The sequence below is a fragment of the Opitutia bacterium KCR 482 genome (assembly GCA_029269845.2).
Lineage (GTDB): Bacteria > Verrucomicrobiota > Verrucomicrobiia > Opitutales > Intestinicryptomonadaceae > Merdousia.
Window position 1 is genome coordinate 2,226,472 of record CP149973.1, and the last position, 55,500, is coordinate 2,281,971.

Annotated in this window: 56 protein-coding genes (2 of these 56 cut by a window edge); 34 read left to right on the plus strand and 22 right to left on the minus strand. The window is 57.9% G+C overall.

Annotated features, from left to right (window positions below):
• Positions 1-640, plus strand: the 3' portion of a protein-coding gene (locus P3B99_009555) for an aldo/keto reductase (GenBank protein ID WYJ07435.1). The gene continues 212 nt to the left of window position 1, outside the view; only the last 640 of its 852 coding nucleotides appear in the window; its start codon lies off the left edge, out of view; its stop codon occupies positions 638-640.
• 38 nt (positions 641-678) lie between these two features.
• On the opposite strand, the gene P3B99_009560 is transcribed toward P3B99_009555, so the two are convergent.
• Positions 679-1,215 carry a methylated-DNA--[protein]-cysteine S-methyltransferase gene (locus P3B99_009560; GenBank protein ID WYJ07436.1) on the minus strand — a complete coding sequence of 179 codons (537 nt, stop codon included), beginning with the start codon at positions 1,213-1,215 and terminating at the stop codon, positions 679-681.
• Positions 1,216-1,342: 127 nt separating this feature from the next.
• Here P3B99_009560 and P3B99_009565 point away from each other — a divergent pair, with 127 nt between their 5' ends.
• Complete coding sequence (locus P3B99_009565; protein WYJ07437.1) at positions 1,343-1,951, plus strand: DUF4405 domain-containing protein; 609 nt, start codon at positions 1,343-1,345, stop codon at positions 1,949-1,951.
• A gap of 64 nt (positions 1,952-2,015) precedes the next feature.
• Here the strand turns inward: P3B99_009565 and P3B99_009570 are convergent, their stop codons facing one another.
• The gene (locus tag P3B99_009570) at positions 2,016-2,246 is read right to left on the minus strand and encodes a hypothetical protein (GenBank protein WYJ07438.1); all 231 of its coding nucleotides are present in this window, start codon (positions 2,244-2,246) and stop codon (positions 2,016-2,018) included.
• Positions 2,247-2,580: 334 nt separating this feature from the next.
• On the opposite strand from P3B99_009570, the gene efp reads away from it, so the two are divergent.
• Together efp and argA are read left to right on the plus strand one after the other, a co-directional pair.
• Complete coding sequence (efp, locus tag P3B99_009575) at positions 2,581-3,138, plus strand: elongation factor P (protein ID WYJ07439.1); 558 nt, start codon at positions 2,581-2,583, stop codon at positions 3,136-3,138.
• A 4-nt stretch (positions 3,139-3,142) separates the two neighbouring features.
• Positions 3,143-4,462, plus strand: a complete 1,320-nt coding sequence (argA, locus tag P3B99_009580) for an amino-acid N-acetyltransferase (GenBank protein ID WYJ07440.1) — start codon at positions 3,143-3,145, stop codon at positions 4,460-4,462.
• Positions 4,463-4,573: 111 nt separating this feature from the next.
• On the opposite strand, the gene P3B99_009585 is transcribed toward argA, so the two are convergent.
• Positions 4,574-5,677, minus strand: coding sequence for a PilT/PilU family type 4a pilus ATPase (locus tag P3B99_009585; GenBank protein WYJ07441.1), 1,104 nt, complete (start codon positions 5,675-5,677; stop codon positions 4,574-4,576).
• Positions 5,674-6,267 carry an RsmD family RNA methyltransferase gene (locus P3B99_009590; GenBank protein WYJ07442.1) on the minus strand — a complete coding sequence of 198 codons (594 nt, stop codon included), beginning with the start codon at positions 6,265-6,267 and terminating at the stop codon, positions 5,674-5,676. The genes P3B99_009585 and P3B99_009590 overlap by 4 nt, the downstream gene beginning before the upstream one ends.
• A gap of 30 nt (positions 6,268-6,297) precedes the next feature.
• Between P3B99_009590 and P3B99_009595 the strand changes: the two genes are divergently transcribed.
• Positions 6,298-7,293, plus strand: coding sequence for a lipid A deacylase LpxR family protein (locus P3B99_009595; GenBank protein ID WYJ07443.1), 996 nt, complete (start codon positions 6,298-6,300; stop codon positions 7,291-7,293).
• A gap of 6 nt (positions 7,294-7,299) precedes the next feature.
• Here the strand turns inward: P3B99_009595 and P3B99_009600 are convergent, their stop codons facing one another.
• The 5 genes from P3B99_009600 to P3B99_009620 form a co-directional block, all read right to left on the minus strand.
• A complete protein-coding gene (locus P3B99_009600; GenBank protein ID WYJ07444.1) occupies positions 7,300-7,848 on the minus strand; it encodes a YqgE/AlgH family protein in 549 nt (182 codons plus the stop codon).
• Positions 7,845-8,321: a deaminase gene (locus P3B99_009605; protein WYJ07445.1), complete on the minus strand. Its 477-nt coding sequence runs from the start codon at positions 8,319-8,321 to the stop codon at positions 7,845-7,847. The genes P3B99_009600 and P3B99_009605 overlap by 4 nt, the downstream gene beginning before the upstream one ends.
• Positions 8,318-8,980, minus strand: coding sequence for a hemolysin III family protein (locus P3B99_009610; protein WYJ07446.1), 663 nt, complete (start codon positions 8,978-8,980; stop codon positions 8,318-8,320). Before P3B99_009610 ends, P3B99_009605 begins: the two co-directional genes overlap by 4 nt.
• Before the next feature lie 109 nt (positions 8,981-9,089).
• A complete protein-coding gene (locus P3B99_009615; protein ID WYJ07447.1) occupies positions 9,090-9,791 on the minus strand; it encodes a DNA-3-methyladenine glycosylase in 702 nt (233 codons plus the stop codon).
• A 183-nt stretch (positions 9,792-9,974) separates the two neighbouring features.
• A complete protein-coding gene (locus P3B99_009620; protein ID WYJ07448.1) occupies positions 9,975-10,391 on the minus strand; it encodes a helix-turn-helix transcriptional regulator in 417 nt (138 codons plus the stop codon).
• A 164-nt stretch (positions 10,392-10,555) separates the two neighbouring features.
• On the opposite strand from P3B99_009620, the gene P3B99_009625 reads away from it, so the two are divergent.
• From P3B99_009625 to P3B99_009635, 3 genes are all read left to right on the plus strand, one after another.
• Positions 10,556-10,930: a hypothetical protein gene (locus P3B99_009625; protein WYJ07449.1), complete on the plus strand. Its 375-nt coding sequence runs from the start codon at positions 10,556-10,558 to the stop codon at positions 10,928-10,930.
• Positions 10,931-11,113: 183 nt separating this feature from the next.
• Positions 11,114-11,737, plus strand: coding sequence for a riboflavin synthase (locus P3B99_009630; protein WYJ07450.1), 624 nt, complete (start codon positions 11,114-11,116; stop codon positions 11,735-11,737).
• On the plus strand, positions 11,706-12,704 hold the full coding sequence (locus P3B99_009635) for an endonuclease/exonuclease/phosphatase family protein (GenBank protein WYJ07451.1): 999 nt from the start codon (positions 11,706-11,708) through the stop codon (positions 12,702-12,704). The genes P3B99_009630 and P3B99_009635 overlap by 32 nt, the downstream gene beginning before the upstream one ends.
• Here the strand turns inward: P3B99_009635 and P3B99_009640 are convergent.
• The 4 genes from P3B99_009640 to P3B99_009655 all read right to left on the minus strand — a co-directional run bounded on the left by P3B99_009640 (position 12,701) and on the right by P3B99_009655 (position 15,610).
• Positions 12,701-13,423, minus strand: a complete 723-nt coding sequence (locus P3B99_009640; protein ID WYJ07452.1) for a hypothetical protein — start codon at positions 13,421-13,423, stop codon at positions 12,701-12,703. The two genes, P3B99_009635 and P3B99_009640, sit on opposite strands and share 4 nt — an antisense overlap.
• Before the next feature lie 101 nt (positions 13,424-13,524).
• Entirely contained in the window at positions 13,525-14,880 is a 1,356-nt protein-coding gene (gene mnmE, locus P3B99_009645; GenBank protein WYJ07453.1) for a tRNA uridine-5-carboxymethylaminomethyl(34) synthesis GTPase MnmE, read from the minus strand.
• Positions 14,865-15,137 (minus strand): hypothetical protein, encoded by a 273-nt coding sequence (locus tag P3B99_009650; protein ID WYJ07454.1) that lies wholly within the window; start codon positions 15,135-15,137, stop codon positions 14,865-14,867. Before P3B99_009650 ends, mnmE begins: the two co-directional genes overlap by 16 nt.
• A complete protein-coding gene (locus P3B99_009655) occupies positions 15,134-15,610 on the minus strand; it encodes a DUF192 domain-containing protein (protein WYJ07455.1) in 477 nt (158 codons plus the stop codon). Before P3B99_009655 ends, P3B99_009650 begins: the two co-directional genes overlap by 4 nt.
• Before the next feature lie 45 nt (positions 15,611-15,655).
• On the opposite strand from P3B99_009655, the gene P3B99_009660 reads away from it, so the two are divergent.
• The 14 genes from P3B99_009660 (at position 15,656) to P3B99_009725 (ending at position 27,180) form a co-directional block, all read left to right on the plus strand.
• Positions 15,656-16,774: a Xaa-Pro peptidase family protein gene (locus P3B99_009660; protein ID WYJ07456.1), complete on the plus strand. Its 1,119-nt coding sequence runs from the start codon at positions 15,656-15,658 to the stop codon at positions 16,772-16,774.
• Between the two features lie 37 nt (positions 16,775-16,811).
• On the plus strand, positions 16,812-18,197 hold the full coding sequence (locus tag P3B99_009665; protein WYJ07457.1) for a PDZ domain-containing protein: 1,386 nt from the start codon (positions 16,812-16,814) through the stop codon (positions 18,195-18,197).
• Positions 18,197-18,781, plus strand: a complete 585-nt coding sequence (locus tag P3B99_009670) for a hypothetical protein (GenBank protein ID WYJ07458.1) — start codon at positions 18,197-18,199, stop codon at positions 18,779-18,781. The genes P3B99_009665 and P3B99_009670 overlap by 1 nt, the downstream gene beginning before the upstream one ends.
• Entirely contained in the window at positions 18,771-20,015 is a 1,245-nt protein-coding gene (locus P3B99_009675) for a MotA/TolQ/ExbB proton channel family protein (protein WYJ07459.1), read from the plus strand. Before P3B99_009670 ends, P3B99_009675 begins: the two co-directional genes overlap by 11 nt.
• Complete coding sequence (locus P3B99_009680) at positions 20,012-20,545, plus strand: MotA/TolQ/ExbB proton channel family protein (protein WYJ07460.1); 534 nt, start codon at positions 20,012-20,014, stop codon at positions 20,543-20,545. Before P3B99_009675 ends, P3B99_009680 begins: the two co-directional genes overlap by 4 nt.
• Positions 20,542-20,946 (plus strand): biopolymer transporter ExbD, encoded by a 405-nt coding sequence (locus P3B99_009685; protein ID WYJ07461.1) that lies wholly within the window; start codon positions 20,542-20,544, stop codon positions 20,944-20,946. Before P3B99_009680 ends, P3B99_009685 begins: the two co-directional genes overlap by 4 nt.
• Positions 20,943-21,617 carry an energy transducer TonB gene (locus P3B99_009690; GenBank protein WYJ07462.1) on the plus strand — a complete coding sequence of 225 codons (675 nt, stop codon included), beginning with the start codon at positions 20,943-20,945 and terminating at the stop codon, positions 21,615-21,617. The genes P3B99_009685 and P3B99_009690 overlap by 4 nt, the downstream gene beginning before the upstream one ends.
• Positions 21,614-22,843, plus strand: a complete 1,230-nt coding sequence (locus tag P3B99_009695) for a tetratricopeptide repeat protein (GenBank protein WYJ07463.1) — start codon at positions 21,614-21,616, stop codon at positions 22,841-22,843. Before P3B99_009690 ends, P3B99_009695 begins: the two co-directional genes overlap by 4 nt.
• Positions 22,809-23,645 carry a dihydropteroate synthase gene (gene folP / locus P3B99_009700; GenBank protein ID WYJ07464.1) on the plus strand — a complete coding sequence of 279 codons (837 nt, stop codon included), beginning with the start codon at positions 22,809-22,811 and terminating at the stop codon, positions 23,643-23,645. The genes P3B99_009695 and folP overlap by 35 nt, the downstream gene beginning before the upstream one ends.
• The gene (folB, locus tag P3B99_009705; GenBank protein WYJ07465.1) at positions 23,627-24,001 is read left to right on the plus strand and encodes a dihydroneopterin aldolase; all 375 of its coding nucleotides are present in this window, start codon (positions 23,627-23,629) and stop codon (positions 23,999-24,001) included. The genes folP and folB overlap by 19 nt, the downstream gene beginning before the upstream one ends.
• Positions 23,998-24,483 carry a 2-amino-4-hydroxy-6-hydroxymethyldihydropteridine diphosphokinase gene (gene folK, locus P3B99_009710; GenBank protein WYJ07466.1) on the plus strand — a complete coding sequence of 162 codons (486 nt, stop codon included), beginning with the start codon at positions 23,998-24,000 and terminating at the stop codon, positions 24,481-24,483. The genes folB and folK overlap by 4 nt, the downstream gene beginning before the upstream one ends.
• 3 nt (positions 24,484-24,486) lie before the next feature.
• Positions 24,487-25,176, plus strand: a complete 690-nt coding sequence (rsmI, locus tag P3B99_009715) for a 16S rRNA (cytidine(1402)-2'-O)-methyltransferase (protein WYJ07467.1) — start codon at positions 24,487-24,489, stop codon at positions 25,174-25,176.
• Entirely contained in the window at positions 25,173-26,048 is an 876-nt protein-coding gene (locus tag P3B99_009720; GenBank protein ID WYJ07468.1) for a hypothetical protein, read from the plus strand. Before rsmI ends, P3B99_009720 begins: the two co-directional genes overlap by 4 nt.
• A 100-nt stretch (positions 26,049-26,148) precedes the next feature.
• A complete protein-coding gene (locus tag P3B99_009725; protein ID WYJ07469.1) occupies positions 26,149-27,180 on the plus strand; it encodes a nucleoside hydrolase in 1,032 nt (343 codons plus the stop codon).
• 124 nt (positions 27,181-27,304) lie between these two features.
• Here P3B99_009725 and P3B99_009730 read toward each other — a convergent pair whose 3' ends face one another.
• Genes P3B99_009730 through P3B99_009740 form a run of 3 tightly spaced genes read right to left on the minus strand, consistent with a single transcriptional unit; the run spans position 27,305 to position 29,901 of the window.
• Complete coding sequence (locus P3B99_009730; GenBank protein ID WYJ07470.1) at positions 27,305-27,844, minus strand: hypothetical protein; 540 nt, start codon at positions 27,842-27,844, stop codon at positions 27,305-27,307.
• Positions 27,845-27,862: 18 nt separating this feature from the next.
• Entirely contained in the window at positions 27,863-28,942 is a 1,080-nt protein-coding gene (gene queA / locus P3B99_009735; protein ID WYJ07471.1) for a tRNA preQ1(34) S-adenosylmethionine ribosyltransferase-isomerase QueA, read from the minus strand.
• Positions 28,939-29,901 carry a PfkB family carbohydrate kinase gene (locus tag P3B99_009740; protein WYJ07472.1) on the minus strand — a complete coding sequence of 321 codons (963 nt, stop codon included), beginning with the start codon at positions 29,899-29,901 and terminating at the stop codon, positions 28,939-28,941. Before P3B99_009740 ends, queA begins: the two co-directional genes overlap by 4 nt.
• Before the next feature lie 91 nt (positions 29,902-29,992).
• Between P3B99_009740 and glgA the strand changes: the two genes are divergently transcribed.
• From glgA to P3B99_009770, 6 genes are all read left to right on the plus strand, one after another.
• Positions 29,993-31,456 carry a glycogen synthase GlgA gene (glgA, locus tag P3B99_009745; GenBank protein ID WYJ07473.1) on the plus strand — a complete coding sequence of 488 codons (1,464 nt, stop codon included), beginning with the start codon at positions 29,993-29,995 and terminating at the stop codon, positions 31,454-31,456.
• A 4-nt stretch (positions 31,457-31,460) separates the two neighbouring features.
• Positions 31,461-33,977, plus strand: a complete 2,517-nt coding sequence (locus tag P3B99_009750; protein ID WYJ07474.1) for a DEAD/DEAH box helicase — start codon at positions 31,461-31,463, stop codon at positions 33,975-33,977.
• A 15-nt stretch (positions 33,978-33,992) separates the two neighbouring features.
• Positions 33,993-34,736 (plus strand): exodeoxyribonuclease III, encoded by a 744-nt coding sequence (locus P3B99_009755; GenBank protein ID WYJ07475.1) that lies wholly within the window; start codon positions 33,993-33,995, stop codon positions 34,734-34,736.
• A gap of 108 nt (positions 34,737-34,844) precedes the next feature.
• Positions 34,845-38,420, plus strand: a complete 3,576-nt coding sequence (locus tag P3B99_009760) for a glycosyl hydrolase (protein ID WYJ07476.1) — start codon at positions 34,845-34,847, stop codon at positions 38,418-38,420.
• A 104-nt stretch (positions 38,421-38,524) separates the two neighbouring features.
• Complete coding sequence (locus tag P3B99_009765; protein WYJ07477.1) at positions 38,525-40,180, plus strand: putative manganese-dependent inorganic diphosphatase; 1,656 nt, start codon at positions 38,525-38,527, stop codon at positions 40,178-40,180.
• A 26-nt stretch (positions 40,181-40,206) separates the two neighbouring features.
• A complete protein-coding gene (locus P3B99_009770) occupies positions 40,207-40,626 on the plus strand; it encodes an HAD-IA family hydrolase (protein WYJ07478.1) in 420 nt (139 codons plus the stop codon).
• Positions 40,627-40,780: 154 nt separating this feature from the next.
• Here the strand turns inward: P3B99_009770 and P3B99_009775 are convergent, their stop codons facing one another.
• The gene (locus tag P3B99_009775; protein ID WYJ07479.1) at positions 40,781-41,449 is read right to left on the minus strand and encodes a DUF374 domain-containing protein; all 669 of its coding nucleotides are present in this window, start codon (positions 41,447-41,449) and stop codon (positions 40,781-40,783) included.
• Between the two features lie 106 nt (positions 41,450-41,555).
• Between P3B99_009775 and P3B99_009780 the strand changes: the two genes are divergently transcribed.
• The 4 genes from P3B99_009780 to P3B99_009795 all read left to right on the plus strand — a co-directional run bounded on the left by P3B99_009780 (position 41,556) and on the right by P3B99_009795 (position 45,707).
• Positions 41,556-43,328 (plus strand): glycosyltransferase family 39 protein, encoded by a 1,773-nt coding sequence (locus tag P3B99_009780; protein ID WYJ07480.1) that lies wholly within the window; start codon positions 41,556-41,558, stop codon positions 43,326-43,328.
• Entirely contained in the window at positions 43,328-44,047 is a 720-nt protein-coding gene (locus P3B99_009785; GenBank protein ID WYJ07481.1) for a VC0807 family protein, read from the plus strand. Before P3B99_009780 ends, P3B99_009785 begins: the two co-directional genes overlap by 1 nt.
• A gap of 2 nt (positions 44,048-44,049) precedes the next feature.
• Positions 44,050-44,913, plus strand: coding sequence for a helical backbone metal receptor (locus P3B99_009790; protein WYJ07482.1), 864 nt, complete (start codon positions 44,050-44,052; stop codon positions 44,911-44,913).
• Between the two features lie 62 nt (positions 44,914-44,975).
• Positions 44,976-45,707, plus strand: coding sequence for a hypothetical protein (locus tag P3B99_009795; GenBank protein ID WYJ07483.1), 732 nt, complete (start codon positions 44,976-44,978; stop codon positions 45,705-45,707).
• 85 nt (positions 45,708-45,792) lie between these two features.
• On the opposite strand, the gene P3B99_009800 is transcribed toward P3B99_009795, so the two are convergent.
• Positions 45,793-48,609: a hypothetical protein gene (locus tag P3B99_009800; GenBank protein ID WYJ07484.1), complete on the minus strand. Its 2,817-nt coding sequence runs from the start codon at positions 48,607-48,609 to the stop codon at positions 45,793-45,795.
• Between the two features lie 125 nt (positions 48,610-48,734).
• The gene (locus tag P3B99_009805) at positions 48,735-50,882 is read right to left on the minus strand and encodes a hypothetical protein (protein WYJ07485.1); all 2,148 of its coding nucleotides are present in this window, start codon (positions 50,880-50,882) and stop codon (positions 48,735-48,737) included.
• 171 nt (positions 50,883-51,053) lie between these two features.
• Here P3B99_009805 and P3B99_009810 point away from each other — a divergent pair, with 171 nt between their 5' ends.
• Entirely contained in the window at positions 51,054-51,875 is an 822-nt protein-coding gene (locus tag P3B99_009810) for a hypothetical protein (GenBank protein WYJ07486.1), read from the plus strand.
• Positions 51,876-52,072: 197 nt separating this feature from the next.
• On the opposite strand, the gene P3B99_009815 is transcribed toward P3B99_009810, so the two are convergent.
• The 3 genes from P3B99_009815 to P3B99_009825 are packed head-to-tail and all read right to left on the minus strand — an operon-like array spanning position 52,073 to position 54,932.
• The gene (locus P3B99_009815; protein WYJ07487.1) at positions 52,073-52,597 is read right to left on the minus strand and encodes a cob(I)yrinic acid a,c-diamide adenosyltransferase; all 525 of its coding nucleotides are present in this window, start codon (positions 52,595-52,597) and stop codon (positions 52,073-52,075) included.
• Position 52,598: 1 nt separating this feature from the next.
• Positions 52,599-54,362, minus strand: coding sequence for an arginine--tRNA ligase (argS, locus tag P3B99_009820; GenBank protein WYJ07488.1), 1,764 nt, complete (start codon positions 54,360-54,362; stop codon positions 52,599-52,601).
• Positions 54,363-54,410: 48 nt separating this feature from the next.
• Complete coding sequence (locus P3B99_009825; GenBank protein WYJ07489.1) at positions 54,411-54,932, minus strand: hypothetical protein; 522 nt, start codon at positions 54,930-54,932, stop codon at positions 54,411-54,413.
• 61 nt (positions 54,933-54,993) lie between these two features.
• Here P3B99_009825 and P3B99_009830 point away from each other — a divergent pair, with 61 nt between their 5' ends.
• Positions 54,994-55,500 carry the 5' portion of a DUF456 domain-containing protein gene (locus P3B99_009830; protein ID WYJ07490.1) on the plus strand. The gene runs 3 nt beyond the window's last position, so 507 of the gene's 510 nt are visible here — the first part of the coding sequence; its start codon is at positions 54,994-54,996; its stop codon lies off the right edge, out of view.

The window sequence follows — 55,500 nt, forward strand, 5'->3', positions numbered from 1 at the left end:
AACCACGAAACTCTGGATTCAGGACGCGGGCTACGAAAACGCGAAAAAGGCGTTCGAAACCTCCCTGCGCAAGCTCGGCTTGGACTACATCGACCTCTACCTAATCCACCAGCCGTTCGGCGACTACTACGGATCGTGGCGGGCGATGGAGGAGCTTGCCGACGCGGGGAAAATCCGCGCAATAGGCGTCAGCAATTTCTACCCCGACAGGCTCGCCGACCTCTGCGTAAACGCGCGGATAAAACCCGCCGTCAATCAGGTCGAGCTTCATCCGTTTTTCGCGCAGAAATCCGCGCTTGAAAACATGCGCGCGTTCGGCGTTCGCCCCGAAGCTTGGGGGCCGTTGGCGGAGGGCAGGCACGGCATTTTTACGCACCCGCTACTTTCGAAAATCGGGGCGAAATACGGTAAGACGCCCGCGCAGGTCGCGCTTCGCTGGAATGTACAGCGCGGGGTTGTGGTGATTCCGAAATCGACGCGAGCGGAGCGCATGAGGGAAAATTTCGACATCTGGGATTTTGCCCTCGATGCCTCCGACATGTCGGCAATCGACGGTCTCGACTTGGGGCATAGCGAAATCATCGACCACCACACCGCGGAGACCGCACAATGGCTCAACGGGTTCAAAATCCACGACTGATTCCTATTCCGCCCGCATTCGGGCGGCTTGCCGCGCGTCTACGCTTTTGCGGACGCGCTCCCGCGCGGAAGCGCGAGCTTGGAAACGTCGATTCCCTCCAATGCCAGAAGCTTGGTTTTTGCGTCAAGCCCGCCCGCGTAGCCCGTCAGATTTCCGCCGCTTCCGATTACCCTGTGGCAGGGAACTATTATGGAAATTTCGTTGTGCCCGACCGCGCCGCCGACCGCCTGCGCCGACATTTTGCCGCCGCGCCGCGCGGAAATCTTGCGGGCTATTTCTCCGTACGTCGTCGTGCGCCCGTAGGGGATTTCGAGCAAAATTTTCCAGACTTCGAGCCTGAACGCCGATCCGCGCATGTCAAGCTTCGGCATGAAATCGGGCTTGCGCCCTCCGAAGTAGATGTCGAGCCATTTTTTCGTTTCGTCGAGCGTGCGCGTGCGCTTTTCGGCGAAGTCGCCGCCGAGCGTCTTCGCGTAGTATTTTTCGCCGTCGAGCCAAAGCCCGCAGAGACCGCCGCCGTCTTCGGCAATGAGCAGCACGCCTATCGGAGATTGGTAATGGTTGATATATTTCATCTTTTCCCTGCCGATTTTCCGTCCGCATTTTTAGCAGGGGAGGGCGGCGGCGGTCAACGCAATTTAACGCGCAACTTGTTGTTGCATTCCGCCGCCGAAACGGCATTTTTATGCGGAGAAATTAGACGTGAAAAATTCTAACACATTGCGGACGTGGGTTGACGCGTCGATGCTTGCTCTGTTGCCGTCGGCGTTGGCGTTCAGAATCACGGGGGCGGAGCTTCACGAAATTCTGGGACTTGCGGCGGTCGCGGCGTTCGCGCTCCACAACGTCTTGAACCGCGCGTGGTATCCGTCGCTGGGGCGCGGACGCTACAATGCCGACAGGTCGGCGGGGACTGCGGTAGTGGCGGCTATTGCCGCGTGCGCGGCGGTCTGCGCGGTGTCGGGAGTCGCGCTTTCGGGCTTTGTTTTCGGGCTTTCCGACTGCTTCGGCGGGCTTGGAATCCGCGCCGTTCATACAACTTCCGCGTATTGGACTTTTGTTTTGTGCGGCGTCCACGTCGGGCTCCGAGCGGGCTTTCTGCGCTTCCTCCCGAAGATTGCCTCCGCCGCCGTTTTCTGCGCGGGCGCGTATTTTTTCGTCTCGCGCGGAATGCCCGAAAAACTTTTCGCGGGGGCGTCTTTCGATTTTTACGAAATGCCATTTGCCGCCCATTTCTGCCAGACGGCGGCGATTCTTTTCTCCGCGGCGTTCGGCGCGCGCGCCCTGCGGAAACTCTTGCGGCGGAGGTGATTTTCAGGGCGCAAAAAAATGCGGCTTGCAAAGGCAAACCGCATTAGGGTCGGGGATAGCCGCGCTATCTTTCGGGGTTTAAGACAAGAGTAGGCTTGATTTGCAGCCTTACAGATTCGCCGCCTTCGACAAACGCGACAAAGTCGGCAACGTGGGTGGCTTCCTGCGCTTCGGTGAGGCTTTTCCACGCCTCCTTGATTTCCTTGACGGAGTCGTAGGTTCCCATTACGTCCCAATTCGTTTTTTTGTTGGGGGTAGGCGTCAGCAGTTCGAATTTCGTTTTGATTGCGTTCATTGTCTTTCGTTGTTTTCGTTTGTTTTGTCGGCGGGGCGCGTCGAAATCGGATTGTCGGGAAATTCCGAATCAGTACTTTTGCCGCGTACCTCTTCAAAATCGGCATCCAAAAACCAATGCGCCCTTGTTAGTGTTGAGTTTGACGGACGGATTGCGGGATTGCAAGCAATTTCGGACGGAAGCGGGAGATTTTCCCCCGCCGTTTCCGCGCGGACTTGCGGTCGGGGAGATCCGCAAAAAATGTTGACGAGCGGCGCGTTTTTTTTAATAAATGTCGATTCAATTTTTAGGAGGCAAAAGCTCCGCAAATTTCAACAATAAACACTATAAAAATATGGCAAGTCCCACAGACATCAGAAAAGGCAGAGTAATTATGTACAACGGCACTCCGCACGCCGTTATGAGCATGCTTCACCGCACGCAGGGCAGACAGGCGGGCTTTGTGCAGACGGTTCTCCGCAACCTCTCGACGAACGCTTCGACGGCGGTCAAATTCCGCTCGACGGACTCGGTGGAATTCTGCCACACTACCAACAAGCAGCTCGAATTTTCGTACATCGACGGCGACCAATACCACTTCATCGACCCCGAAACTTTCGACGACACCGTCCTCATGGAATCGACAATCGGCGAAGACAAAAAATGGCTCACCGAAGGCTCGCAGTACCTCATTCTCTTTGTTGACGGCGCGCCTGTTTCGCTCGAACTTCCCAACAGCATCGAAATCAAGGTTGCGGAGGCGGCGGAAGGTCTGCGCGGCGACACGTCGTCGGCTCCCACAAAGGCGGTAACGCTCGAAAACGGCGTAACATTGCAGGTCCCGCTCTTCATCAAGCAGGGCGACGTAATCAAAGTCCGCACGGAAGACAATACCTACATCAGCAGGGCATAACGCCATGGAAAATTCCGTCCCGCTAAGCGACAAAGTGACGATTAAAGCCTCCGATTTGCGCGGCATTTTGGAATATGTCCCGCTGTATCGTGGGCAGACCTTTGTCGTTGCGGTTGACGGAAGCGTGATTGCCTGCGACAACTTCGCAAACGTAATTACCGACATCGCCGTTTTGCGCAGCCTCGGCATAAACGTCGTAGTGGTGCACGGAATCGGAAAACAGCTGCGCGACATCGGCGCGGAACGCGGGGTTGCGCTTAGCGACATCTACGGCGAAAACCCCGTGGACGACGCCACGCTGTCGCTCGCCCGCGAGGTTTCCGCAACCGCGCTCCAAACAATAATAGACGCGTTCGCCACAAAAAATATCCGCTGCGTTTCGACAAACGCAGTCCGCGCGACGGAAGTCGGGATAATTTCGGGCGTGGACCACCTCAACGCGGGGCGCATAGAAAAGATAGATTTCAACGCGCTGCAAAGCCTGATTTCGCTGGGCATGATTCCCGTGCTTTCGCCGGTTGCCGTAAACAGGGAGGGCAGAATTTTCAGGATAAATTCCGACCTCCTCGCCGCCGACGTCGCAACGGGGCTGAACGCGACAAAACTCATATTTTTGACGGAGACAAGCGGGCTTAAAATCGGCGCGGAAAAGGCTCTCGCAGTGCCGCTCGCCGATGTTTCCGAACTGCTCGAAGCCCGCAGGGGCATGCTCGACCCGCGCGTGTTCTCCAAAGTCAGCTGTTCGGTCCGCGCGCTCGAATCGGCAAAAACACAGCGCGCGCACATTCTCGACGGCCGCGAATTCGCGTGCCTGCTTACCGAGCTTTTCGAAAAGGTCGGCTGCGGCACGATGATTTACTCCGACGTCTACCAGAAAATCCGCAAGGCGGACCGCGACGACGTTTCGACGATTTTCAACCTCTCGAAAAGCTCGACCCGCCAGCAGAATCTGGTCTACCGTAGCCGCGAGGAGATAGAGTCGAAAATCGACACCTATTTCATCTACGAGATGGACGGAAGCGTAATCGCGTTCGTCAGCCTGCTCGACATTTCCGAGGGCGCGGCGGAGCTTGCAAGCCTGCATGTCCAGCCGTTCTATCAGGGGCACGACGTCGGCACGCACATGGTTGAATTCATCGTGCGCGAGGCAAAAAAGGCGGGCTTCAAAAAGCTTTTCGCGCTCAGCACAAAAAGCGCGCCGTTCTTTTCGGACGTGTGCAAATTTACGGAAGTTCCGCCGACCGCGCTGCCTAAATCGCGACTCGAAAAATACGAGGCGTCGGGGCGTCATTCAAAGGTTTTCGTCAAGGACTTTTCCGAATAAACGGCGGGGCTTGCGGTGCTCCGCGACATCTAAAAACTTGCAATATTGCGCGTCCGGCATTTTTCGGGGGGCGCATTTTTTTTGCGCGGGTTTGCGCAGATTTGCGGGCGTCTATTTCAGCCCGATAAGCTCGTTTTGCGGAATTTTGGGAGAGTCGCGCATGGCTTTCAGAAGCTCCTGCGGGCGGAACGCCTTGTCGAGCGCGTCGGCGGGGGAGACAAGCCCGCGCTCAACCAGATTCAGAAGCGAGTCTTCCATGGTGCACATTCCGCTTTGGCGTCCCGTTTGGAGCACGCTCAGAATTTGCGGCACGTGCTGTTCGCGTATGAGGTTGCGGACTGCGGCGTTTGCGGTGAGCATTTCGAAGGCGGCAATCATGCCGCCGCGCTTCTGCCGCACGAGCGTTTGCGAAAGCACGCCGAGCAGGTTTTCTGAAAGCATCATTCTGATTTGCGGCTGTTCGCCCGCGCCGAATTGCCCGACGAGCCTGTCGATTGTCGAAACGGCCGTGCGCGTGTGCAGGGTTGCGAACACAAGGTGCCCCGTCTCGGCAAGCTCTATTGCCGTCCGCGTAGTTTCGAGGTCGCGCATTTCGCCGAGCACTATGACGTCGGGATTTTCCCTGACCGCCGAGCGCAGCGCCGAGTAGAAGTCGGGCGCGTCCCTGCCGATTTCGCGTTGCGACACCATCGACTTCGCGCTTTTGATGACGTATTCAATCGGGTCTTCGATTGTCAGAATGTGGAGTCCGCGCGATTCGTTTATGATGTCCACAACCGCCGCAAGCGTCGTTGTTTTGCCGGAGCCGTTCGCGCCGGTCGCCACGAACAGCCCGCTGCTGCGCCTGCAAATGTCGGCGACGGGAAAGGGGATTCCGATTTCTGTTGCGGTCAGCCGCCGCGCGGGAATTACGCGCAGGGCGATTTGCATGCCGCTTTCGCACATGTAGATGTTTGCGCGGATTCGCGCGTTCGACGGGCTTGAAAACGCGAGGTCTATGTCCTCGCCGCGTCCGAGCTTTTCGGCGAAAAATTTTGAGCGTTCCCGCGGAAACTTTGCTAGTATTTGTTGCGCCGCGGTCTGCGGGTCGGGCGCGGCGACCCCGACGAGCGGAACGAGCGAGCCGTCCACGCGTATCCGCGCGGTCCTGCCGATGTGAATGTAGGTCGAGCCCTTTTTGATTGCCGATTCTATTGCGATGTCGAGTTCGTTCATTTCTTTGCGAACAAAATTTGCGACGGTTTGCCCCTGGATTTTTTTCCGAGCCTTTTCAAAATTGTAAACGCGCCGTTTTCGCCGAAAGTTTCGGCGGGCGGTTCGAAATCGGCGGGGGCTTCGAGGGCGAAGACGGTTTCGGGCGAGGCTATCTGCGCGAAAGTGTCGAGAATTTGCGGAAGAAGCTTGGGGTCGGAGAGCATTTTGTAGGGAGGGTCGGCGAAAACGAAGTCGAACTTTCTTCCGCCGAGAATTTTTGCGGACTTTGCGCAGTCGGCCGGCAGAACTTCGAAAGAGACGCTTCCGCCGCCGCTTTCGACCGCCTTTTTTATGGCTGCGGCGTTGCGGCGCAGGCAGTCGAGGGCGCGTCTGTCGGTTTCAAGAAACACGACTTTCGCCGCGCCCCTGCTTGCCGCTTCAAGCCCGTACGAGCCCGTGCCCGCGAACATGTCGAGAACCTGCGCCCCGACCACGGCTTCGCCGAGGGACGAAAAAACCGCCTGACGCGCCGCGTCCGTGGCGGGTCTTGTTGTGTCGCCTTTGGGGGCGTCGAGCGAAATTCCTCTTGCAAAGCCTGACGTTATTCTCATATTTCCCGAAGTATGAGACGAAGCCCGATTTTGTCAATTATTCTGCTTTCGACCGCAGCCGCTTTCGCTTCGGACATTCCCGCAGCCGAAACCGCCGCCCCGCAAAACGCGGAGTCGATAGCCTTCCGCGTCGAAAACGACATCTATTTTTCCGACCGCTACTACACGAACGGCTTGAAGCTTTCGTATACGGGCGCGGGGTGCGATTTCCTTTCAAGCCGCCTGCAATTCGCCGCGCTCGACCTCTTTGTCCCCGACGGCAGGCAGGCGTTCCAGACGGTTTCGGTCGGGCAGAAGATGTGCGTGGCAAGCGACATCAACATTCCCAATCCGCCGCCGACCGACCGCCCCTACGCGGGCTGGCTGTACGTCGGCTTCGGGGCGCACGAGGCGTCGGAAAACAGGCTCGATTCACTTACGGTAAACCTCGGCGTCGTGGGGCCGATGTCGCTCGCGGAGGACGCGCAGAAATTCTACCACAGCATAATCGGCGCGGACTGGCCGCGCGGCTGGCACAACCAGATTAAAAACGAACCGGGGATAATCGTCGCCTACGAGCATTCGGAGCGTTTCTTCCGGACGCGGATTTCCGACGAATTTTCAGTCGATTCGGTCGGGTCGCTCGCGCTCGATTTGGGGAACGTCATGACGCAGGCGAGGGCGCGCGCGCTTCTGCGCTTCGGCTTCAACATGCCGTACTCCTTCCTCCCCAACAGAATAGACTCCTCCGACGGCAACGACGTCGAATGGCGTCCCACCGACGCCTCTCCCGACTGGCACTGCTTCATGTACGGCGGAGGCGCGGCGCGTTTCGTGGGCTACGACATCACCCTCGACGGCAACACATACCGCAACAGCGCGGGCGTCGTTCCCAAATGGCTTGTGGGCGAGGCCGTCGCGGGCGTTTCCGCCCGCTACAAATGCTTTCAGGCGGATTTGACTTGGACTCTCCGCTCCGCCGAGTTCAACACCCAGCGTCTGCCCGTCCATATGTTCTGGACGCTCGCCGTCAAGGCGTATTTTTAACGCGCCTCAGTTTTCCGACGGATTGTTCTTCGGCTCTTCCAACGCCCCGAATTCGGGGCGTTCGCGCAGAACGAGCGTCTTCCAGAGGTCTGGGTTGGGCACGTCGAAAATCACGTTGACGTCGGCGTATGAGACAATCCAAGTGCCCTCGGTGATTTCGGCTTTCAGCTGGTTCGGACCCCAGCCCGAATAGCCCGCGAACGCGGCGACTTTCGCGTTGGGGTTTTTCTTTATTATGTCGAGGGCCTTTTCGGGCGGAATGCCGAAAGAGAACGCGCCGTCGTTTTTGCCGTCGTCGTAGCAGACGGCGAGGCTCACGCGCTCCTTTGCGATTGGTCCGCCGTCGAAAACGTCGATTTCGCCAAGCTCGGAGTCGCGGAAGTCGGGGTTAAGCTCGCCGAGCGTCTTGTCGAGCGGCTTGTTCATTATCACGCCGAAAGAGCCGTCTTCGTTGTCCTCCAACAGAAGCACGACGGACTCCTCGAAAAACGCGCCCGCAAACGAGGGCGACGCCGCAAGAAAGCTCCATGAATAGTCGTCGTACGCGCTTTTCATAGCTTGGCGACCGAAATTCCCGACTCCTCGAAAAGCCTGTAAACGATGTCGTCGTTGTGGTAGTCGTGCAGGTATCTGACCGATTTTATTCCCGCGGAAATCAGGATTTTTGCGCAGTTTACGCAGGGGAAGTGCGTGATGTACGCCGTTGCGCCGTTCACGGAAACCCCGCGTCGGGCGGCGTCGGAAATGGCGTTCTGCTCGGCGTGGACGGTCGCGATTTCGTGTCCGTCGCGCACGCACGACGAATGCGGCGCGCCCGCCAAAAAGCCGTTGTAGCCCGCGGCGATAATCCTGTTCGGGTGCTCCCCGCCGCTTACTATCACGCAGCCGACGTTCAGGCGGCTGCACGCCGAGCGCGACGATATGAGTATCGCCGTGCAGATAAAATATTCATCCCACGACGGACGCGTTCCGCCCCACGACTTCACAAGCGTGTCGAGCTGTTCTACAATGTCGTTTCCCGAGTTCATTTTACGAATACGCAGGAAAATAGTACCGAGAAAAAGTGCATGATTGTTCCCAAAAGCACGAAAACGTGCCAAACGGCGTGCATGTATTTGCGGCTTTTGCGCATGTAGAAAAACACGCCGCCCGTGTAGAAAAGCCCGCCGAGACACAGGAACACGACGCCGACTGTCGGCACAATCGTAAACAGCTTGCCCGAAATCAGCACAACAAGCCAGCCCATCAGCAAGTAAAGCCCTATCGACCACCATTTTGTTCCAGAACCCGACGTCGCCAGTTTCAGCACCGTGCCGAGAATCGCGAGCGTCCAGATTATTCCGAAGACAATCCACGCCGTGGCGGGCGAGGGCAGGCGCAGGCTCACAAGCAGAAACGGCGTGTACGTTCCCGCAATCAGGTAGTAAATCGCGATGTGGTCGAACTTTTTGAGAATCCTCTTTGCGCGTTCGAACGGGATTGCGTGGTAGAAAGAGGAGGCTGTGTAGACGCCCGTCATCGACACTCCGAAAATCGCGCAAGAAACTATCGCCCACGAATTTCCGTAGATAGACGCAAGCGTCACCATCACCGCGAGTGCCGCGACGCTGAAAAGTATTCCCACGACGTGTGTTGCCGAATTCCAAATTTCCTCCGTCGCGGAGTATGCCGGTTTGAGCGGTGCCATGGATTTGCATAAAAGGGCAAAGCCCGCATTCGGGCAACCTTTTTTTTTGAATTTTGTTCCCGTCCGCCCGCCGCCGTTCCGAGCCTGCGCGGTTTTGCGGAATCTCCGCCTATTTGCCGGCGGTGTTTTTCTTTGCCGACGGTTTTTTACCGCGCGGCGGTTGGGGCTTCTGCTTTTCGGCGGGGTCTTTCAGTCCGTCGATTGCTCCCGACGCGACCGCCCAAAGGTAGATGCAGGCAACGCTCCCGTAGGGCGAGTATTTTTTGCGGTATTTTTCGAAAAGCCCGCGCGTGATTTTCCCGTGCCCGTAGACCATGCGCAGTCCGCGCTGAATGCCGAAATCTCCGAAGCTCAGCACGTCGGGGCGTCGGAGCGAATGCAGCATGAGCATTTCGGCGGTCCATTTGCCGACCCCTTTGATTTCCGAAAGTTTTTCGCAAACTTCGTCGTCGGTCATTTTGCGTAGGGCGTCGATGTCGAATTCCCCCGATGCTATTTTCTCCGCAGCTCCCCGCATGTATTCTATTTTTCTGAACGAAATTCCGAGCGCGCGCAAATCTTCGGGCTGCGTTGCCAGCACCGACTGCGGCGTGATTTCGCCGAGGGCGTCTGTCATTTTCCGCCAAATGGAGTCGTGCGCTTTTGTGGAAATTTGCTGCCCGATTATGCTGAAAACAAGAGCGCGGAAGAGGTCGGGTTCGACCCGCCGCTTGGGCATGCCGAGCTTTTCGATTGCCGCCGCAAGGCGTTTGTCGCGCCTTTTTAGGTGGGCGATTTCGGTTTCGCCGTATTTAAAGTATTTGCGTTCCATTCGGGGATTTTGATTGTTTGATACGTCCGAGGGGCGGCTGGCGCAAGCTTTTTCGCCGCGTTCCGCGCCCCCCGCGCCGCGGAATTTTACTGGGCTTGACACGGGGCGTATAATGCGTGCGACTTTTGAAGTCGTGCGCGGCGGCGTTCGGCGGATATTCGGCGGGCGCGTTTTCGGGCGCGTCTATTTGCGGTCGGCAAATTCCGTGGCGGCGGCGACGGGAAAGTTCTTTTCAAGTTCGCGTTTGAGTTTTTCGAGCATGGGTTCGTCGGAAAGCCCGATGAGCCTTTCGACATGGCTTCTGATTTCCCCCGCAAGCGGAGATTCCGCGCAGTTCGAGAAAACGGGTTCGCCCATTTCCCCCGAAACATGCGGCGTATTGCCAGAAAGGAATGCGGCGTCCACGGAGAGGAAGTCGGCAATTTTTTTCAGCGTTCCAGTGTTCCTCGGCATTCTGCCCCTGCGCCATGTGCTCGCCGTGCTCACAGCGCAGCCCGCCACTTCCGCAATGTCCTCCAAGCGCACGTTGCGGTTGCTCATGAGCGTTCTGAATCTTTCCGCAAATACGGGATTCCCGTAAATCTTAACTTCTTTTTTCATGCAAAGTAGAATTTTTCTATTTTAGATATTGACATTGTTGAATAATATTTAATAATTATTTTAAATATAAATTTAACTTAAACACCATAAACCTCAACCAAAATAATCGCAAATTACGAAAATGATTACAATTATAAAATCCTACGAAGGGGAGGAAACGACCCGTGAAATGTGAAAAATCCGTAGACCCCACGGGGCACTTTGCCTCGCTCGTGCCCGATGGGCAGGAATGGTTCAGCCCGAAGGAGGCGGGAAGCATTATCGGGCGTTCCGACCAGTTCGTGCGCGACAGTTTCAATACGGGCAAAATCATGGGGCATACCTCCAACGGCATTGCGCCGAAAGGCGAGGAGAAGAAATCCTATCTGCGCGTCCACCGCGACGCAATAATAATGTATCTGCTCGAATCGGCAAACTACACGCCCGAATCGTTCATGGAAAGCTTGGAGTCCATTCTCGAACGCCGTTCCGATTACCAGCTTCTGCGTCTCGAAAAGGTCATTCACGACAGGCTCTATTCCAAAAAACGCCGCTATTGACCGCGCTCCTCCGCCCGCCGCGTCCGACGGCGTCGGGGCGCAAAGCGGGCTTTGCGGCGGAGTTTGCCGAACAATCAACCGCGCCCGCCTACACGGCGGGCTTTTGCGTTCGGGGCAATCGCCTTGACAATCGGGCGGCGTTTCGTAGACTGGGTTCATAATCTTTAACACGAAGGAATTTTTATGTTTACGGGTATTGTCGAGGCCACGGGGAAAGTGGTTTCTTTCGAGGAAAAAAAAGCGGCTTGGCTCTTGAAGCTTGAAGTTCCCGACATTATCGCCGACTCGCTCGCCGAGGGCGACTCCCTTGCGTGCAACGGCTGCTGCCTGACGCTTGTCGGGCGCGAGGGCAACACGGTGTCGTTCGAGCTTCTCGAAGAGACTATCCGCCTGACGAGCTTCGAGGGGCTGTCGCGCGGTGCTCTCGTGAATTTGGAGCGTCCGCTCGCCGCCGACGCGCGTCTGGGCGGGCACTTCGTAAGCGGGCATGTGGACGTCCGCAGTACCGTGCTCGACTTCGAACAGCGCGGCAAAAACTATTATCTGCGCGTCGCCGTTCCCGCGGAATTTTCAAAGTACGTCGTGTACAAGGGAAGCATCGCAATAGACGGCATTTCTCTCACGATTGCCGAGGCGCATGCCGACTCGCTCGCGGTGTGGCTCATTCCGCACACGCTCGAAGTGACGAACCTCGCCGACTGCAAGGCGGGGAAATTCGTCAATCTCGAATTCGACATACTCGCAAAATACGTCGAGAAAATAGCCGCGGGCAGCCGTGAAAATTCCCCGTACCAGCCGCAGGCGTAGCTTCCGCAAACCGTCGCCGAAACGCGCCGCTCAGTTTGCGGCGGTCGTTTTGCTGTGGGTGCTGTGGTCGCTGTTTTCGCCCGACTTCGACGGCGGACAGCCCGCCGACCAGCCCGCGCCGATTCCCCCGTCGGAAGTTCCCGTGCGGACTTCGTCGGTTGCGGAGGGCAGGGTGCGCGTGTGCACTTGGAATGTCCGCAACTATTCTGTGGCGGGGCGGAAAATCGGCGGGAAGTACGTGCAGTCGCCCAAGCCGGAAGCGGAGAAGACGGCGTTGCGCAAGTCGCTTGCGGCGATAAACGCCGACGTTCTGCTGATAGACGAAATGGGCGACGCAGCCTTTCTGCGCGAACTGCGCGACGACCTCGCGAAATTCGAGGGGCTTGTCTACGAATACACCGCCACAACCCGCTACGACTCGCCGTCGCGCGTGGCGATAATGTCGCGCATAAAGCCCGAAAAATTCGTGGACTGCTGCGACATCAAATTCGAGTTCAAGGGCGACAACCGCTTTTCGCCGCGCGGCACGCTCGGCGCGTGCTTCGATGTCCGCGGCGTAAAATGGTACGCGTTCGCCGTCCACCTGAAAAGTCCGCTCGGGGCGAGGAAGTCGGACGAAAAATTCACGCCGTTCCGCTTTGCGGAGCTTAGGGCGATTTCCGCGAGAATCAAAAGCGAAACGGGCGGCTGCAAAAACGTAATCGTTGCGGGAGACTTCAATCAGGAGCCGAGCGACGCGCTTTTGCGGAACATTCGCGGCATGGTTCTCGTTCCGCAGTCGGACGAAGACGGGCGCGAGTACACTTATTTTTGGTCGAAGAAAAACATATTTTACAGGTACGATTTCTTCCTGTTTTCGAAGCCCATGCTCCCGTTCCTTTCGGGCGCCGCCGCCGTTTGGAAGCGCGGCGGAGACGCAAGCGACCACCGCCCCGTGTACGTCGATTTGGACTTCTCCAAAAACTAACGCATGCGTCTTTTGAAGTACGCCAGTTGAAGCCTGAAAACCGTCGATACCACGCCGAGCGTAAGAAGTATCGTCGAGATATAGACCGCCTGCACGAGGATTTGCGCGTAGATGTACGGCTCTATTTCGAACGGCGCGCATCTCGACGGAATCAGGTAGTTTGCGGCGGCGACAAGCACTATCGCCGCGGGCCAGAAGAACTTCCAGAGGGTAAGCACGCAGAAGTCCCAAACGCCCGTGTGCCGTTTGTCCTGCGACGCATTCACGAGAGATGCCGCAATTTTCTGGGGCGCAAGCAGGTTTGCGAGCGGAATGAAAAACAGCCAGTTCGCCGATTCGGAAAATTCGTACGACGGCGACATTCTCCGCGCGTATTTCGAGACGAAGCCGAGCCACTTGAAGCCCGCGAATGCCGCCGCGCAAAGAAGCGCGAAAATCGCCAGAGCCGAGAGCGATTCAAGCTTTCCGATTTCCGAGGATTGTATTGTGGTTTCGAGCCTTTCGGCGGGGGTTTTCGCCGCGACGTACACTTTGTGCATTCCGAGCGTTTGGCACAGAAAAAACGTTTTCAGCCCGACGCAGACCGCAAGGGAGGCGAGCAAAGCCCTGAGGGGGTAGGTATATTTTTTCAGCTCGAAAATGCGGTCCCTGTTTTCCGAGCTTTGCGACAGCGACGAGTCGGCGTAGCGCAGCCAGATTTTCTGTTCGGGCGACCACACTTTCGTGTTTGCGTCTATTGCGCGTTCGGCGAAAAGCCTGCGAACCGCGCCGCCCGAAACGGGGCCGCATTTCGTTCCGTCTTTTTTCGTAGTACCACATGTTATTTACCTATGCAAAATTTTGAAAATATCCTGTCGAGAATCTGCTCGTTGTCTGTCTTCCCGACGATTTCGCCGAGGGCGTCGAGCGACTCGCGCAGGTCGGACGCCACAAGCTCCGACGGCTCGTTGTTTTCGATTTTCGCGCGCGCCGATTTTATGGAGTCGAGCGTTCTTTCGAGAGCCGCCGCGTGCCGCGCCCCCACGAGGACGTCGTCCGCCGACGCCGTTATGCAGTGCTCTTCAATCAGCCCAACCACCGCGTTGCGCAGGCTTTCAAGACCCTCGTTTTGTCGGCAGGAAATCCGAACGGTTTTGAAGCCCGCAAAGCTTTTTTCGAAAAGTTCGGGCTTCGATTCGGGGAGGTCGCACTTGTTTATCACAACGACCGTGTTTTGGGGCGCGAAAACCGACTCCGTTCCGTGCGGAAGCTCCGGGATTCCCGCGGCGGCGTCGAGCACAAGCAGCCCGATGTCGCAGCGTTTGAGCCTGTCCACCGCCATCGCCACGCCTTTCGCCTCTATTTCGCAGTCCGTCTCGCGCAGTCCCGCGGTGTCGACGAGGTTTACGGCGTATCTGCCGACGATGAGCTTTTCGGAAATGAAGTCGCGCGTGGTGCCCGCCGTGGCGCTTACGATTGCGCGTTCGTCGCCCACGAGCGCGTTTAGCAGCGACGACTTCCCCGCGTTCGGCGCGCCCGCAATCACGGCGTTTATGCCGTCGTGCACAAGCGGCGCGTACTTGGCGGTTGCAAGGAGTTTTTCGACGTCGTCGGCGAGCGCGTCGGCGGAGTCGGCAAGCTTCTGTTTGTCCTCTTCGGGAAGGTCGTCTTCGGGAAAGTCTATGTACGCTTCGACCAGCGCGGACATGTCGAGAAGCCCGTCGGAAATGCGGGCGACGCGCCTGCCAAGCTCGCCCGAGAGCTGTTTTTGCGCCGCCTGCAACGCGCGTTCGCCGCGCGCGCCGATTACGAGAGCCACCGCCTCCGCCTGCGAGAGGTCGAGCTTGTCGTTCATGAACGCCCGCCGCGTAAATTCGCCCGCCTGCGCGGGTCTTGCGCCGCGGGCAAAGAGGTCGTCGAGAATTTTCCGCGCGATGAACGGGTTGCCGTGGCACGAGATTTCGAGCATGTCCTCGCCCGTATAGGACGCCGGTTTTTCGAAAAGCGTAAATACCGCTTCGTCGAGCGTTTCGCCCGCGACGTTTTTGTAGACGCCGAAATTCGCAACCCGCGGTTCGACCGTCCGCCTGCGGAAAGCCTCCCGCGCAATTCTTGCGCAGTCCGCGCCGCTGAGCCTTACCAGCGCGATTGCCGACTCCCCGCTGGGAGTGGAAAGTGCCGCTATCGTTTCTTCCATTGTTTTCCGAAAAGTTTTTTTGTTGCCATTGCCGCCGCCGCGCACGCGCAAAACGCCGCGCCCCCGACTGACAGCGCGTCGATTCGCGCCTTGAATTTTGTCGAACCCGTGTTCGCCGAAAAGTCTATTTTCTGCGTCCTCTGCCATTCGGTCATGTCGGATTCGAAAGCCGAGTACGCCGCGAAGTACGCGCAGACGCCGACCACCGCCGACACCGCAATCACCGCGAATTTGAATCTGCGCGTATACTTTTTCATTTCCGCGCCTTCAACGCCGCTTCGAGTTTGCGCATGTCGAGCCTGTCCGTAGCCGCGACGCCGTTTTTGCCGAACCAGCCCTGATTCATCTCTATGCAGTAGAGAATGTCGGCCCGCGACGACCCCACCGAATCGAGGTTGTGCGGGTAGAGCTTTTTGACCTCCGTGAGCACTCCGTTTTTGTCGAAAAATCCGATGTCGAGCGGGATTTTCGTGTTCTTCATCCAGAACGACGCCCTTGACGGCGTTTCGTAGACGAATACCATGCCGTCGTTTTCGCCGAGCGAGTCTCTGAACATCAGCCCGCGCATTTTCTCTGCGTCGGAGACCGCCAGCTGCGCCCTGAACGCGACGCCGCCTACCGACATGTCGAAAAACGCGTCGGCGTCGGCGGGTTTCGGCTTGTCGGCTGGGCATGCGCACAAAAGCAACGCGCACGCATACGCGCATACGAACTTTACAATATTCGGCATGTCTTTTAATCTGTACAATTAAAACTCCCGCGCAATAATAAAAAAATGAAAAGAGAAATTGTTTTGAGGGGCTCGTGCCAAACCGACGCCGACATGCTTTACTTTACGGGCGTTCCCGTCCCCGACCCCTTCTACGCGTTCACGCTGCGCGGGCGCAAATGCGCGTTAATCGGCGCGCTCGAATTGGGTCGGCTGTCGAAGGGCGGGCGGCTCGACGAAATTTTCGACCTCAGCTCACTTTCCCGCAAATATTTTCCGAACGGACGCGCCGACGAAACCGCCGTGCTTGCGAAAATCCTCAAAAACTCCCGCGTCCGCGGGCTGCTTGTGCCGCAGAATTTCCCCGCATTGCAGCTCGAAAGGCTCAGGGCGGCGGGCTTCGACGTCGCCGTTGCAGACTTCCCGATTCTCCCCGAACGCGACGTGAAATCGGCCCGCGAGCTTGCCGAAATCGAAAAGGCGAACGCCGTAGCCGCAAAGGGCTTTGCGCGGATAGCGCAGATTCTGCGCGAGTCGGAAGTGTCCGACGGAAAGCTCGTCTGGCGGAATCGGACGGTTTCGAGCCAGCTTCTGCGCTTCGAGGTCGAAAGCGCGGCGTTGGCGGAGGGCGCGGACGCAATGTACACGATTGTCGCGGGCGGAAATCAGGCGTGCGACCCGCACGAAGTCGGGCACGGCGCGATTCTCCCGAATTCCCTGATTGTTGCCGACATCTTCCCGCGCCTGAGGTCGTCGGGCTATTTCGGCGACATGACCCGCACGTTCTTGAAGGGAACTCCCAGCGACGCGCAGGCGCGGCTTGTCGAAACCGTCGCCGCCGCCCAGAGGCTTGCGCTTTCGAAAATCCGCGACGGCGCGGAAGGCTCTGAAATCCACGCCGATGTTGACGACTTCTTCGCCGAAAACGGCTATTATACCGAGTTCCGCAAGGGCGCGTGGGGCGGATTTTTCCATTCCACGGGGCACGGCGTTGGACTTGACATTCACGAAAAAATTTCGATAAGCCCGCGCAAGTGCAAACTGCGTTCCGGCAACGTCGTCACCGTCGAACCGGGGTTGTACTACCGCGGAATAGGGGGGTGTAGGATAGAGGACACCGTGGTTGTGCGCAAAACCCGCGCGCGCAAACTCTCGAACTACCCCTACGATTGGGTCATAAAATAGTTGCCAAGCGCGGGGCGTTTTGCGAAACTTTGCGGATATGTTCAGGTGGCTCGTAATTCTTGTCTGCGCGTTCGCTTCGGCGGGCATGGTCCGCGCGGAAATCGGCGAAAAGGCGTTCCGCGAACGCGCAAAATGCGCGGTCGCGGTAAAATACAGCATAGAGCTTGAAGAGGACAGACGGCAGGTTGCTACAATGGGCATGGTTGCCGACTCCGGCGGCACGGTTATAGTGCCCGCAAGCGAGATTCCGCTTTCGCTCCGCCACGACGAACTCAAAGACTTTAAAATCCACTTCTTCGGCGGCGACCCCGACGGCTACTCCGCCGAATACCTCGGCGCGGACTCTCTTTCGGGCACGCACTTCCTCAAACTGAAAAAGGGGCTTCCCGACGGACTCGTTCCGTATACGTCGTTTGCGCGGGCGGGCGTTTCGCGCGGGCAGACGGTGTGGGGCGCGGGAATTTCGCGCGAGGAGTTTTTGTTCGAGCCGTACCTGCTGAAATCGTATGTGTCCGACATCGGGCGGCGTCCCGTAATGAAGGCGGCGTCCCCCGTTCCCGTAGCGGCGGTGGGCACGGCGGTATTCGACGAAAGCGGAAAATTCGTCGGCTGGGGAGACTCTCCCGCAAGCGAGCTTCGCCTGCTCTACGCCGAAAAAATCAACGGGCTTCCGATAACGCTCGCCGCGCCGGTCTCGACCGACTCTTTCATTCTGCCCGACGAGCTTGACAAAATTCTCGCCCGCCGCCCCTCGCGCCCCGAAGGCGACAAATTCGGCTGGCTCGGTCTTGTCAACACAAAGGTTTTGAAGCGCGACGTCGCAAAAATGATGGGCGTGGGGAACGCCAGCGCGTTTCTAATCAGCGACATCGCCAAAGGCTCGCCCGCGGAAACTGCGGGGCTGAAAAAGGGCGACATCGTGGTGGCGGTGGACGGGAAGTCGGTGGAAGTCTGCTTCGAGCAATTCGCGCTCTACAATTTCAGGCTGCTGTTTGCCGAGCATAAAAAGGGCGACAAAATTTCGCTTTCGGTAATCCGCGCGTCCGACGCCCCGCGCAAAGTAGAAGTTGTCGTGGGCGAGAACCCGAAAACCCACAGGGAGTCGAAGACGAAGTATTTTAAAAGGATAGGTTTTTCCGTCCGCGAATACCTTTTCGACGACGCCGTAGCCCGCAAAACCCTCGAAATAAAGACCGACGCCCCGCCCGTCATAAAATACGTAAAGCCGAACAGCCCCGCGGCGTCCGCGCTGCCCGCCCGCCTGTTTGCGGGCGACATTGTGCGCGAAATAAATTCAAAGCCCGTGTCCTCCTACGCCGAGGCCGTCGCGGAGCTTGCAAAGCTCGACGCGTCCGCAAAGGAAATCGTGATTTTGGCGGAGGACATGAAAGAGACAAAACTCGTGAGAATCAAGCTCGACTGATGAAACTTTCCGCAACATTCATGCTTATTTTCTACGCCGTTCCGCTTTTCGCCGAAGCGGGATTCGCCGATGCCGACGCCCCGCTTACGGAGTCTCTGCGCGAACGCGCGGCGACCGCCGAACGCCTCGAAAACTGGCGCGAAGAGCGGGCGAGGCTGCTTTCGCTTGAAAAGTCTTACGCGGCTCTCGCAAAGTCTAAACGCGCGGAAATCGCGGCGGTTGCGGCGGCGAACGAATCGGCGCGGAAAAGCCTCGCCGAAGCCTCCGCAAAAAACGACTCCGACGCCCGCGACTTGCAACGCCTTTCGTCTTTTGCCGACGCCCAATACGCCGCCATGCTTTCAGACCCCCGCGCGGCGGAAATTCTGCGCGGCGCGTTCCCCGAAACCCTCGACGGCAAGACGGCCGTCGAAAAGCTGCGCGTCTTGGCGGACGCAATCGACAGGCTCTTCGCGGCGGACAAGACCGTCGAAAAGGGCGCGGACGGGAAAGTCCGCACGGGGATTTTTTTGAGGGCTTCCGGCACGGAATCGCGCGGCGGCATTGCCGAGCTGAAAACGGAGGGCGCAAAACATGGGAAATAGGTTTTTGAAATTCTTTGCGCTATTCGCCGCCGCGTTCGCGCCCGCCTTTGCGGGGCTTGCGGCGGAGTCAAACTGGGCGCGGGGAGAGCTTGAAAAGGCGCGGGCGGCGGACGCGGCGGCCGTCGCTAAAATCGCGGCGGAACGCGCGGAAATTGCGGCGCGGATTTCAAGGCTCGCGGAGGAGTCGGCGTCGCTCGACGCTTCGCTCGCGGCGGCGAGGGCGGAGGCTTCCGCGCTTGCGACGCTTTCGGAAAAATCCAAATTCTACGACTCCGTCTGGGCGTCCGTTTTCGAGACCGCAAACCGACGCTTCGGCGCGGTTTCGCCGTCGTTGGAATCTGTGGAGCGGGCGGTTTCGGAGCGCATGCAGTCGCTCTTCAACCCGCTCGCGCAGACCGATTTTACGGCGGTTCGGGCAAAGACGGGCGAGAAGCTTGTCGGCAAAACTTTCAGGGTGGGCGGGTTTTCGTACTTTGTGGGAAGCTCGACCGCTGGCTTTTTGGCGGAGTCGGGCGCGTTGTACGGAGAGTCCCGCGCGAAGGAAATTGCGGACTTCGCCGGGGGGCGCGCCGGCACTCTGCCCGCCGACGTTTCGGGCGGCGCGTTGTTCGACGCCGAATCGAAGTCGCGCACGTTTGCCGAGGACGTCGCCGTCGGCGGCGTTTTGATGTACCCCATTCTCTTTTTCGGACTCATTTCGCTTGCGGTGTTTTTGTGGAAAACCGCAAGTTTTGCCCGCCTGCGCCGCGCCCCGAAAAACGCGGTATCCGCCGTGCTTTCGGCGTTGGAAGAAAGGGGCGCGGAAGCCGCCGAAACCGCCGCGCGGCGCATGGGCTATCCCTATGCGGACATGCTTTCTGCGATGCTTGAATCGCGCAATTCGCCGGTTTCGCAGTTGGAGGAAATCGCCTACGAGCACATGCTTTCGGTCGGCGGGCGTCTGCACTGGGGATTGTCGGTGCTGTCGGTTTCGGCGACGGTCGCTCCGCTTTTCGGGCTTTTGGGGACGGTAACAGGCATAATCAAAACTTTCGCCGACCTCTCGGCGCAGGGGCTTGGCAACGCGCGGCTTCTCGGCGCGGGAATCGGCGAGGCTCTGATAACCACCGAGTACGGGCTGATTGTGGCAATACCCGCGTTCGTCGCCCACGCGTTCCTGACGCGCCGCGCGCGCGCGGTTCTTGCCGACATGGAAAAACTTGCGTCGTCGTTTCTGGCGGTGGTAAAAAAATGACGGAATCTTTTGCGGAGTTGTTTTGCGGGGTGTTCGCGGCGGGCGGAATTTTGATGTATCCGCTGGCGGCGATTGCCTTGTACGCGTATTTTTGCGCGTTTAAAACGTCCCTGCGGCTGGGCTGGCTTAACGCGCTTTGCGCCGACGAAAAATCGTTCGCGCGGGAGTTCGTAAAATTCGAATCGGAAAATTCCGCGCCCGACGTAAAATCGGCGTTCGCGCGGCTGCGGTCGGAACTGCTTTCGGACGAGGAGCGCAGGGTGAAAATGCTGAAATCGCTGGCGGTCGCCGCGCCGCTTGTCGGTCTTTTGGGGACTGTCGCGGGAATGACCGAAACCATTGTCTCCTCCGCCTCCGATTCCTCCGCGGGCGTCGCCGAGGGAATTTCGGTTGCGCTCATAACCACTCAGGCGGGGCTTGTCGTTGCGATTCCCGCGTGGATTGCGGCGGTGTTCGCGCATGCGCAAATGCGGAAGCTTCTGACGACTCTTGCCGCGCGGGAGTCGTCATTCGGGAGGGAGTCATTGTGAGCCTGCGCAGACCAAATTTTTCGGACGGAGAGGGCGAGGAGTCGATAAACATTTCTCCGCTAATCGACGTCATTTTCATACTGCTGATTTTCTTTGTGGTGACCACAACGTTTTCGGACGGCGGCGCGGTGAAAATCGACGTGCCGAAGGCGGCGACTGCCGTCCGCCCCGAATCGAAGCCGCTGACAATCTCGATTGCGGCCGATTCGTCGGTTTCGGTCGGCGGCGTGAAGGTGTCGCGGGCGGAGCTTGAAGCGCGTCTTCGCGCGCACATGCGCTTCGACAAAACGGTGGTGTTGCGCGGCGATTCGTCCGCGCCCGTTTCGACTCTCGTGGAAATCATGGACACCGCAAAATTGTGCGGGGCGGAGGAAATCTACGTTTCGGCGGAGAAAAAATGAAGACGGCGTTCCAGTCCAAAAACTACGGCTTTGCCTCCGCGATTTGCGCGGCGGCGGCGACATTGGCGGCGTTTGCGGTGCTTCCGCTTTCGGTCGCGGTTTCGCGTCGGGACGCCGCGGGGCGGCCGCCCAAGCTTGTGCGCGTGTATTCCGCCGCGCAGCGACAGTCGGACGGCGGCGCGAAAAACGCGGGGGCTTCGGGACGAGGGGCATCGGCGGTCGTGCCGAATTTTTCTGGCGCAAAGAAGGCTGCGGAATTTACCGTGCCCGCGCTCGACTTTTCGTCGGTGGGCGTCGCCGTTCCCGATTTCGGCGCGGGCGGAAACCTCGCGTTCGACTCTTTCGTCGGAGGGCTTTCAGATTCCGAAACGAAATTCGACGCCTTCGAGCTTGACGCGCTCGACAAAATTCCGAGGCGTCTTAATTCCGTCCGCATAGACTACCCCCGCAAGCTGCTCGACCGCGGAATCGAGGGAGAGGTTTTGCTGAACGTCGTGGTCGATTCCGACGGCAGCGTTGAAGTTGAGTCCGTGGCAAGCTCTACCGACGCGCGGTTCGAAAAAAGCGCGGTTGACGCGGCTTTGAAATTGCGCTACGAATCGCCCATGAAAAACGGGGAACGCGTGCGCGCGCGCTTCGTTCTGCCGATACCCTTTAAAATAGTGAAATGAAAATTTTTGGCGCATATCTTCTGTTTTTTGCCTCCGCGATTTGCGCGGCGGCGGCGGGCGTCGCACCGTTCGGGGCGTCGCCGGCGGTTTCGCGCAGGGAGGCGGAGGCGGTTCGCGCGGCGGCGGAGGCTTCCGACAATTCGGCGGCTCTCGAAATCCTGCTCGACGCCTCCCGAAAAAATTGGGCTGGGGCTGTCGTGTTCTTCAACTTGGGCAACGCGCAAATGCGCGGCGGCGACGCGGAATCTGCCGTTGCGTCCTACCGCAGGGCGGCGGAGCTTTCGCCGTCGTTTTTTGCGGCGCGGAAAAACCTCGGCTTTGCGCTTTCGCAGCTTGGGCGCGATTCCGACGCCCTCGCCGAAATGCGGGACTCTCTTGCGCTGTCGGGCGGTTCCGACACCGCAATTCTGTTGTGGTTCGCAAAACGCGCCGCCGACGCGCGGGACTTTTCCTCCGCGCTGAATTTCTGCAATCAGGCGCTTCTCTACGACGATTCGAACCGCGCCGCGCTCTTTGCAAAAGCGGCGTACCTCTACGAGCTTGGGCGTTTCGAAGAGTGCGAGACCGCCGCAAAAAAACTTATGCGCGACGCCGAATTTTCCGCCCGCGCCGTGCGGCTTGCGGGAAGCGCGAGGGCGCGGCGGGGCGACTTTTGCGGTGCGGCGGCGGCTTTCGGATTTCTCGAAAAGTCGGGCGCGGCGGAGAGGTCGGACGCCCTGTTTTTCGCGAACCTGCTTTTCAAAATGCGCCTTTACCGCGACGCCGCGGCGGCGTACGCGCGGCTCGGCGATTCCGCCTCCGCGGGCAACGCGGCGGAGGCAATGCTTGCGTCGGGCGATTTTTCGGGCGCGGCGGGGCTTGCTGAATCGCTCGGCGGAGACCTTCGCGAAAAGATTTCGGGGCTTGCCAAATTCGGCGCGGGCGACTTTGCCGCCGCCCGAAAACACCTCGAAGCCTGCGTTAAAAAATTTCCCGACGACGCCCGCGTACTGTGCGCATTGGGCGGCGCGTGCGCCGAGCTTGGCGACTGGGGCGCGGCGGACGCTCACTACGCCCGAGCGTCGCTCGATCCGCGCTTCGAATCCGCCGCCCGCTACGGCATGCTGAGGTCGGCTGTCGCACGCGGAGACTTTGTGGCGGCGCATTCGCTCGCCGCCGCGCTTGCGAAGAAATATCCCGAATTTTCAGAATATGCAAAGTATCTCGAAAAGCAGATTTCCAGATGACGCCTCGGCGTTCCCCATGCTAATGGGCGTCCTCAACGTTTCGCGCGACTCGTTTTCAGACGGCGGGAAATATTTGGACGACTCCGCCGCCGTCGGGCAGGCGTTGCGCATGGTTTCGGAGGGCGCGGCGATTGTGGACATCGGCGCGGAGTCTACGCGCCCCGACTGCAAGCCGCTTCCCGCCGACGAGGAACTGCGGCTGCTGCTCCCCAAGCTCGCGGCGGTGCGGAACGCGCTTCCCGACATCGCGATTTCGGTTGACACCTACAAGCCAGAAGTCGCGCGGGCGGCTCTCGAAAACGGCGCGGACATCATAAACGACGTCCTTGTGCGGGTAGTCGACGGACGCTGCCCGATGGCGGCGCTTGCCGCGGAGTTCGACTGTCCGATTGTCGCAACCCACAACTCGCGCGGCGCGGAATTTTCGGGCGATTTCTTCGGCGCGTTCGTGCGCGGAGTAGCCGACATGGTCGCGGCGGTCGAGCGCGAGGGCGCGGAAAAAATCATAATCGACCCAGGCTTCGGCTTCGGCAAAACGGCGGAGCAGAATTTCGAGATAGCCGCGCGGCTCGGCGAATTGCGAATGTTCGGGTACAAAATACTTCTGGGCGTTTCGCGGAAGTCGTCGCTGGCGGGGCTTGTAGGCGCGGGCATGGACGCGCGGGACGACGCCACCGCCGCAATCACCGCGATTTCCGCCGCGTCCAATTCCGCCGATATTTACAGGGTGCACGACGTGGCAAAAAACGCCGCCGCCCTCAAAACCGCAATGGAGATTTCAAAATGGACGAAATTAAAATAGACAGAATCAGACTCAAAGGCAAACACGGCTGCTTTGCCGCCGAACGCGACGAATTCAGGGATTTCGAAGTGTCGCTGCGGCTCTTTCTGCCGCTCGATACCGCCGCGAAAAGCGACGGGCTTGACGACACCGTAGACTATCCCGCGGCGATCGCAATCGCCGAGGGCGTGCTTGCGGGCGAGAGCGTGCGGCTTGTGGAAAAGCTTGCCGACATGATTGCCGAGCGGCTGTTTACGCGCTTTGCAAACCTTCTCGAAGCGGAGGTCGAGGTCGCGAAATTGGGCGTGGACATCGGCTACGACTTCGGGGGAATTTCGGTGAAAATCCGCAGAAAGAGGGGCGACTACATAAAATGAAAAACGCAAAACGCATAGTGCTGGCGTTGGGTTCGAACGTCGGAAACCGCCGCGAAAACCTCGTGCGCGCGCTCGCGGAAATAGAGAATTTTGCGCGGATACTCTCGCGCTCCAAAATCTACGAGACCGCGCCAGTGGGCTTTGCCGACCAGCGCGACTTCCTCAACGCTGCGGTTCTCTGCGAGACGCAGTTCGAGCCGCTGGATCTTCTCGAATTCTGCAAGTCGGCGGAGGCGCGGCTGGGGCGGACAAAGACGTTTCCCAACGGCCCGCGCGAAATCGACATCGACATAATTTTCTACGAGGGACGCGCGTATTCCGACGCCGCGCTCCAAATTCCGCACCCGCGATGGAGCGAGCGCGACTTCGTGCTTGCTCCGCTTGCCGACATCTTGGACTCTTTCGAGACCGACTTTTGTTGCGACGTCGCGGGCGTGCTCGGCAGCGCGCCGAAAAAATACCAACCCTTTGCGGAGTTTTAAGGCATGGAAGAGGGCACTCTTTACGTTGTTGCGACGCCGATAGGCAATCTGTCGGACATTTCCGAACGCGCTCTCGAAACGCTGCGCTCGTGCGATTTGGTCGCGTGCGAGGACACCCGCATTACGGGCGCGATGCTCAGGAAATTCGGAATCGAAAAGGAGATGTTCGTAAACGAGGATTCGCGCGAGCGCGGCGTTGCGCCGCTGCTTCTCGAAAGGCTCAAAGCGGGCAAAAACGTGGCTCTTGTAAGCGACGCGGGGACGCCGTGCATAAGCGACCCCGGTTTCAGAATAGTCCGCGCATGTCGCGCGTGCGGCGTGAAGGTAGTGCCGGTTCCCGGCGCGTGCGCGTTCGCCTCGGCGTTGAGCGCGTCGGGGCTGCCGAGCGATTCGTTTTTGTTCGTCGGCTTCCTCCCCGCAAAGACGGCGGCGCGGAAAAACTTTTTCGAAAAATACGCCGACTTCGGGCACACGCTGATATTCTACGAGTCGCCGTACAGGATTGAAAAATTCGTTGACGACGCCCTCGAAGTCTTCGGCGGCGACCGCATCGTGTGCGTCGCCAAGGAGATTTCCAAAATGTTCGAACGCTTCTTTGTCGGCAGGCTCGCCGACGTTGCTGCGGAGCTTAAAAAATCGTCCACAAAGGGCGAATTTGTCGTGATTGTAGCCCCCGACGGATTCACGCTATGAGCGGCGCGGTACTTGCAATAGACATCGGCTCGAACACGATAAAGTGCCTGCTCGGGCGCGTCGAAAACTGCGCGGTTGCGCGGCTCTACGAGCGCACCCTCGACAGGCGGATTATGGGAAGCGGCGCTCTTGTGCCGAACGCCGCAGACGTCGTTTCGGACTCCGTCTCGCTTTTCGTTCGCGAAGCCGCGGCGTTTGCGCCCTCTTTCAAAACAGTCGCCGTCGCGACCTCCGCCCTGCGCGACAGCCCCCGCAGGGGCGAAATTACCGCCGCCGTAGCCGAAAACACGGGCGTTGAAATCCGCGTGCTTTCGGGCGGCGAGGAGGCGCGGCTGTCGTTTTCCGGCGCGATGGGAGACCCGCTGGTAGACGCCTCCAAAAAATGCGCGTACTTCGATTTGGGCGGCGGAAGCATGGAAATCGTCGCGGGGCAAAACGGCGTCGTCGAACGCGCCCGAAGCCTGAATGTCGGGGCTGTGCGGCTCATGCGCGAATGCGCTTCGCCCGACGGATATTTCGAACGCGCCCGCGCGGAGTTTGCGGCGTCGCTTGCCGACTTCCCGAAAACCGAGCTGCTTGTCGGTGCGGGAGGCGCGGTCGTTGCGGCGCGTTTGATGAAGGCAAAGCTCGGTCTTTCGGGCGCGGAATACGAAATTTCGCTTGATGACATCGAAAAATGCTACGCGGCGGTTCTGCCGCTTTCGGTCGGAGAGAGGGTCGAAAAATTCGGCATAAGCGCGGGCAGGGCGGACATAATTCCCGCGGCGTTCGCGTGCATAATAGAGCTTATGCGCTCTCTCGGGAAAACCCGCCTTACGCACACTTTCTGCAATATCCGCTACGGAATTGTCCGCGCCGAATCGGCGTCGTGAAATAATCCCAAAACGCATCGTTTTGCTATTGACTTTTGAAAATTCAGCTGGGAGCTTTTTTTTTCGTTAGGCAAACTATAGCAACAAAAGAGGATTGGATATGAAAAAACTGTTTCTTGCGGCGGCGTTTTTCGTCGCGTGTCTGGCGTCGGCGGCTCCACAAAAGGTGATATTCGACACCGACATCGGCAACGACGTGGACGACGCTCTCGCCCTTGCAATGCTCTACGACTACGAAGCGTCGGGGCGCGCGCAGGTGCTCGCGGTTCTGCTGAACAACCGCCACCCCGCGTCGATAGCGTTCACGAGCGTCATGAACAACTACTACGGCTTCGGAAAATTCCCCGTCGGCGTCTCTGCCGACGGAATTTCGAGCAAGGACGGCAGGTACGCGGTAATCGTTTCCGACATGAAAAAGCCCGACGGAAGCTTTGCGTATCCGCGCTCGTTCGACGCGCAGAACAGGCCCGTAGACGCCGTGAAGCTCGCCCGCAAGGTTTTGAGCGAAAGCGAGGACGGGAGCGTTGTCTACATTTCGGTAGGATTTTCGACGAACGTAGTGAATTTGCTGTCGTCGCAGGCGGACGAGTATTCGAAGCTCGACGGAATTGCGCTTGTCGCAAAAAAGGTGAAGTATTTTTCGGTCATGGCGGGGCAGTTTGCCACATATCCGGACATTCCCAGGCTCCGCAACATGATGCCCGAATACAACATCAGGTTCGACCCTCCCGCGGCGCGGGCGTTCTTCGGAAAATCGCCCGTTCCGATTGTTTTCAGCGGCTTCGAAATCGGCGAAATTGTCAGATTCCCCAAAGAGGCCGTGCTTGAAAAATTGTCGGCGGAAAATCCGCTTGCGGTGGCGTATAAAAAGTACGCGGTGTCGCGCAAGACGGGCGAACTTTACGACACCTGCGCGTTCGACCTCACGAGCGTCCTGTATGTGTTCTCGCCCGAACTTTTCGAAATTTCCGAGGCGGGAAATGTCGTTGTGGACGAAAAGAACATTTCCGTTTTCACTCCCTCAAAAGGCGGTCTGCACAAGTATTTGATTCTCCCGAAAGACGGCGCGAAGAAGATTTCGGAGGAGCTTGCCGCGCGTGTCGCAACCCTGAAACCGCAGGCGGAAAAATAGCGCGGCGCGGGAATTTTATTGTCGGCAGCCGAAATTAAATAAAACGGTTTTAGCGGACGGCGGAACTCGAACGCCGTCCGTTTTTTTGCGCCGAATTTACGCGCCGACTTCGGGCGCAGCGGGATTATTCCTCCTCCGATTTTGTATGGCTGCTTTCGGCGGATTCGAGAATCGACGCGAAAATGTCGCACGGAATGTACAGAACCACCGCGACCAGCAGAAGCGTGTTCAGGAACAATGCAATCATAGAAATCACCCATGCGCTTCCCGACAGCTTGCCGTCGGAAAGATTTTGCGTAGTCCAGCACAGAATTGCCGAAAGCGAGCACACGTAAGCCGTGCATATATTGAAAATCGCAGTCGGCGGAATCCACGCGCCGACTTTCAGCTTTTTGTGGAAAGCCCCCAACGCCAGCGCGAGCAGCGCAAACACGATTTCTACTACGACTATCGCCGCGGCAAGCCATTCAGCCGAAACGAAACTGTCGGCAACGCCGCTCCCCGAAGGGTGGAATCCCGCAGCTCCGCTCCCCGAAATGTGCAGAGCGATTGGCTTGCCGATTTCCGCCATGTGCGAGAGTGTGCCGACTGCCGCGAGCGCGGAAACCGCCGCGGCGATTCCCGAAATTTTTGTGAATTTGCCTGTCGTTTTTCCGTCGTTCATGGCGTGCGGGGGAGGGGATTACAAAATCAGCATGGCGTCGCCGTACGAGTAGAAATTGTACTCGCGTTCGATTGCCGCGCGGTAGATTTCTTTGAGCTTTTCCACTCCGTCGCGCGAGTCTGGTTTGAGGAAGACCGCCACAAGGCACATGAGCGTGGAGCGGGGCAGGTGGAAGTTGGTAATCATTGCGTCGGCGGCGCGAATGCGCTGGGGCGGGTAGACGAAAAGGCTTGCGCTGTCGAGCACGGGCTTTTCGGCGTCGAAGCCGTCGGGGTGCTTTCGTACGAAGTCCTCCATTGCCCTCAGCGATGTCGTGCCGACGGCGAGCCTCGGCGCGGATTTGTCCGCCATGGCGCGGAGGGTTGCGGCGGGAATTTCGTAGATTTCGGCGTGCATTTTGTGCTCCTCCACAATGTCGCTTTTCAGCGGCTGGAAAGTGCCGATTCCGACGTGCAGGGTGAGGTCGAAAAATCTGTTCCCGCGCGATTCGAGCGTTTTAATAAGCTCCGGGGTGAAGTGCAGCCCAGCGGTGGGGGCGGCGGCGGCGACGCGCTTGGAGGGGTCGGCGTAGACGGTTTCGTAGCGGCGGTTGTCGAAGTCGCGGTCGTAGTCGGGCGCGTGCTGGTCGCGGGCGATGTATGGCGGAAGCGGCACAACACCTATTCTTTCGCTGACGGAAACGACGCTTTCGCCGTTTGCGGTTTCGAAGTCTACAACGGCTCTGCCGTCGTCGAATTTTTCGGCGACGGTTGCGGTGAACGCGTTTTCGACACCGAAAGTCGCGCCGATTTTCAGGCGTTTTGCGGGTTTAAGCATGCATGTCCAGCGGTTCGGCGAGCCGCACGGGGTGAGCAGCAGGCATTCGACGTTTCCGCCCGTGTCCTTTTTCGCGAAAATGCGCCCTTTGAGGACGGCTGCGTTGTTCCTGAAAAAATTGAAGTTTGTTTTGAGGAATTTCGGGAGGTCGGCGAAATGCGCGTGCTCGATTGTGTCCGACGCCCTGTCGTAGACGAGCAGTCGCGAGCCGTCGCGCTTTTCCGACGGAAAGCGGGCGATTCGTTCGGGCGGGAGCGTGTAGTCTAATTCTGACGAGTTCATTGTATTTGCGAAATTTGTTTTGCCTTTTCCGCCTTTTCTGGCGGGAGCGTGCCGACTCCGTCGCATTCGGCGCAGAGGGACGCGTACGCGGCAGCGCGGCGGAGCGCGGTTTCGGGGGGCGCGGAATTTTCGTAAAGCTCGAAAATCAGCCGCGCGAACATTGCGTCGCCGCAACCCGTGGCGCGGACTTCTCTTTCGATTTTCGGCGGCTCAACTTCGATTATCCCGTTTCCGAAGTCGGCGAGAATCGTGTTTGCGCCGTCGCTTACGATGAGCATTTCTGTGAAGTCGAAAAATTTTTCCCGCGCGGCTTTGAAGATTTTAAGAAATTTTTCCGCCGTGCCGTCGTCGGTTCTTTTCATAAGCCCGAACAGCTCGGCGCGGTTGATTTTTACGAGGTCTATTTCCTCCCGCCGCGCAAAGTTGGAGAGCGGAAGCCCGTAGGTGTCTATGCAAAGCGGCATTTTTTTTACAAAACGTGGATAATTGATAAGTTGCGTGTAGCCTATTTTCCACGCTGGGAAGCTGCCGCAGAACGCCAGAACGTCGCCTTTTCTTGCCTTGCGTATGATTTTGTTAGCGGCTTTTATTAAGGCTTTCTCCGGAACGGGAACGTCGGCTCCGAGGTATGTGGTGTTCGAGCCGTCGGCGGAATCGGTGCAGACAAGCCCTTCGCGCGTTTCGCCTTCGAGCCAAGCCGAGATTGTTGCTATCCCCTCGTTTTCGAGAGTTTCCATGCACCTTTTGCCCGTGAAGCCCGCGGGGAATACAACCGCCGTGGCGTCCATGCCGAGCGACTTCGCCGCCCTTGCGACGTTCACGCCCTTGCCGCCCACGCGGAACATCGGCGAGCCTTTCGCCCGCGCCGTGCCGCCCCTTTGCGGGGTGTCGAAAACCGCGGACGTTTCGGCGAGCAGGTTGCCAGTGATTGTAAAAATTTTGCGCATTGTTTTAAGCATGGGCGTTTTTTTTCGACACGCAAGAAAAACGGTTGCAATGTACCCGCATTTTATGCGAAAGTGAAGAGTTGAATACTGAAAAACTATGAAAATGAAAATTCTTATGGTATCGCCCGAATGCGCTCCCTTTTCGAAAGTCGGGGGGCTTGCCGATATGGTTTCGTCGCTTTCGAAGGAGTTTGCGGCGGACGGGTGCGAGGTAAAAATCTTTACTCCGCTGTATTCGTCGATAAAGCGCGGCTCTTCGTTCAAAAAGGAGATGGACAATCTCTCGGTCCACATGGGCTTGGGGATTGAGGAGTTCGCGTCGGTCTGGCGCGCGCCGCTCGGAAAGGCGGGCGTCCATTTTCTCGAATTCAACAGGTACTACGACCGCCCCGGAATCTACAACTACGGCGCGGTTTCGTACGACGACAACGGCGGACGCTTTGCATTCCTCTCCCGCGCGGCTATCGACTACTGCCTTTCCACGGGCTGGATTCCCGACGTCATCCACTGCCACGACTGGACGACGGGGCTTATCCCAGTATATTTAAACACGACCCTCCGCGCCTCCGCGCTCGGACGCACCGCGACGGTCTTCACAATCCACAACCTGCAACATCAGGGCGTTTTCGACAGGGGCGTTCTCGAATACGCGGGCATTCCGATGTCTGAGTTCCGCGCCGATTCGTGCGAGTCTTACGGAAGCCTGAACATGATGAAGGCTGGCCTCTACAACTGCTCGAAAATCACGACGGTAAGCCCCACTTACGCCTCGGAAATCCGCACCCCCGAATACGGCTGCGGCCTCGACGGGCTTCTGCGCTTCCGCGCGGGCGACCTTATCGGAATAGTAAACGGCGTGGACACCTCCGAATGGAATCCGAAGACCGACAAGTACATCGCCGCAAACTACACCGCGGACGACATGTCGGGCAAGGCGGCGTGCAAGGCTGCATTGCAAAAGCGCATGGGCTTGGCGGTGTCGGAAAAAACGCCCGTCTTCGGCGTGGTTTCGCGGCTCTTCGACCAGAAGGGGCTTGACTTGCTTGCCCGCATTGCGCACCCGCTTGTGAACAACATGGACGTCCAGATTGCGCTCTTGGGAAGCGGCGAGGGCTGGCTCGAAAACGCGTTCAATTCGCTTGCGGCGTCGAACGCGGGGAAAATCGGCGTGTACATCGGCTACGACAACGCGCTTTCTCACATGATAGAGGCGGGCTCCGACTTCTTCCTCATGCCCAGCCGCTTCGAGCCGTGCGGTCTCAACCAGCTTTACTCCATGATTTACGGAACTCTCCCGATTGTCCGCGCAACGGGCGGGCTTTTCGACACCGTCGAACAGTACCGCGAGGGCGAGGGCAGGGGCAGCGGCTTCGTGTTCTCGGACGCTACCGCCGACGCGCTCTACAACACAATCGGCTGGGCGTGCTCCACTTGGTTCGACCGTCCCGAAGACATCGCCGCAATGCGCCGCAACGCAATGGGCAGGGATTTCTCGTGGTCGAAATCCGCCGATAAATACGCGCAGGTCTACAAATGGGCGGTCGGCTCGCGTTCCGCCGCGTTCTAAGGCAATGTTCGAAAGACCCGCAAACAGAATCTACCGCAATAGCGAGTTGGGGCAGTGGCTTCGACGCGTCGATTGCGACTGGGAAAAGTTCTTTCGGGTCGAAGAGCTTGCCTACGGGCGCGAGCTGTACAAGTCGGGCGCGGTTCGCACGCTCGAACTGAACGCCAACGAGGCCATTGTCTGCGCGAAGCTTTCCGACGGCAGCGAGCCGTACTGCGTGCTCGATTTCGACGGCGTCGGATACGTGAGGCGCGGATTTTCGGGCAACCTGCAAAACGCCGCGCTCACCGTGGCGGGCTTCTACGAAATAGAGGAGCTTGTCGGCGACGTGTTTTCGAGCGACGAATTTTTGGACTACGACGAATCAGCCGCAAAGGCCCTCGCCGCGGAGTCCGCCGAAAACGCCGATTCCGCCGAACCAGAAGCCGACGCAAAGCCCGAAGCTTCCGAAAGCGCGGGCGAAGAGTTCCCCAAGCTTGCGCTTACGTTTTCGTCGCGCCGCAAGGGGCTTGCGTTTTCCGTCGCGTGGGAGTTCGCCGACGGCAAGACCCGCAGGGCTTTCGGCGAAAAATGCCTGCCCGTGGCGGAGCTTGGCGACCCGCAGAAGGAAAACTTGGTGCGGCTTGCCACAATGTCGCGCAAGTGCGGTTTCAAGTATTCGTCGGAAACGTACCTGCTTGCGGAAATCTCGAAAATTCCGTCGTTCTTGCAAGCCGCGCTTTCGACATGGGAGAGGTATTTTATAATACACAAAGACGCGAACGTCGATTTGCTGTCGCTGGGCGAGCGCAGTGTGGAGCTGAAACCTACGGCAAAAAGCGTCGGCGGAAACTCGCTCGACTTCGACATCGAGTGGTCGTCCACGGTAGGCGACGACATTATAGGCACTGACGAAATCGCGAAAATCGTCGGCGGCGGAACGTCGAGCCTGCGAATCGTGCCCGAATACGGCATTTTACGCATTTCTAACGACGACACCGCGTTTGTCCGCAATGTGGAGCGCGCAAGGGAATTCGGCTTTGAGGCGGGGAAAATCCCGCGCTACATGCTGCTTTCAATCGCGGAATTCGGCGGCGGAATTTCGCTTTCGCCCGAACTCAAAAAGTGGCTCGACTCGCTCTCGGCGCGGACTTCCGCCGACTCCAAACAGCTGCCCGACTTCCTCCGCAACTATCAGAGACGCGGCGTGCTCTGGGCAAAACGCCTCTTCGACCACGACTGCAACGCGCTTATCGCCGACGAGATGGGCTTGGGCAAAACCCTCCAAACCCTGACCCTTATAAACATGGCGGCTTGCGGCGACGCGTCGAAAAAGTTTTTCGTAGTGTGCCCTGCAAGCGTAATTCCCGTCTGGATTTCGGAGGCGGGCAAGTTCTTCCCGAACCTCAAATGCGGCGTCCTTTCGGCGTCGTCCGACTTCGCCGACGCCCAGCTGTGGATTTCGAGCTACACGCAACTTCGCCGCAACAGGGCGGCGGTTGAAAAAATCGACTTCGAAATCGGCGTGCTCGACGAAGCCCAGTTTATCAAAAACCCCGACGCAAAGACGACAGCCGCGTGCATGGCTCTCAAAGCAAAACGGAAAATAGCCCTCACGGGCACGCCCGTCGAAAACAGGCTGCTCGACATGTGGACGACGTTCCGCTGGCTCATGCCCGGCCTTATGGGGCAGCGGGCGGTTTTCGAAAACGCGGTGCAGTCGGACGATGCTTTCGTGCGCCAGATGCGCAGGCAGATTGCGCCGTTTGTTTTGCGCAGGTTGAAGTCGGAAGTGGCGACGGAGCTTCCCGAAAAAATCTACGTCGATTTGGTCTGCCCGATGTCGGAACAGCAGAAATCGGAATACCATAAACTGCTCGGCGAGGCGCGTTCGACGCTCGGCGGGGCTGTCGCGGAAGACGCAAAGGCGCGTTTTACGGTGCTCTCGCTCCTCACCCGCCTGCGTCAGGCGGCGTGCGACGCCGCGCTTCTGCCGTGGGTTGGCAAAGACGGCGCGGCGGAGGCGGGCGGCAAAATCTCGGTGCTTTCCGACAAGGTGGAGGAGCTGTTCATGGGCGGCAAAAAAATTCTGATTTTCAGCCAGTTCACGCGCTTTCTCGACCTCATCGCGGAAAACATTTCCTCGCGCCTTCCCGACGCTCCCGTCTACACCCTCACAGGCGCGACGCGCGACCGCTCCAAACCCGTCGAAGCCTTCCAAAACGGAAGCGGCGGCGCGATAATGCTTGTGAGCCTCCGCGCGGGCGGCACGGGCATAACGCTCACTTCCGCCGACTACGTTTTCCTCGCCGACCCGTGGTGGAATCCCGCAGTCGAAGAGCAGGCGGTTGACCGCGTGCACAGAATAGGGCGCAAAGGCGACGTTTTCGTCTACCGCATGATTGCGCAGAACACCGTGGAGGACAGGGTGCGCAAGCTCCAACTCCAAAAGAAAAAACTTTTCAACGACCTCCTCGGCGGCTTGAAGGACGTCTCGACCCACGTCAGGTTTGTGGAGACTGTCGCGGATATTTTGTCGTAGCAAAAATTATTGAATATGAAAATAATATCGTGGAATGTCAACGGGATAAGAAGCGCGCTTTCGAAAAATTTTCGCGAATTTGCCGCCGCCGAAAACCCCGACATCGTGTGCGTGCAGGAGACGAAAATCGACCCCGCCGCCGCCGAAAAGCTCGATTTGCCCTTTAAGTACCGCTACTTCCACTGCGCCGAACGCGCGGGCTATTCGGGCGTTGCGATTTTCTCGAACGTGGAGCCGCTGTCCGTCTCGCGCGAGGCTCTGTGCGGCAGCCCCGACGAGGGCAGATTTCTTTCCGCCGACTTCGGCAAATTCGTCCTAACCTCAATCTACGCGCCGAACTCGCAGGACGCCCTCAAACGCATAGACTACAAGCACGCGTGGAACACGGCGTTTGCCGCAAAAATGGCGGAGTCGCGGCGGAGCATTGTCTGCGGCGACTTCAACGTGGCGCATTGCGAAATCGACATCGCCCGCCCCAGGGAAAACGAGGGCAACGCGGGCTTTTCGCAAACGGAACGCGACGACTTCGGCATGATTTTGAAAACCGCAGACCTCCGCGACGTCTGGCGCGAGCGCAATCCCGAAAAAGTCCAGTACTCTTGGTGGAGCTACCGCGGCGGGGCGAGGCGCAGAAACGTCGGCTGGCGGCTCGACTATTTTCTCGTTTCGACGCCGCTTTTGCCCGAAGTCGAAGACGCCGAAATTCTCTCCGACGTTTTGGGCTCGGATCACGCCCCGATTTCGATAGTCATCAAATAGCCGCGCCGCAAGATGGCGCAAACGCGCATGTTTTGATTGCGTATTGAGGGCGCGCCGCGCCTTTTTTTGTTGACTAATTTGAAGAAAATTCAATACAAATCAATATCTATGATGGTTATGTTAAGTTTAATTTCCAAGAGCATGCGGGTCTGCGCAATTTCCGCTGCAATGCTCGTTTCCGCGTTTGCCGTAGGGGGTGAAATCGACGCGCTCAAACGCGATTTCGAAAATCCGCCCGCGCCCTCCCGCGCCGAAACGTGGTACCACTTCACGACAAACGCCGCAACGAAGGAGGGCATCACCGCCGACATCGAGGCGATGCGCGACATCGGCTTCACCACCGCCCACGTTTTTGCAATCGGCAGCTACGGGAAAATCCCCGGCTTCGAGCTTAAATTCGACAACGAGCAGTGGCGCGGGCTTATGCGCCACCTCGGCAAAGAGGCTAAACGTTGCGGAATAGCCCTCGGCACGCACAACTGCCCCGGGTGGTCGAGTTCGGGCGGCCCGTGGATTAAGCCAGAAGACTCCATGAAAATGGTCGTTGCCTCCGAAACTTTCGCGACAGCCCCGCTTGAATCTCCCGTAAAACTTCCGCAACCCGAAAGTAAATTCGGCTTCTACCGCGACATCGCAGTAATCGCAATTCCGAGCGGCGGCAGACTTCCGACGCCTGCTTCCGCCGACGCCGACATGCGCAAAGTCTTGTCGGGCAGGGTAATCGCCCTGCCGATGAAAGAGCGCGGCAGCTCGGCGGACTACGTTCTCGAATTCCCGAAACCCGTCAACGCGCAGACGGCAAAGCTTGTTTTCAAAGACCTGCACGTATATGTGGGGGTTGACATTTCGGTTTCGGCGGACGGCAAGAATTACAGGAAAATCGTTTCGGAGAAAATAGCGTCGTTTGCCGATTCGAGCGCACCTCACTATTTTTCGCTCAAAGACGCGGGCGATTTCAAATTCTGCAAAGTGTCGTTCCGCAACGTCGGCTTCCCCGACTGGTTTTCGCCGCGCGACATGCACTTAAAAAGCATTGAATTTCTCGCCGACCCCATGATTTTCGAAGCCCCGCGCAAAGTCTCGATGGGCAAGGCCTTCACGTACTGGGTGCCGAACGGAAACGAGGCGGCGGGCGCGGACAAGTCGAAAGTGCTCGTCCTTACCGACAAATTCAAAAACGGCGTGCTCTCCGCCGGGCTTCCCGCGGGAGATTGGAAAATTCTGCGCATAGGCTATACCTCGACAGGCGCGAAAAACCAGCCCACAACATGCTTCGGCTTGGAGTGCGACAAGCTCTCTAAGCGCGGGCTTGACGCCCACTGGCCGCACTACATGGCGAAGATGATTGAAGACTGTGGCGGCATGCTCAAAAACGCCACAATCGACAGCTACGAAGTCAGCGGGCAGAATTGGACGGAAAACTTCGCCGAAGAATTCAGGGCGCGGCGCGGCTACGACATTGTTCCGTGGCTGCCCGTCATGGTCGGCTGTCCCGTGGGCACGCCGGAGGAATGCGCAAAATTTTCGTTCGACGTGCAGACTACCGTCGCCGAGCTTTTCGCCGAAAACTACTTCGATTACTTCGGCGAACTCTGCCGCAAAAACGGGCTTATTTCGATAGCGGAATCCTACGGCGGGCCTTTCGACTACCTTAGGGGCATACGCCACATAGAATTCCCCGCGACGGAATTTTGGGTGTCGCCAAGAGCGCCGTCCCGCGCGGTGCTTTCAATGGCGAACGTCTACGGGAAGAGCCGCGCGGGCGCGGAGTCTTTTACGACGATGTTCAACGAGGGACGCTGGCAGAACGACCCCCGCGACCTCAAATTCTACGGCGACCGCGCGTGGTCGCGCGGCGTGTCCGAATTCATAATGCACTCGTACGTGCACCAGCCGTTCAACGCGGGGCCGGGGCTTGGGCTTGGCAGGCACGGCTCGCACCTCAACCGCCTGAACACATGGTGGAAAATGGGCGGCGAATGGGTTAAATACATCGGGCGTTCGCAGGTGCTTTTGCAGCGCGGAGTCCTCGCCGGCGACGTGCTCGTAATGCCGCCGCTCAACTCGCCGAACAGCATGTTCTACGGCGACTCGGTATCGGGCAAACTCTTCTCGGCGGGATACTCCGCGGCGATATGCTCGCCGTTCGACTTGGGCGAAATTCTGTTCGTCGAAAACGGCAGGGTGAAGGCGGCCAAAAACGGGGCGTCGTTCGGAATGCTCGCAATTCCCGACTCCAAATACATGTCGGTAAAAAAGCTCCGCGCCCTGCGCAGGCTCGTAGCCGACGGCGCGACCGTCGCCGCCGCCAAGCCGCGGGAAACGCCCACACTCTCCGACAGCCAAGCCGACTTCGACGCGCTCGTCGCCGAAATTTGGGGCAACGGCGAACCGCTCCGCCGCATCGGCAGGGGCAGGCTCATCGCTACGGGCGACATTTTCAAGGCGGTTTCGACAGTCGGCATGAAGCCCGACTTCAAGGGCAGAAACATCGACTTCTTGAAGCGCGTGGACGGCGGCGTCGAAATCTTCTACCTCTACAACACAGCTCCCGACGCCGTTTCGCAAACGGTTTCGTTCAGGGTGGAAGACGGAAAAGTTCCGCAAATTTGGAACGCCGAAAACGGGTCTGTCGAAAACGCCGCGCGTTGGTCGCGCAGGGGCGAATATGTGGAAATGCCGCTCGACTTCGCCGCAAACGAGCCGAAATTCGTGGTCTTCGCCGACGGGAAGGCGGCGGCGGTTTCGGAATTTACGGTTTCGGGCACGGCTAAAAAGCCCGCTTCCGTGAAAATTTTGGAGGCAAAATACGGCAGCGGAAATTCGGTCGTCGACGTGCTCGGAAAAGTCGCTGCGGAAATCGGGAGCGGAATTACGGTTTCGAACGAAACGTTCGGCAAAGACCCCGCCCCGATGAAGCCCAAAAAACTCCGCGTGAGGTATTCGAAAGACGGCGAAATTTTCGAGCGCGAATACCCCGAAAAATCTGTCGCCCTCATTTCCGTCGCTCCGCAAAGCTCCGTGCGCCCGCTTTACAGAAACGGCGTGCTTTCCGTCGAATTCCGCGAAAACGCAAAGGCGGAGGGCTCGCTTTCGGACGGCTCGAAGTTCTCGGTGTCGGTTTCCGACATTCCCGCGCCGCGCGACATCTCCGAAAACTGGAAGGTCGAATTCCAGAAAAACAGGGGCGCGCCCGACTCGATTGCGCTCGGAAAATTGCAGTCGCTTTCGGAGTCTGAAATCGACGGCATAAAATATTTTTCGGGCGGGATGCTGTATTCCAAAAACGTCGAAATTCCCGCGGAGTTCTTCAAGAAAAACCGCAGGATAATTCTTTCGTTCGGCGGCGTCTACAACGTCGCGGAGGTCTGGCTGAACGGTAAAAAAGCCACGACCCTCTGGACGCCCCCGTTTGAGTGCGACATTACCGACTTCGCAAAAAGCGGCGCAAATTCGCTTTCCGTGAAAGTCGCAAACCTCTGGGTAAACCGCATTATAGGCGACCAGCGCGAGCCCGACGAGGGCTGGCAGAAATGGTCGTTGGAGGGCAAAAGCGTTTCGGAGACAAAACGCTTCACGTTCTCGAACTGGACAAACTCCTGGGCGAAGGATTCCCCGCTGAAAAAGTCGGGGCTTACCGACGGCGCGTCGGTTTCCGCCCGCGACTACGTTCCGCTAAAATAGCCCGCGCGCGCGGCGCGGCGGCGGGGAAATCCGCCGCCGCCGTTTTTTCATTCGGGCGGGAAAGCCGATTTCTCCGCCCGACATTACACGAAAATTTTTATTGCATGGAAGACATCACTTACATCATCGGACACAAAAATCCCGACGTGGACTCAATCTGCTCGGCGATAGCATACGCCGACTTCAAGCTGGCGATAGGGCAGGGCGGTTTCCTCGCCGCGCGCTGCGGCAACTCGAACGCCCGCATAGACAGAGTGCTCAAACGCTTCGGGGCGCAGCTTCCGCCCTTTGTCGGCGACGTGCGCCTGCGCACGAAGGATATCATGAAAACCGATTTTATACGAATGGGCATGGATTCTTCGTGTTTTTCGGTAATGGGCGCGATAGACAAAAACGACCTGCGCTCGATTCCCATCGTAGACGGAAATTCGGTCTTGCAGGGCGAAGTTTCGGTGTTCGACTTGGGCGAATTTTTCATTCCGCACCCCAACTCCGCCCGCGATGTCAGGCGCGTCAGCGCGACCCTTAACGACATCATTAAAACTCTCAACGCCGACGTCCGCTGCGCGTTTTCCGCCGACAAGACAGAGGAGATGTTCGTGCGAATCGGCGCGATGGAAGTCTCGACTTTCGGCAGAGTGCTCGATTCCGAAAAATCAAGCCCCGAGCGCAACCTAATCGTCGTGGGCGACAGATTCGACATTCAAATTAAGGCGATTCAAACGGGGGTGCGCGCCCTCATCATCACGGGCGGCTACGACATCGACCCCGCTGTCGTCGAGATGGCGCGTTCGCGCGGCGTGAGCGTAATCTCGTGCCAGTACGACAGCGCGACCACCGCCCTGCTTGTCCGCATGGCGACCCGCGCGCTTCCTATGATGCGCAAGCCCGCGGCGGTCGTCAAAAGCGACTGCCTGCTCTCGAAAATCTCGGCGCGCGCAAAGGACTTTTTCGGCAAGACAATCTACGTCTGCGGCGACGACGGGCGGCTCGAAGGGCTTTTTTCGAACCCCGACCTGCTCGGAATATCCAAGCAGAAGCTCGTGCTCGTAGACCACAACGAGCTTTCGCAGGCGGTAACGGGCGCGGACGAGTCGGACATCGTGGAGATTATAGACCACCACAGGCTCGGCGTCTCTCCGACGCGCAGCCCGATTCTCTTCCTCAACAAACCCGTCGGCTCGACATGCACAATCATCAGCGGAATGTTCCGTAAAAGCGGCGTGAAAATGTCGGAGCGCACGGCGGGGCTTCTGTGTAGCGGCATTGTCTGCGACACCCTCAACCTCAAAAGCCCGACCGCGACAGATGAAGATTTCGCCGAGCTTGAATACCTCTGCGGCATCTTGAAAACCGACGGCGGCGAGCTTGCCGACTACATCTTCGGGGCGGACAGCGTCATACTTTCGCTCAATCCCGACGATGTTATCGCCAGCGACTGCAAAAAGTACGACGAGGGCGGCGTGGCGTTTTCGGTCTCGCAAATCGAGGAGCTTGACTTCGCGAACTTCAACGCAAAGAAGGAGGAAATCCGCCGCGCCCTCGACGCGTACCGCAAGGAAAACGGGCTGTATTTCTCCGCGCTGTTCGTAACGAACGTCATGACGCAGGACTCGCTTCTGATGGTAAGCGGCGGCGACGACATGGTGGCGAAAATCAACTATGTGCGCGACACCGAGCGCGGCGTCTTCGAGCTTCCGAAAATCGTAAGCCGCAAAAAACAGCTCATTCCCTACCTCGCCGCGCTTTTGCGCGACTGATTCTCCCCGCCCGCCGCCAACGCCGCGTGGGAAAACGCTTCGACTTCTACAAAGACCGCGTTGACTGCTTTGCGGGCATTCGCGAGCTTCTCGGCGAATTGAAGCTGCGCGGGTGCAGGGCGGGAATCGTAACGTCGAAGTCGCGCCGCGAGTATGACGACGACTTTCTTCCGCTCGGAATCGGCAGGCATTTCGGCGTGTCCGTTTGCGTCGGCGACACTCCCCGCCCGAAGCCCTTTCCCGACCCGCTCCTGACCTACTTGAAGCTAAGCGGCGCGTCGGCAGACGAAATCGCGTTCATCGGCGACACAAAATACGACGCCGCGTGCGCCCGTGTCGCGGGCGTGAAATTCGCCCTCGCGGAGTGGGGTCGCCCTAACGCGGGTGAAATAGAGGCGGATTTCAGATTCAAACACCCGTCGGACGTTCTTTCGATAGCGCGTTAGCGTAGGCGGTCGGCGCGGAAAAACGCGCCCGCAAGGCTCTACGCGCATTCGCCGCGCGGCGTGCGGAAATTCTTTTGCGTTTGCCGTCGGCGCATTGCGCGTTTGTCTGCCGATATTTTGCGCGAGGGGCGCGGCGGAAAACGCGGGGCTGGCGTCAGTCGATATTGTCGGAGTTTAAAAAGTCCTCAACCAGCTTGGCGGGCGTCGTGCCGCGCTCTGCGGCGGCGCGTTCAAGCTCGGCGTGGTTTTTGAATTCGAGCGTCTCTACCCAAGCCGTCGAAAACGGTTTGGGGATTATGAATTTGTCCCACGCCTTCCCGATTCGCCAGCAGCGCGTCGGCGTGATTTTCAGCGCAAGAATGCGGGCACCGCTTTCCTTTGCCACAAGCAGAAAGCCCTCCTTTGCGCGGTTAGCGGGACCGCGCGGGCCGTCGGGCGTAATGAAAACGTCCGCGCCGTTTTTTACCGACTCCACAAGCTCCATCACTGCGTGCGCGCCGCGCCGCTTGTGCGAGCCCCGCACCGCGCCTATTTTCATCAGCCTGAAAAACGCGCAAAGGTACGCGCCGTCGCGGCTCGCGCTGACTAGCCCGTTCATGGGGATTTTGTCGCGGTAGTAGTACTTGCACATCGACAGAAAGAAAATGCGGCTGTGCCACGCAACCCCTACGAGCTTTTCGGGCGCGGACATTTTCCGCGCGCCGTCGTCCGACGTTTCGAGCCTTACCGTAAATTGGAGCAACCTCACGAGCACGAAAAGCGGAAACACTGCGAGGTAGTGCCGCAGTGTCGGGTTGTATACGTCGGGATTTTTTTCTTTCATCGGATTTTCCATTCAAGCGCGAATCGCCGTTTTTTCAACACAAAAGGCTTCGGGGCGGGCGGGTTTTTTCTTGCCCCGCGCGGGGAAATGTTTTGTGTTTTTTCGCATGGACAATATCGACGGCTCTTCCCGCAAAAATTTTTTCAAAGACATCGTTCTTCTGGCGGCGGCGTTTTCCGCGCTCTACCTCGGTTTGGCGTTCATGCGTCCGCTTGCAAGCCCCGACGAGGGCAGGTACAGCGAAATTCCGCTCGAAATGGTGCGCAACGGCGACTACGTTTCGCCGCGCCTCAACGACATGGTTTATTTCTACAAGCCGCCGCTTTTCTACTGGCTTCAAGCGGCGTCGATTAAGGCGTTCGGCGTGAACCGGGTGTCGCTCCGCGCCCCCAACTCGCTCGTGGCGGTTTTGGGGATTCTGGCTACATACTGCGCCGCCCGCGCCCTCTACGGACGCCGTGCGGGCGTGTTTTCGGCGATTGTCGCGGGAACGAGCGTGCTCTATTTTGCGCTTGGCGAAATCATCACGCTCGACATGGCGGTTTCGGTGTTCATCTCCGCCGCGATGTTTTCATTCATAGTCGCATTGAAGCGTTCGGGCGTGTGGCGCGGCGTTCTGATTCTTTCGTTCTTTGCGATGTGCGCCCTTGCCGTCATGACGAAGGGGCTTATCGGCGTGCTGATTCCCTGCGGAGCGATTTCCCTCTACGCGCTCGCGCTGGGAGTGCTTCCGTTCTTCAAAATGCTGAAAGTATCCGACATTTGGTGGTGCTTGGCGGGCGCGGTCCTGTTTTCGGCGATTGCCGTTCCGTGGCACGTGTTGGCGGCTCTCGCAAACCCGCCCTTCGAAACCGCCGAGGGTATTTTCTCGAAAAATTGGGAGGGGCAGGGCTTTTTCTGGTACTACATAATCCATGAGCATTTTCTGCGCTATCTCGATCCCGCAACGAGCATGCGGGCAGCTCCCTGGTGGCTGTTTTTTGTGCTCGCGCCCGTGGGGCTTATTCCGTGGGTAGTGCTACTGCCGCAGGCGGTTCGTGATGCGCTCAAAGGCGGCTACGGAAAACTGCGCCGCGAAAATCCCGAAATGATTTTCTTTGCGATGTGGATATTTTTCGTCGTCGCGTTTTTCTCCACTTCAAGCTCGAAACTGCCCGCGTACATCGTCCCGATTTACCCCGCTTTCGGCGTGATAATCGGCGTGTGGCTGGCGAAGGTTTGGGGAAATCCGAAGGCGTATTCGACGAAAGCCGTAAAGATAATCTACGTCTGCCTCGGCTACGTCGCGGCGGTAGCTCCCATTGTCGCGTACTTCGTGCTCGAACACAAGGGCAAGCTTATGGAACGCGCCCCCGACATGCTTGCGGTAGCCGTTTTGATGGCGGCAGTGCTTGCCGCATGCACGACTTTCGTTTTGTCGAAAATCCGCCGCGAACGCGCGTTCTGGGCGTCGATGATTGCAACAGTATTCGTTTTGCTTTTCTTCTTCAACCCGCTCGGAACGTTTTTGCAGCGCGAGAGCGCGCAGTCGCTCGTCGAAAAAATCGCCGACATTCGCCGCCCCGACGACACCTACGTCATAGCCTACCACTACAACGAATTTCAGGACTTCCCCGTGTGGCTGGGGCAGACCGTGTACCTAATCGGCACTCCGCCCGAAGAGCAGAAATTCGGCTTCATGCGCGAGCGCGAAAAGAACCGCCCGCGCTTCATAACCGACGCTTCGCAGCTTGCGTCGCTTCTTGCGAAAACATCGGGCAACATGTATATTGCGGGCATGGCGCGGGACTTCGACAAAATACGCTCCGAAATGCGCGTCGAGCTTGAGGAGCTTGCGCGGGCGCGGAACATGGCACTGTACAGGGTGGTTAGAAAATAATGGATAAGGTCAAAAAAAAGGAAAACGTGTGGCTGAACCTCGGCTTTAACATCGCCGCGCCGAGCGTTCTGCTGATTAAGGGCAAGGCGATTTTCGGGCTGTTCGGGCTGACTCCGCCCGACAACGCCGACGTGTTGATTTTCGTCCTCGCGCTGGCGTTCCCTCTCGCGTACGGAATTTGGGATTTAATCCGCCGCCGCAAGTGGAACGTGTTTTCGATTATAGGCATGGCGAGCGTTGTGCTCACGGGCGGAATAGGGCTGCTGAAACTTTCGCGCGAGTGCATGATTTTAAAGGAAACCGCCGTCCCCCTCGCGATAGGCGTGGCGGTATTGGCGACGGCGTTTTCGAAAAAGCCGCTCGCGAAAATGATTATGCTAAACGATTCCGTCGTGGACGTGGCGAAAATCGACGCGGCGGTCGAGGCGTCGGGCATGCGCGGAAAGTACGAGGCGTCTCTGCGCACTGCGACATTCCGCGTGGCGGCGTCTTTCCTGCTGAGCGCGGCGTTGAACTTCGCGCTGGCGTCGCTGATTTTCAAAAGCCCCCCGGGAACGGAGGAGTTCAACGCGGAGGTCGGCAGAATGACGGCGTTGTCGTTTCCAGTAATCGCGCTGCCTACGATGGTCGTGTTCGTCTGGGCTATGTGCAAATTCTTCTCGGCGTTGACCGAATGCACTGGGCTGAAACTTGAAGACGTGGTGGCGAAGGATTCTTGAAAATGCTCCGCCGCGCGTTTCTTTTCACCGCCGCCGCGTTCTGCGCGTGCTCGGCGTGCCTCGGGTACGCCGTGAGGGACGCAAGGGGAGTCGAGTTCGAATTCTCCGGCCCGCCCCGCGCGGCGACTATTGTTCCCGCAATAACGCAAAACATTTTCGCGGCGGGCGCGGGCAAATACCTTGTCGCAAACTCGCGCTACTGCGACTATCCCGAAGAGGCAAAGGGCAAAATAAAACTCGGCGGGTATATCGACCCCGACTACGAGAAAATCCTGAGCGTAAAGCCCGAAATTTTCTTGCTCCCCACGACCGCCGATTCGCGCGTGGAGCGCAGGCTCTCTAAGCTCGGCATAAAATGCTTCGTTCTGAACGGCGAGGGGCTGGAAAACATTTCCGCCGATCTCCGTTTGCTCGGCAGGCTTTTCGGGACATCGGAGACCGCGGAGAAAGTGGCCGACTCTTTCGACATGCTGTTGAAGTCGGGCTCTCCCGCGGGGAGGGGGCGTCGCGCGATGTTCATGTTCGACAAAATGGCGGCGGGCAAAGGCTCGTTCGCCGGCGGGCTGCTTGCCGCCTGCGGGCTTGAAAACTGCGCCGACAAAACGGGGCGTCCGTGGGCGGAGGTCGGGCGCGAATTCGTGCTGGCGGCGCGCCCCGATATTCTGTTTGTCGAATGCGGCGGCGAAGACTCCCGCGCGGGGCTCGAAAAATTCTACAAGACCGACCCCGTGTGGCGCACGACTCCCGCCGTCAAAAACGGCATGCTCTGCTTTGTGCCGAGTTCGAGCGTGCTTGTACCGTCGGTTCGACTTGCCGAAGCGCTGCGCATAATGAGGGCGTTTTGCGCGGCAACCGCCGAAAAGTAGTGTTGACATTCCCGCGCCCGAAGCTTTTTTTGTTCGCATAGAACCCAAACGTTTTTACTGATATGAAAAAATTGATTTCGGCAATTCTCGTTGCGGCGTCCGCCGCGCTTCTGTTCAACCCCGCGGCTTTTGCCGCGCCCGACGCGAAATCCGGAGCTGCCGCAAAAGCGGCTCTGAAACAGCGTTTCAAGGACAACGTGGGAACTTCGCCCAACGGCGACGTCTATTTGAAATCATTTCCCGACGCCGATTTCTCGAAGCTTAAAAACACCGAGCTTGTGGGTTCGGCTCTGCTCGTCTTCCTTTCCTATGTTGACCCCGACTTGGACTTCGCCGCGCTCGACAAGGCGATTTTGCGCGAAACCGGCGGCAAAAAAGGCTCTGTTCCGATTAAAAACATCATGGCGGGAATCGGAAAATACCTCGGAAGATACAACATGCAGTTGCAGAAAATCGCCGTCAGCGGTTCTTCCGTAAACTCGAAAATCGACGACGGCGCGCCCGTCATCGTGTGGCTTAAAATGGAACCCGGCGACAATATCTACGACAAGATTTTCCTGCCGCGCTCCGCAAAGCGCGCAAACTTTTCCGATATCGACGAGTGGGGCAGGGAGCTTCGCAAGTCGGAGTTGAAAAAGTTCCCGCAGGGGCGGATTTTCGGGCGCGCGCTCATCGGCGGCTACAACAAAAAGAGCGGCGAATATCTCGTTTTCGGCATTTCAAAAAAGCCGATTTGGCTTACCGAAAAAGAGGTTCGCGGGCTTATGCTCGAAGCCTACCAGTTGCGCTATTGATTGCGCGGCGGGCGTAAAAAAACGGACGCTTTGCGGCGTCCGTTTTTTTGTTTGTGCGTTCGCGCGTGTGGGGCGCGGGGCGTTTTTATTCGGCTACGATTTCGAAGAACGTAGACGGATTTTTCGAGTTGTCGATGTTTATCGAAAGCTCGCCGTCCGCGTTTGCAAGCGGGATTTCCGCCCTGCGTTCGCCGTTGTATTTCAGCTCGTACATCTTGTATTTTGCGTCGGCGGGCACTCTGAGCTTTGCCGACATCTTGCCGCGCCTAATCAGGATTTTCGAGTTCGGCGAGGGGTTTTTGAGCAGCACCGTGCGGTAGACGTCGAGGTTTATGTCGGCGTTGATGTTGTCGGTGTTGTAGATGAAGACTATGCGCTTGCTTTCGGAAAGCGGCGAGCCGTCCATCGAGCATGCCGCGACCGCGCACGGAACGGTGGACGAAATTTCCGTCAGGGCGTCGAGATTTTCGACGCCTTTCTTGAATGCCACCGCCTCCGTCTTCGGCGTGATTGCGGAGATGCTCTCCTTTTTCGCGTCGAGGAGAATCTGGTTCGTGTCGGAGTGGTACACGCCCGCCGCCGGCGACGTGCAGTTGTTTTCGTCGAGGATTCCGTTTTTGCGCATTTGCATAACGAACGCCTCTTCGTCGAATTTTTCGCCGATGCTCGCGCCCGTCGACGAGAAGTTTTGCGCCGAGCTTGTCAGCGACGCCCCCACGGGAAGCATTGTCATGTCGGGCTTTTTTATTTTTATGTGCGCGAGTTTTTCGGGAATCCGCGCCCCCTCGAATTTCACCGAGAAGCCGCTAAGCAGCGCAATGCGCGTCTGCGCCCCGTTTGCCGAGCGCGACATGTTTGCGTTGTTTTCAACGTAGTTTTTCGGGAAGAAAAGCTCGACACGGTGTTTCGATTTCTTTGCGTCGCCGCGCATGAACAGGCAGTATGTCAGAAATTCGTTCGCCCTGAACACGGGCGATTTCGACACGCTGAAAGGCCCGAGCACGTTGCCTTTTTTCGCTCCCGTTCTCACGCCGTCGCAGTGGACAATCATTCCGTCGAAATCCTGCAATGCCGCGTACGCGCCGAAGACAAGTCCGCCCTCGTGCTTGTATTGGTTCCAGTGGCAGTGGTTGTATTCGGTAAGGCAAATCGGGCGGCCAGAGATTTTCCGCGCAACGCCCGCGCGCATTGTGTTTGCGAAGCCCGACGCCTCGCTCAGCGAGCTTTCCTGCCCGACGTGCGAGTTAATCTGCGTGAAGTCCGACGGGTGCTTGAAGTAGACGTTGAGCGTGGAATAGTCGGCGATTTCGGAGCTCATATACGCCATGTTTAGCGTGCGGTTGCAGTTGTACTGGTAAATCAGACCGTCGTATCCGATGTCGTTTTTTACCACTTTTTCGCAGAATTTGCGGAACTCGTCGTTTTTGATTTTGCAGAAATTGACCCATTCGGAGGTTTCGGACTCGTTGGCGAAGTCGATTTCGCCGAACTTTTTGTAGTCCTTTCTTGCGAATTTGCCCGTCGCGTTCATGTTTTCGACTGTGCCGTATTTTGCCTCGGCGTACTTTGCGAACTCCGAATTCGCAAGGGCTACGGTTTCGGCGTCGAGCAGGCGGAAGACGTAGAGGAGGTCCATTTCGTTCCAGAATTCCATGCCCATGAAAACGGGGTCTTCCTTCCACGCAAGCCCCGTATAGGGGTTGATGTGCTCGAGCTGTTTGCGTGCGTGCGCCTCCCAGTCTTTGCGGGTTTTTTCGTCGCCCATGAGCATTTTCATTTTTGTTGAAAACCTCGCGTCCCAGCTTTTTTTAGACTCGTCGAACACGTTGTTGCCGATGAGCAGGTTCAGGTATATGCCGTTCTTTTTCGCCTCGGAGATGAGGTAGTCGTAGAGGTCGAAGCCCTCGGCGAGCTTGGCGGGGTCGGTCGAGCAGAGGAAGTCGGACGTGTGGAAGCGCAGCAGGTTGTAGCCTTGGCGTTTCGCTATTTGGCAGAGCTTTTTGAGGTTTTCCTTTGTCTCCCGAACGTCTTTGCCGCGCTCGCCCGCCAAGTACCATACCGTTCCGTGGAATTTAAGCTTTGCTTTCGGCCTCTTTTCGAACGCAAATTTGCCGCGCTTCGAGACAATCACCCTGCCGAATTTTCCGGCGGGGGCGCTGTCGAAATTCTTGGAGAGGTCGAGCGCGCTGCCTTTGGCGATTGCGATGTCGGATATGTCGGTTTCGACCCATTCCGCGGAGGAGGGCACGAATTTGGGGTAGTTTTTCGAAACCGAGATTCCCGCCACGACCCACGTCGCGATGCCGCACGTTGAGAGTTTCAGCGACTTAATCCGCTTCGGCTCTATTCTGATTCGGCTGAAATAGTATGCGGGCGCGGAGGCGTCGGAGGGACGCCAGACTTTTGCGTTCGCTCTATCCTTCGGTTGCAGGGCGTTCATTACGTCGATTGCGTATTCGAGCAGGATTTCCTTTTTTTTGCCGTCGGCGTATGTTATTTCGATTTTTCCGATTCGCGTGTAGCGCACGTCGGGCGACTTTGTGCTGGTGTGCAGCAGGTTCAGCGACTCGCCCGCAACGTTCTGCCCGTCCAAGTCGAGCACGACTTCCCTCAGCCCCGTTTTCGACTTTTCGCATTCGAAAGTCAGCACCGCCTTGCCGTTGTTGTTTTCTGGGCGGATAAGGTCGAACTTTTCTCCGTAGACCGTGTTTATTCCGTCCTTGTAGGCGGGCGAGAGGTTCACGCCGTCGTCGGTGAAGCCGCCCCTGCCGTCGCCCTTGATTCCGTTGTCGGTCAGCCCGAAATTGACTGCGTTCCTGATTGATATTGTCTGCGCGTGCGCCGTCGAAATGCCCGAAAGCATGGCTGCGGCGGCAGTCCAAATAAGGATTTTTTTTGTCATGTGCAAGTTGTTTCTCTGTTGAATTCGGAGCGGTGTTTGTAGGCGTTGAAAAGCTTTGCAAAAACCGGCGTCCGTGTCGATATATTTTTGCGGTTTAGAAAGTTGTTTTTTTGCGCAAAGCTGCGCTACTGGCATCTGCCGAAGCCCTCCGCCTCGACTTTCCAGCCGCGCGGGAATGCGCGGGACGTTTCGGAAAATTCCTCCGCCGACATGCCGTCCCAGCCGCCCGCAAGCATGGCGACAGCCGCCAGAAAGCCGCCGTTCGACGGGAAATAGGGGCATGGGCCGCCCGTCGCTACGCCGTGTTCGTCGAACTCGAAGTTTTTGGACGGATAGAGCAGGAAGTCCACCGCGGTGTTTGCGTCGCCCGTACGCGCCGCCGCCATTGCGAGCATGGGGAAATCCCAGCCCCAGACTCTGTCGAAATTCCAGAGCTTGCGGATTTTTGCGAGCGTCGCCTTAGCGGTTTTTGCGTCCGCGCCGTCGCCGCGCAGCATGCCGAAAACGCCGATTAGCGCGGGGTGCTCGAAGTTGAATTTCTCCCACATTTTTTCTACGCCTTCGTGGAGGACATAGACCCCGTTTTCGGTCGGCAGGGGCGCGAGCTTTTCGAGAACGTCGAGCCATTCGCGCGGCTTTTCCTCGCCGAGCCTCTCCTTCCATTTGAGCGCGGTCGCAAGCCCGTAGCGCCAGTAGGAAAGCTCGAAAGTCGGGTTTTTTGTCTCGAAGGGGTTTGTGTTTTCCGACACGGGCGTAAGCGGCGGGGGAAGCTCGAAGACGCCGCCGTTTTTCCGCGGGTACGACGCCAGAAATTCCGCCGTTTCGAAAACGGTGTCGCGCCATTTTTCGAGCGTCTCCGCCGACGGGTTCGCCCTGTAAATTTCCTCGGCAAAGTAAATCGGGTGCGGCTGCTGCCAAATCAGCGTCGCGTGGATTAGGTGCGGCCACTCGGCGGGAATATTGCCCGTAGCCTTGTTCCACTTCGCGCCCCTGTATCCCTCGCGCTTGGCGCGTTCGCGCGCCTGCGGCAGGTATTTTTCGAAAACCTCCCACTGCTTTTGCGCAATTTCGCCGCGCCCCCACAGCCCGAAGTGGACGCTGTGCCACCAAATCATTTCGTAGTGGAATTTTCCGTACCAGCTGTTCGACAGCAGCCCGCTTTCCTGCGACGGCAGCGAGCCTCCCGAATTTATCCGCATGAGGTATTGCGAGAGCACCGCGCGGCGTTCGATTTCGCGGGCGCGGGGGTCGGCGGTTTTTGAGAGGTCTATTGCCGCGCCCGAAAGCCAGTAGTTTTGCCAGACGCGGCGGCTTTCTGCGGCTGATTCGGCGAAGCCGAAGCCTCCCTTTGCGAAGCCCGACTTCGAGAAATTTGCGAACACTTCGATTTTCCCCTGCGACGGCGCGAGCGTTAGCTTATGCGGGTTTTCGGGATCGACTGACATTTCCGCCTCGCCGTTCCATACCACCGTTATGAAGTGTTTTTGTCCGTCGATTTCGCGCAGTATTTCGGCGCGGTTTCCTGCGATTTCGGCTTTCGTGCTGTGGAGTTCGGGCTTGTCCCAGCTGCCGACGTAAAGCGGGTAGCCGCTAGCGTTCGGGCGCGGAAATTCGAAAAACACTTTTGCGTTTCCGCTTTCGAACGCCTCCGACGTTATTTCGAAAGCGACGGTGTCGTCGCCCTGTCGGCAGAGCGTTTTTACGGCGAATTTCGCGCCGTCAAGCTCGAACGAGCTTTCCGCGATTCCGCCGAAGAGGTCGAGCTTCTGCCGCGCGTTTGCGATGTCCGATTCCGCCGCCGCCGAGCCGTCCCGCCGCGTCAGCGCAAGCCCGATTCTTCCGAGGTTGAACGCCGACGGATTTTGCGCAAGCCACTTTGCCCGCCGCTTTTGCGCATCGGAGAGCTTGAAGTCGGGGAAGTCGCGCCGCCACTGGGGATATTTTAGCGGCTCCCTGTCCACGGGCAGAAACACGGTTTTGCCTTTGACTTTGAACGGCACTCCCCCGAAATCTTCGCCGCCGCGCGGTTCGGGCGCGATGTGCCACGCCCAGTGCGCGAGCGTGTTGAACGGAACGAATGTCTGCATGCCCGTGATGTCGAAGTTGTACGCAAATTCGCCGTTGCCGACCTGCGCCGGCGACTTCGGGTTTGTTTTGGCGGTCTCCACGTTGTGCCGTTCGACCACCGCTCGCCTGTCGATTTTGCCCGCCGCCGCCGTCGCCGCGAGAACGACTGCCGCCGCCGCAAAAATCCGCTTAATAAATTTATCCATTCGCCGATTTTATAAAAATTACACGTCCCCGTTCAAGAACATTATTCTATAAAAAATGCACGTCTCCGTTCATGAACATTAAATTTCGCATTGCAATTTGCTTGAAATTTTTTGCGGTTGGGTTCTTTATAAAAATATCCTCGAACAAACTACAAACACAGCGTAAAAAATATGAAAAAATCAATACTTGCAATTCTGTCCATCGCGGCTCTCTCGGCCGCGGCGAATGCCGAAAAGTCCGACAGGGGAGACCTCTCGGGCGTAAACGCCGCCGACATCAGGGCTCAGAAGCCCGCCGTCGTTGCGCCCGCCCCCGAAGCAACGGCTCCTGCGGTTGTCGTAGCCGACAAGCCCGCGTGCGGCAAGTCGTGCCCAGCCGCGCAAAAGGCGGCTTCCAAGAGCTATCTTACGCAGTTCGGCAAAAGCTGGGCGGCAATCGGCGGCGGAGTCAATATCTATAAAATCGATGGTCGCCAGAAGCTCGGCGCAAACGGCGCGCTCGAACTGAGCATCAACGCCCTCAGCTTCGACGACGACAAATACGGCTTGAACGTCCTCGTTCCGCTTTCGTTCGACTATATCAGCGTGGACAGCGAAAGCGATGTGTACCGCTTCGCATTCCCTCTCAACCTCCGCCCCTATTACAGATTCGACGTTTGCGAAGACGTTGTAATTACGCCTTTCGGCGATTTCGCGGCGGGCGGTTCGTACGCGTATGTCAGCAGCTACGGCGCGGCCAAGAACTTGGCGTTCCTGTGGTCGCTCGGCGCGGGCGTTGAAATTTCGTTCTGCGAAGTTTTCTCGTTCACGCCCAAGTACACTTGGCTTAACGAAGAGGACGCGGGTTCTTCATACCGCCAGATTGCCTCCGCCGAATTTGCTTGGAAGTTTGCCGACAACATGGTTGCCGTCGCAGAATACGGCTACTCCTTCTTCCGCGAAGCTTCCGCCCGCGACCATGCGGTTGTTGTAAAGCTCCGCTACGAGTTCTAATCGCGCAGTCAGGCGCAAAAAAAAGCCGCGTAAAAGCGGCTTTTTTTTGTGCCCGTTGCGGCGGGAAAAACCGCCGTTGGCGGAGGAGGGAGTAGCGTGAAACAGCTACTGCGGCGGAGGGCGACGTAGCGTCGCGGCGAAAAACTGCCGCCGCGCAGGAAAGTTCCGCCGTTGCGTTGCGCGGTGTGCGTTTTGCTTTATTTTGCGGCGGCGTCCTGCGCCATGAGGTAGAGCAGGTCGGAAAGCCTGTTGACGTAGCGCAGGGGGAAGTCTCTCGCAAGACCGTCGGCTTCGGCGAGTTTCACGATTTCGCGCTCGGCGTTTCTGCACCGCGCCCGCGCCATGTCGAGCGACGCCTGCAAGCTGTTTTCGCCCGAATGCGTCCAGCCCATGAACGTGTTGCCGCCGCCCTCGTAGGCGTCGATTTGCGCTTCGAGCTCGGCGAGGTCGGAGTCGCCGAGAGTCTTGATGTTCTTTTCGGCGAGTTTGGGGAAGTCCTCCCTTGCCGTCGCAAGCTCCGTCATCAGGAACACGAGTTTTTCCTGAATGCGCAGGAGCTTTTTTGCTGTCTCTTCGGGCGCGAACGACCGCGCCAAGCCGATTGTAGCCGAGCAGTCGTCGAGCGCGCCGTATGCGCAGACGTTCGGAGACGCCTTCGAAACTTCGCGCATGAACACGAGTTTCGTTTTGCCGCCGTCGCCGTTTTTTGTCGAGATTTTCATTTTACATTTTTTCGAGAGGTTCTATGCCCAGAAGTCGCAGCCCCGCTTCGAGGATTCCGAGAGTTCGCGAACAGAGCACGAGGCGTTTTGCCATCGTGGGCTTGTCGTCCACAATAACCTTGTTCGCGTTGTAGAACGCCGAGAATACGCCCGCAAGTTCGTAGAGGTAAATGCAGAGGTAATGCGGGCGCAGTTCGGAGAGCGTTTGCTCGAACACCGCGGGCAGCGCCAGCATTTTGCGGGCGAGGGCGATTTCCTGCTCGGTTTCGAGCGGGGAGGCGTCCTTTTCGAAATCGGCGTCGGGCGACACTCCCACCTTGCGGAAAATGGAGTGCATTCGCGCCACTGCGTAGAGCAGGTAGGGAGCTGTGTTGCCCTCGAACGCCAGAAGTTTGTCCCACGAGAAAACGTAGTCGCTTGTTCTGTTTTGCACGAGGTCGGCGTAGCGGAGCGCGGCGACCCCAACGGTTTCGGCGATTTTGTCGGCTTCGGCTTCGTCGATGTCGGGATTTTTCTCCTTCACAATCGACTTTGCCCTCGCGACCGATTCGTCCAAAAGCGCGCGCAGGCGGATAGGCTCGCCGCTCTTTGTTTTGATTGCCTTGCCGTCGCTTCCCAAAATCGTGCCGAACCAGACGTGGCGCAGGTCGGGCAGTTTGTATCCCTTTGCGCCGAACCATTTCTTGGCGGTGAGGAAGAGCTGCTGGAAGTGGTCCTGCTGTCTGCCGTCGGTAACGTAGACAACTTCCTCCGCGCCGAAGTGCTCCACTCTGTAAAGAAGCGTCGCCAAGTCTGTCGACGCGTAGTTCGACGCGCCGTCGCTTTTGCGGATAATGAAGGGCTGGGTTTTGAATCTGTCGTGGTCGCGCAGGAACACGACGAGCGCGCCCTGGTCTTCCTCGGCGATTCCAGTTTCGGTCAGCTCTTTGTAGATTCTGCCGACCTTGTCGCGGTAGAAGGATTCTCCGAGGGTGATGTCGATTGTAAGCCCCATGCGCTTGTACATTCTGTCGAACGCCACGACGCTCACCTTGTTGATTTCGTTCCAAAGGGCGACGTTTTCGGGGTCTCCGTTTTGAAGCTTCACAAGCTCTTCCCTCGCGGCGTCGGCGGCTTCCTTCGACTCCTTCACGAGCGCGCTGCCAAGCTTGTACATATGTTCAAGCTCTTCGAGCGAGTTTTCGTTGGCGGCGTCGAGCTTGTAGTTGTTTGTCTTGATTCCGTAGATGAGAATGCCGAAGTTTGTGCCCCAGTCGCCGACGTGGTTGTCGGTAATGATATCCGCGCCGCAGAATTTCAGCAGGCGTTTGACGGCTTCGCCTATGACCATGGGGCGGAGGTGTCCTACGTGCATTTGTTTTGCGGTGTTCGGCGAGGGGTAGTCTATGACCATTTTCTTGCCGTCGAAAAACTTGCTTGCCGCAGATTTAAGTTCGGCTTCGCCCCTGTATTTTGCGAGCCACGCGCCGAGGAATTTGGGCGTGAGCGCGAAGTTTACGAACCCCGGCCCCGCAATCGAGACTGCGATGTACGATTCGTCGAAGTCGGGCGACGATTTCAGCGTTTCGACGAGCTTTTCAGCCGCCGCCCTCGGATTCTGTTTGCGCGACTTTGCGTAGGGCAAGACGCCGTTTGCCTGAAAGTCCCCGAATTTGGGGTCTGCGGGGCGAACCTGCGGCTGGAAATCCGCCTCAAAACCCGCCTTTTCGGCGGAGTCTTTCAGCAGTGCTTCTATTGCTTTTGACGGGTGGAACCAAATATTCATATCTAAAAAATAAACGCCGCTTCATTCTCGAAACGGCGCGGGGAGTTGCTATTTCCTAATTCCCAAAAACGCCTTGATACGCGCCGACCAGTTCGCCTTTTCCGCCTCCGTAGGCGCGGGGGCGGCGGATTCGTCCCACCACTGGGGGACTTCGGTGTCCAAGCCCGCGGCGTTGCGGATTGTAAAGACGAGTCTGTTGATTATGCTCTTGTGGTCTTCGTTTACCTTGTCTTTGAAAATTACGTCGAGTTGGTGGATATAGTTTTCCGCCTGCCTCATGATTGCGGGCACGCTTGTAACCGCGTAGACCGACGGCTCCGCCTTTCTGAACGCCTCTGTTGTGAGTTTTGCCATGATTCTTTTTGCGAGCATTTTCGAGGCTTCGTTCGGCGTGTCGAATATGAAAGTAAAGCAGATGTAGTCTATGTTCTCGACATTTTGGGGGATTGCCACTTTGCAGAGCCCGTCGAGTTCGCTCTCGCCCGATTCGCCGATTTTGCAGAAATCGAAAAATGCGAGGAACTTTTCCTGTTGAAGAATTTCCAAAAGTTTGCTGTCTTTATTTTCCATGGTATTTTTATGCTGAAACTTTTATTGATAAAATAGAAACACAACTTATTTTCAAGCCTAAATGGAAAACCAAATCTATATTGCGTGCTGGGCGGGCGTCGTTTACATAATGTTGGCGGTAGGCGCGGTGGGTTCGTTCATTCCCGTCGTTCCGGGGCCGCTCCTTGCGGGGCTTGCGGTTTTATGCTTCAAGATTTTCGTTCCGTCGGCGGAAATTTCTTGGTGGCTTGCGGGCGCAGCGGTTGCGGTTTCGGTTTTTGCGCAGCTTGTGGACATTTTTGCGTCGTGGATAGGCGCAAAGAAATTCGGGGCTACGTGGCGCGGCGTTTTCGGCGCGTTTGTCGGCGTGTTTGCGGGCATGCTGATTCCCCCGCCCATGCTTTGGATTTTCATTGCGCCGCTGTTTTTTGCGCTCGCGTTCGAGCTTTTCGGCGGGGCGTCTTGGCGCGACGCGACGCGCGCGGGCATCGGAGCGTTTCTGGGAACGGTGTTCGCGTCGGTCTTCAAGTTTTTGAGCGTGGTGTTCCTCGCGCTCTGGTTTTCGCTTGAAATCGGCAGAATATATTTT

Coding starts and splice junctions, on each gene's coding strand:
- P3B99_009560 (WYJ07436.1), bottom strand. CDS start 1,215: ATGAAATATATCAACCATTACCAATCTCCGATAGGCGTGCTGCTCATT.
- P3B99_009570 (WYJ07438.1), bottom strand. CDS start 2,246: ATGAACGCAATCAAAACGAAATTCGAACTGCTGACGCCTACCCCCAAC.
- efp (WYJ07439.1), top strand. CDS start 2,581: ATGGCAAGTCCCACAGACATCAGAAAAGGCAGAGTAATTATGTACAAC.
- argA (WYJ07440.1), top strand. CDS start 3,143: ATGGAAAATTCCGTCCCGCTAAGCGACAAAGTGACGATTAAAGCCTCC.
- P3B99_009585 (WYJ07441.1), bottom strand. CDS start 5,677: ATGAACGAACTCGACATCGCAATAGAATCGGCAATCAAAAAGGGCTCG.
- P3B99_009590 (WYJ07442.1), bottom strand. CDS start 6,267: ATGAGAATAACGTCAGGCTTTGCAAGAGGAATTTCGCTCGACGCCCCC.
- P3B99_009600 (WYJ07444.1), bottom strand. CDS start 7,848: ATGAAAAGCGCGTACGACGACTATTCATGGAGCTTTCTTGCGGCGTCG.
- P3B99_009605 (WYJ07445.1), bottom strand. CDS start 8,321: ATGAACTCGGGAAACGACATTGTAGAACAGCTCGACACGCTTGTGAAG.
- P3B99_009610 (WYJ07446.1), bottom strand. CDS start 8,980: ATGGCACCGCTCAAACCGGCATACTCCGCGACGGAGGAAATTTGGAAT.
- P3B99_009615 (WYJ07447.1), bottom strand. CDS start 9,791: ATGGAACGCAAATACTTTAAATACGGCGAAACCGAAATCGCCCACCTA.
- P3B99_009620 (WYJ07448.1), bottom strand. CDS start 10,391: ATGAAAAAAGAAGTTAAGATTTACGGGAATCCCGTATTTGCGGAAAGA.
- P3B99_009630 (WYJ07450.1), top strand. CDS start 11,114: ATGTTTACGGGTATTGTCGAGGCCACGGGGAAAGTGGTTTCTTTCGAG.
- mnmE (WYJ07453.1), bottom strand. CDS start 14,880: ATGGAAGAAACGATAGCGGCACTTTCCACTCCCAGCGGGGAGTCGGCA.
- P3B99_009650 (WYJ07454.1), bottom strand. CDS start 15,137: ATGAAAAAGTATACGCGCAGATTCAAATTCGCGGTGATTGCGGTGTCG.
- P3B99_009655 (WYJ07455.1), bottom strand. CDS start 15,610: ATGCCGAATATTGTAAAGTTCGTATGCGCGTATGCGTGCGCGTTGCTT.
- P3B99_009660 (WYJ07456.1), top strand. CDS start 15,656: ATGAAAAGAGAAATTGTTTTGAGGGGCTCGTGCCAAACCGACGCCGAC.
- P3B99_009665 (WYJ07457.1), top strand. CDS start 16,812: ATGTTCAGGTGGCTCGTAATTCTTGTCTGCGCGTTCGCTTCGGCGGGC.
- P3B99_009670 (WYJ07458.1), top strand. CDS start 18,197: ATGAAACTTTCCGCAACATTCATGCTTATTTTCTACGCCGTTCCGCTT.
- P3B99_009675 (WYJ07459.1), top strand. CDS start 18,771: ATGGGAAATAGGTTTTTGAAATTCTTTGCGCTATTCGCCGCCGCGTTC.
- P3B99_009680 (WYJ07460.1), top strand. CDS start 20,012: ATGACGGAATCTTTTGCGGAGTTGTTTTGCGGGGTGTTCGCGGCGGGC.
- P3B99_009690 (WYJ07462.1), top strand. CDS start 20,943: ATGAAGACGGCGTTCCAGTCCAAAAACTACGGCTTTGCCTCCGCGATT.
- P3B99_009695 (WYJ07463.1), top strand. CDS start 21,614: ATGAAAATTTTTGGCGCATATCTTCTGTTTTTTGCCTCCGCGATTTGC.
- folP (WYJ07464.1), top strand. CDS start 22,809: ATGCAAAGTATCTCGAAAAGCAGATTTCCAGATGACGCCTCGGCGTTC.
- folB (WYJ07465.1), top strand. CDS start 23,627: ATGGACGAAATTAAAATAGACAGAATCAGACTCAAAGGCAAACACGGC.
- folK (WYJ07466.1), top strand. CDS start 23,998: ATGAAAAACGCAAAACGCATAGTGCTGGCGTTGGGTTCGAACGTCGGA.
- rsmI (WYJ07467.1), top strand. CDS start 24,487: ATGGAAGAGGGCACTCTTTACGTTGTTGCGACGCCGATAGGCAATCTG.
- P3B99_009720 (WYJ07468.1), top strand. CDS start 25,173: ATGAGCGGCGCGGTACTTGCAATAGACATCGGCTCGAACACGATAAAG.
- P3B99_009725 (WYJ07469.1), top strand. CDS start 26,149: ATGAAAAAACTGTTTCTTGCGGCGGCGTTTTTCGTCGCGTGTCTGGCG.
- P3B99_009730 (WYJ07470.1), bottom strand. CDS start 27,844: ATGAACGACGGAAAAACGACAGGCAAATTCACAAAAATTTCGGGAATC.
- queA (WYJ07471.1), bottom strand. CDS start 28,942: ATGAACTCGTCAGAATTAGACTACACGCTCCCGCCCGAACGAATCGCC.
- P3B99_009740 (WYJ07472.1), bottom strand. CDS start 29,901: ATGCTTAAAACAATGCGCAAAATTTTTACAATCACTGGCAACCTGCTC.
- glgA (WYJ07473.1), top strand. CDS start 29,993: ATGAAAATTCTTATGGTATCGCCCGAATGCGCTCCCTTTTCGAAAGTC.
- P3B99_009750 (WYJ07474.1), top strand. CDS start 31,461: ATGTTCGAAAGACCCGCAAACAGAATCTACCGCAATAGCGAGTTGGGG.
- P3B99_009755 (WYJ07475.1), top strand. CDS start 33,993: ATGAAAATAATATCGTGGAATGTCAACGGGATAAGAAGCGCGCTTTCG.
- P3B99_009760 (WYJ07476.1), top strand. CDS start 34,845: ATGATGGTTATGTTAAGTTTAATTTCCAAGAGCATGCGGGTCTGCGCA.
- P3B99_009765 (WYJ07477.1), top strand. CDS start 38,525: ATGGAAGACATCACTTACATCATCGGACACAAAAATCCCGACGTGGAC.
- P3B99_009775 (WYJ07479.1), bottom strand. CDS start 41,449: ATGAAAGAAAAAAATCCCGACGTATACAACCCGACACTGCGGCACTAC.
- P3B99_009780 (WYJ07480.1), top strand. CDS start 41,556: ATGGACAATATCGACGGCTCTTCCCGCAAAAATTTTTTCAAAGACATC.
- P3B99_009785 (WYJ07481.1), top strand. CDS start 43,328: ATGGATAAGGTCAAAAAAAAGGAAAACGTGTGGCTGAACCTCGGCTTT.
- P3B99_009790 (WYJ07482.1), top strand. CDS start 44,050: ATGCTCCGCCGCGCGTTTCTTTTCACCGCCGCCGCGTTCTGCGCGTGC.
- P3B99_009795 (WYJ07483.1), top strand. CDS start 44,976: ATGAAAAAATTGATTTCGGCAATTCTCGTTGCGGCGTCCGCCGCGCTT.
- P3B99_009800 (WYJ07484.1), bottom strand. CDS start 48,609: ATGACAAAAAAAATCCTTATTTGGACTGCCGCCGCAGCCATGCTTTCG.
- P3B99_009805 (WYJ07485.1), bottom strand. CDS start 50,882: ATGGATAAATTTATTAAGCGGATTTTTGCGGCGGCGGCAGTCGTTCTC.
- P3B99_009810 (WYJ07486.1), top strand. CDS start 51,054: ATGAAAAAATCAATACTTGCAATTCTGTCCATCGCGGCTCTCTCGGCC.
- P3B99_009815 (WYJ07487.1), bottom strand. CDS start 52,597: ATGAAAATCTCGACAAAAAACGGCGACGGCGGCAAAACGAAACTCGTG.
- argS (WYJ07488.1), bottom strand. CDS start 54,362: ATGAATATTTGGTTCCACCCGTCAAAAGCAATAGAAGCACTGCTGAAA.
- P3B99_009825 (WYJ07489.1), bottom strand. CDS start 54,932: ATGGAAAATAAAGACAGCAAACTTTTGGAAATTCTTCAACAGGAAAAG.